The 56694-nt window shown below is 64.6% G+C and carries 58 protein-coding genes (2 of these 58 only partly in view); 17 read left to right on the forward strand and 41 right to left on the reverse strand.

What is annotated here, in order from left to right; translation table 11 throughout:
• Window positions 1-1039, forward strand: the 3' portion of a protein-coding gene (locus tag ASH00_RS11005; protein ID WP_056548464.1) for a heparan-alpha-glucosaminide N-acetyltransferase domain-containing protein. Its footprint begins 143 nt before the window's first position; the window shows 1039 of its 1182 coding nt (coding positions 144-1182); its start codon lies off the left edge, out of view; it ends in the stop codon at window positions 1037-1039.
• Here the strand turns inward: ASH00_RS11005 and ASH00_RS11010 are convergent, their stop codons facing one another.
• The 6 genes from ASH00_RS11010 to ASH00_RS11035 are packed head-to-tail and all read right to left on the reverse strand — an operon-like array spanning window position 1040 to window position 4977.
• Window positions 1040-1513 (reverse strand): hypothetical protein, encoded by a 474-nt coding sequence (locus ASH00_RS11010; RefSeq protein WP_056548466.1) that lies wholly within the window; start codon window positions 1511-1513, stop codon window positions 1040-1042.
• On the reverse strand, window positions 1513-2271 hold the full coding sequence (gene dapB / locus ASH00_RS11015; RefSeq protein ID WP_056549203.1) for a 4-hydroxy-tetrahydrodipicolinate reductase: 759 nt from the start codon (window positions 2269-2271) through the stop codon (window positions 1513-1515). The genes ASH00_RS11010 and dapB overlap by 1 nt, the downstream gene beginning before the upstream one ends.
• A 16-nt stretch (window positions 2272-2287) precedes the next feature.
• Window positions 2288-2719, reverse strand: coding sequence for a molybdenum cofactor biosynthesis protein MoaE (locus tag ASH00_RS11020; protein WP_056548468.1), 432 nt, complete (start codon window positions 2717-2719; stop codon window positions 2288-2290).
• On the reverse strand, window positions 2709-3191 hold the full coding sequence (locus ASH00_RS11025; RefSeq protein ID WP_056548469.1) for a MogA/MoaB family molybdenum cofactor biosynthesis protein: 483 nt from the start codon (window positions 3189-3191) through the stop codon (window positions 2709-2711). Before ASH00_RS11025 ends, ASH00_RS11020 begins: the two co-directional genes overlap by 11 nt.
• Complete coding sequence (moaC, locus tag ASH00_RS11030) at window positions 3188-3667, reverse strand: cyclic pyranopterin monophosphate synthase MoaC (protein WP_056548470.1); 480 nt, start codon at window positions 3665-3667, stop codon at window positions 3188-3190. The genes ASH00_RS11025 and moaC overlap by 4 nt, the downstream gene beginning before the upstream one ends.
• Window positions 3664-4977 (reverse strand): molybdopterin molybdotransferase MoeA, encoded by a 1314-nt coding sequence (locus ASH00_RS11035; protein WP_082566064.1) that lies wholly within the window; start codon window positions 4975-4977, stop codon window positions 3664-3666. The genes moaC and ASH00_RS11035 overlap by 4 nt, the downstream gene beginning before the upstream one ends.
• 145 nt (window positions 4978-5122) lie before the next feature.
• Here ASH00_RS11035 and moaA point away from each other — a divergent pair, with 145 nt between their 5' ends.
• Window positions 5123-6193 carry a GTP 3',8-cyclase MoaA gene (gene moaA, locus ASH00_RS11040; RefSeq protein WP_056548471.1) on the forward strand — a complete coding sequence of 357 codons (1071 nt, stop codon included), beginning with the start codon at window positions 5123-5125 and terminating at the stop codon, window positions 6191-6193.
• A gap of 1 nt (window position 6194) precedes the next feature.
• The gene (locus ASH00_RS11045) at window positions 6195-6446 is read left to right on the forward strand and encodes a MoaD/ThiS family protein (protein ID WP_056548473.1); all 252 of its coding nucleotides are present in this window, start codon (window positions 6195-6197) and stop codon (window positions 6444-6446) included.
• Window positions 6447-6467: 21 nt separating this feature from the next.
• On the opposite strand, the gene ASH00_RS11050 is transcribed toward ASH00_RS11045, so the two are convergent.
• The 4 genes from ASH00_RS11050 to ASH00_RS11065 form a co-directional block, all read right to left on the reverse strand.
• A complete protein-coding gene (locus ASH00_RS11050; protein WP_056548474.1) occupies window positions 6468-7835 on the reverse strand; it encodes a M16 family metallopeptidase in 1368 nt (455 codons plus the stop codon).
• Between the two features lie 103 nt (window positions 7836-7938).
• Window positions 7939-10212 (reverse strand): polyribonucleotide nucleotidyltransferase, encoded by a 2274-nt coding sequence (locus ASH00_RS11055; protein ID WP_056549205.1) that lies wholly within the window; start codon window positions 10210-10212, stop codon window positions 7939-7941.
• A 298-nt stretch (window positions 10213-10510) separates the two neighbouring features.
• Window positions 10511-10780 (reverse strand): 30S ribosomal protein S15, encoded by a 270-nt coding sequence (gene rpsO, locus ASH00_RS11060; RefSeq protein ID WP_056548475.1) that lies wholly within the window; start codon window positions 10778-10780, stop codon window positions 10511-10513.
• Between the two features lie 115 nt (window positions 10781-10895).
• Complete coding sequence (locus tag ASH00_RS11065) at window positions 10896-11888, reverse strand: bifunctional riboflavin kinase/FAD synthetase (RefSeq protein ID WP_056548476.1); 993 nt, start codon at window positions 11886-11888, stop codon at window positions 10896-10898.
• 256 nt (window positions 11889-12144) lie between these two features.
• Here ASH00_RS11065 and ASH00_RS11070 point away from each other — a divergent pair, with 256 nt between their 5' ends.
• Window positions 12145-14028: a hypothetical protein gene (locus tag ASH00_RS11070; protein ID WP_157359092.1), complete on the forward strand. Its 1884-nt coding sequence runs from the start codon at window positions 12145-12147 to the stop codon at window positions 14026-14028.
• A gap of 21 nt (window positions 14029-14049) precedes the next feature.
• Here the strand turns inward: ASH00_RS11070 and ASH00_RS11075 are convergent, their stop codons facing one another.
• From ASH00_RS11075 to truB, 4 genes are all read right to left on the reverse strand, one after another.
• A complete protein-coding gene (locus tag ASH00_RS11075; RefSeq protein ID WP_056548483.1) occupies window positions 14050-14661 on the reverse strand; it encodes a DUF4345 domain-containing protein in 612 nt (203 codons plus the stop codon).
• Between the two features lie 87 nt (window positions 14662-14748).
• A complete protein-coding gene (locus tag ASH00_RS11080) occupies window positions 14749-15198 on the reverse strand; it encodes a hypothetical protein (protein ID WP_056548484.1) in 450 nt (149 codons plus the stop codon).
• On the reverse strand, window positions 15174-15548 hold the full coding sequence (locus ASH00_RS11085; RefSeq protein WP_056548486.1) for a hypothetical protein: 375 nt from the start codon (window positions 15546-15548) through the stop codon (window positions 15174-15176). Before ASH00_RS11085 ends, ASH00_RS11080 begins: the two co-directional genes overlap by 25 nt.
• On the reverse strand, window positions 15548-16489 hold the full coding sequence (truB, locus tag ASH00_RS11090) for a tRNA pseudouridine(55) synthase TruB (RefSeq protein WP_082566065.1): 942 nt from the start codon (window positions 16487-16489) through the stop codon (window positions 15548-15550). Before truB ends, ASH00_RS11085 begins: the two co-directional genes overlap by 1 nt.
• A 54-nt stretch (window positions 16490-16543) precedes the next feature.
• Between truB and ASH00_RS11095 the strand changes: the two genes are divergently transcribed.
• Window positions 16544-17680: a pyridoxal phosphate-dependent aminotransferase gene (locus tag ASH00_RS11095; protein WP_056548490.1), complete on the forward strand. Its 1137-nt coding sequence runs from the start codon at window positions 16544-16546 to the stop codon at window positions 17678-17680.
• A 19-nt stretch (window positions 17681-17699) separates the two neighbouring features.
• On the opposite strand, the gene rbfA is transcribed toward ASH00_RS11095, so the two are convergent.
• From rbfA to rimP, 5 genes are all read right to left on the reverse strand, one after another.
• On the reverse strand, window positions 17700-18146 hold the full coding sequence (rbfA, locus tag ASH00_RS11100; protein ID WP_056548493.1) for a 30S ribosome-binding factor RbfA: 447 nt from the start codon (window positions 18144-18146) through the stop codon (window positions 17700-17702).
• 118 nt (window positions 18147-18264) lie between these two features.
• Window positions 18265-21159: a translation initiation factor IF-2 gene (gene infB / locus ASH00_RS11105; RefSeq protein ID WP_056548495.1), complete on the reverse strand. Its 2895-nt coding sequence runs from the start codon at window positions 21157-21159 to the stop codon at window positions 18265-18267.
• 205 nt (window positions 21160-21364) lie between these two features.
• Window positions 21365-21643: a YlxR family protein gene (locus ASH00_RS16445; protein WP_082566066.1), complete on the reverse strand. Its 279-nt coding sequence runs from the start codon at window positions 21641-21643 to the stop codon at window positions 21365-21367.
• Window positions 21644-21717: 74 nt separating this feature from the next.
• Window positions 21718-22689 (reverse strand): transcription termination factor NusA, encoded by a 972-nt coding sequence (gene nusA / locus ASH00_RS11110; RefSeq protein ID WP_056548497.1) that lies wholly within the window; start codon window positions 22687-22689, stop codon window positions 21718-21720.
• Between the two features lie 30 nt (window positions 22690-22719).
• Entirely contained in the window at window positions 22720-23337 is a 618-nt protein-coding gene (rimP, locus tag ASH00_RS11115) for a ribosome maturation factor RimP (RefSeq protein ID WP_056548499.1), read from the reverse strand.
• Window positions 23338-23441: 104 nt separating this feature from the next.
• Here rimP and ASH00_RS11120 point away from each other — a divergent pair, with 104 nt between their 5' ends.
• Window positions 23442-24524: a DUF4439 domain-containing protein gene (locus tag ASH00_RS11120; protein WP_056548502.1), complete on the forward strand. Its 1083-nt coding sequence runs from the start codon at window positions 23442-23444 to the stop codon at window positions 24522-24524.
• 9 nt (window positions 24525-24533) lie between these two features.
• The gene (locus ASH00_RS11125; protein WP_082566067.1) at window positions 24534-25538 is read left to right on the forward strand and encodes an aminoglycoside phosphotransferase family protein; all 1005 of its coding nucleotides are present in this window, start codon (window positions 24534-24536) and stop codon (window positions 25536-25538) included.
• A gap of 6 nt (window positions 25539-25544) precedes the next feature.
• Here the strand turns inward: ASH00_RS11125 and ASH00_RS11130 are convergent, their stop codons facing one another.
• From ASH00_RS11130 to dxr, 10 genes are all read right to left on the reverse strand, one after another.
• Window positions 25545-26339, reverse strand: coding sequence for a sulfite exporter TauE/SafE family protein (locus ASH00_RS11130; protein WP_056548504.1), 795 nt, complete (start codon window positions 26337-26339; stop codon window positions 25545-25547).
• Window positions 26340-26348: 9 nt separating this feature from the next.
• A complete protein-coding gene (locus tag ASH00_RS11135; RefSeq protein WP_056548506.1) occupies window positions 26349-28148 on the reverse strand; it encodes a proline--tRNA ligase in 1800 nt (599 codons plus the stop codon).
• Between the two features lie 109 nt (window positions 28149-28257).
• Complete coding sequence (locus ASH00_RS11140; protein ID WP_157359093.1) at window positions 28258-29049, reverse strand: sensor domain-containing protein; 792 nt, start codon at window positions 29047-29049, stop codon at window positions 28258-28260.
• 44 nt (window positions 29050-29093) lie between these two features.
• Window positions 29094-29987 carry a GNAT family N-acetyltransferase gene (locus ASH00_RS11145; RefSeq protein WP_200954799.1) on the reverse strand — a complete coding sequence of 298 codons (894 nt, stop codon included), beginning with the start codon at window positions 29985-29987 and terminating at the stop codon, window positions 29094-29096.
• On the reverse strand, window positions 29941-31107 hold the full coding sequence (gene ispG / locus ASH00_RS11150) for a flavodoxin-dependent (E)-4-hydroxy-3-methylbut-2-enyl-diphosphate synthase (RefSeq protein WP_056548510.1): 1167 nt from the start codon (window positions 31105-31107) through the stop codon (window positions 29941-29943). The genes ASH00_RS11145 and ispG overlap by 47 nt, the downstream gene beginning before the upstream one ends.
• Window positions 31108-31173: 66 nt before the next feature.
• Entirely contained in the window at window positions 31174-31470 is a 297-nt protein-coding gene (locus ASH00_RS11155; RefSeq protein ID WP_056548512.1) for a YciI family protein, read from the reverse strand.
• 17 nt (window positions 31471-31487) lie between these two features.
• Window positions 31488-31922: a hypothetical protein gene (locus ASH00_RS11160; protein ID WP_327019691.1), complete on the reverse strand. Its 435-nt coding sequence runs from the start codon at window positions 31920-31922 to the stop codon at window positions 31488-31490.
• Entirely contained in the window at window positions 31922-32542 is a 621-nt protein-coding gene (locus tag ASH00_RS11165) for a MarR family transcriptional regulator (RefSeq protein ID WP_056548516.1), read from the reverse strand. The genes ASH00_RS11160 and ASH00_RS11165 overlap by 1 nt, the downstream gene beginning before the upstream one ends.
• A 64-nt stretch (window positions 32543-32606) precedes the next feature.
• Complete coding sequence (locus tag ASH00_RS11170) at window positions 32607-33956, reverse strand: M50 family metallopeptidase (RefSeq protein ID WP_056548518.1); 1350 nt, start codon at window positions 33954-33956, stop codon at window positions 32607-32609.
• A gap of 27 nt (window positions 33957-33983) precedes the next feature.
• Complete coding sequence (gene dxr, locus ASH00_RS11175) at window positions 33984-35201, reverse strand: 1-deoxy-D-xylulose-5-phosphate reductoisomerase (protein WP_056548519.1); 1218 nt, start codon at window positions 35199-35201, stop codon at window positions 33984-33986.
• A 121-nt stretch (window positions 35202-35322) separates the two neighbouring features.
• Here dxr and ASH00_RS11180 point away from each other — a divergent pair, with 121 nt between their 5' ends.
• Window positions 35323-36282 (forward strand): NAD-dependent epimerase/dehydratase family protein, encoded by a 960-nt coding sequence (locus tag ASH00_RS11180; RefSeq protein WP_056548521.1) that lies wholly within the window; start codon window positions 35323-35325, stop codon window positions 36280-36282.
• A gap of 24 nt (window positions 36283-36306) precedes the next feature.
• Here ASH00_RS11180 and ASH00_RS11185 read toward each other — a convergent pair whose 3' ends face one another.
• From ASH00_RS11185 to ASH00_RS11215, 7 genes are read right to left on the reverse strand one after another with little or no spacing between them, the layout of a single operon-like run.
• Window positions 36307-37119, reverse strand: a complete 813-nt coding sequence (locus ASH00_RS11185; protein ID WP_056548524.1) for an HpcH/HpaI aldolase/citrate lyase family protein — start codon at window positions 37117-37119, stop codon at window positions 36307-36309.
• On the reverse strand, window positions 37112-37627 hold the full coding sequence (locus ASH00_RS11190; RefSeq protein WP_056548526.1) for a MaoC family dehydratase: 516 nt from the start codon (window positions 37625-37627) through the stop codon (window positions 37112-37114). Before ASH00_RS11190 ends, ASH00_RS11185 begins: the two co-directional genes overlap by 8 nt.
• Complete coding sequence (locus ASH00_RS11195) at window positions 37617-38273, reverse strand: CoA transferase subunit B (RefSeq protein ID WP_056548528.1); 657 nt, start codon at window positions 38271-38273, stop codon at window positions 37617-37619. Before ASH00_RS11195 ends, ASH00_RS11190 begins: the two co-directional genes overlap by 11 nt.
• Window positions 38274-38275: 2 nt before the next feature.
• On the reverse strand, window positions 38276-39070 hold the full coding sequence (locus ASH00_RS11200) for a CoA transferase subunit A (RefSeq protein ID WP_056548530.1): 795 nt from the start codon (window positions 39068-39070) through the stop codon (window positions 38276-38278).
• Window positions 39071-39118: 48 nt separating this feature from the next.
• On the reverse strand, window positions 39119-40282 hold the full coding sequence (locus tag ASH00_RS11205) for an acyl-CoA dehydrogenase family protein (RefSeq protein ID WP_157359094.1): 1164 nt from the start codon (window positions 40280-40282) through the stop codon (window positions 39119-39121).
• Complete coding sequence (locus ASH00_RS11210; RefSeq protein ID WP_056548533.1) at window positions 40276-42348, reverse strand: acetyl/propionyl/methylcrotonyl-CoA carboxylase subunit alpha; 2073 nt, start codon at window positions 42346-42348, stop codon at window positions 40276-40278. Before ASH00_RS11210 ends, ASH00_RS11205 begins: the two co-directional genes overlap by 7 nt.
• A 5-nt stretch (window positions 42349-42353) precedes the next feature.
• Entirely contained in the window at window positions 42354-43958 is a 1605-nt protein-coding gene (locus tag ASH00_RS11215) for a carboxyl transferase domain-containing protein (protein ID WP_056548534.1), read from the reverse strand.
• A gap of 172 nt (window positions 43959-44130) precedes the next feature.
• Between ASH00_RS11215 and ASH00_RS11220 the strand changes: the two genes are divergently transcribed.
• Window positions 44131-44745 (forward strand): SACE_7040 family transcriptional regulator, encoded by a 615-nt coding sequence (locus ASH00_RS11220; protein ID WP_056548536.1) that lies wholly within the window; start codon window positions 44131-44133, stop codon window positions 44743-44745.
• 39 nt (window positions 44746-44784) lie between these two features.
• Window positions 44785-45324, forward strand: a complete 540-nt coding sequence (locus ASH00_RS11225) for a GNAT family N-acetyltransferase (RefSeq protein ID WP_318533035.1) — start codon at window positions 44785-44787, stop codon at window positions 45322-45324.
• A 119-nt stretch (window positions 45325-45443) separates the two neighbouring features.
• On the opposite strand, the gene ASH00_RS11230 is transcribed toward ASH00_RS11225, so the two are convergent.
• From ASH00_RS11230 to pdhA, 3 genes are read right to left on the reverse strand one after another with little or no spacing between them, the layout of a single operon-like run.
• Window positions 45444-46856, reverse strand: coding sequence for a dihydrolipoamide acetyltransferase family protein (locus ASH00_RS11230; protein ID WP_056549213.1), 1413 nt, complete (start codon window positions 46854-46856; stop codon window positions 45444-45446).
• Window positions 46857-46864: 8 nt separating this feature from the next.
• On the reverse strand, window positions 46865-47881 hold the full coding sequence (locus tag ASH00_RS11235; protein ID WP_056548538.1) for an alpha-ketoacid dehydrogenase subunit beta: 1017 nt from the start codon (window positions 47879-47881) through the stop codon (window positions 46865-46867).
• Window positions 47881-49026, reverse strand: coding sequence for a pyruvate dehydrogenase (acetyl-transferring) E1 component subunit alpha (gene pdhA, locus ASH00_RS11240; RefSeq protein WP_157359095.1), 1146 nt, complete (start codon window positions 49024-49026; stop codon window positions 47881-47883). The genes ASH00_RS11235 and pdhA overlap by 1 nt, the downstream gene beginning before the upstream one ends.
• Window positions 49027-49240: 214 nt before the next feature.
• Here pdhA and ASH00_RS11245 point away from each other — a divergent pair, with 214 nt between their 5' ends.
• From ASH00_RS11245 to ASH00_RS11255, 3 genes are all read left to right on the forward strand, one after another.
• Window positions 49241-49711, forward strand: coding sequence for an Lrp/AsnC family transcriptional regulator (locus tag ASH00_RS11245; protein WP_056549215.1), 471 nt, complete (start codon window positions 49241-49243; stop codon window positions 49709-49711).
• A 107-nt stretch (window positions 49712-49818) separates the two neighbouring features.
• Window positions 49819-50238, forward strand: coding sequence for a DUF4383 domain-containing protein (locus tag ASH00_RS11250; RefSeq protein WP_056548542.1), 420 nt, complete (start codon window positions 49819-49821; stop codon window positions 50236-50238).
• A gap of 16 nt (window positions 50239-50254) precedes the next feature.
• A complete protein-coding gene (locus ASH00_RS11255; protein ID WP_056548544.1) occupies window positions 50255-50896 on the forward strand; it encodes a hypothetical protein in 642 nt (213 codons plus the stop codon).
• 90 nt (window positions 50897-50986) lie between these two features.
• Here ASH00_RS11255 and ASH00_RS11260 read toward each other — a convergent pair whose 3' ends face one another.
• A complete protein-coding gene (locus ASH00_RS11260) occupies window positions 50987-52606 on the reverse strand; it encodes a solute symporter family protein (protein WP_056548545.1) in 1620 nt (539 codons plus the stop codon).
• Window positions 52603-52986: a DUF485 domain-containing protein gene (locus ASH00_RS11265; protein ID WP_056548547.1), complete on the reverse strand. Its 384-nt coding sequence runs from the start codon at window positions 52984-52986 to the stop codon at window positions 52603-52605. Before ASH00_RS11265 ends, ASH00_RS11260 begins: the two co-directional genes overlap by 4 nt.
• Before the next feature lie 260 nt (window positions 52987-53246).
• Here ASH00_RS11265 and ASH00_RS11270 point away from each other — a divergent pair, with 260 nt between their 5' ends.
• The 4 genes in view from ASH00_RS11270 to ASH00_RS11285 are tightly spaced (at most 56 nt apart) and all read left to right on the forward strand, a layout consistent with a single transcriptional unit that may run on beyond the window.
• Entirely contained in the window at window positions 53247-54440 is a 1194-nt protein-coding gene (locus ASH00_RS11270) for a sensor histidine kinase (RefSeq protein WP_056548548.1), read from the forward strand.
• Between the two features lie 56 nt (window positions 54441-54496).
• Window positions 54497-55216, forward strand: coding sequence for a LytR/AlgR family response regulator transcription factor (locus ASH00_RS11275; RefSeq protein WP_056548551.1), 720 nt, complete (start codon window positions 54497-54499; stop codon window positions 55214-55216).
• 5 nt (window positions 55217-55221) lie between these two features.
• Window positions 55222-55602, forward strand: a complete 381-nt coding sequence (locus ASH00_RS11280) for a hypothetical protein (protein ID WP_056548553.1) — start codon at window positions 55222-55224, stop codon at window positions 55600-55602.
• A gap of 11 nt (window positions 55603-55613) precedes the next feature.
• A protein-coding gene (locus ASH00_RS11285; RefSeq protein ID WP_056549217.1) for a sodium/solute symporter crosses the window boundary here: on the forward strand, window positions 55614-56694 show its 5' portion. The gene runs 380 nt beyond the window's last position; the window shows 1081 of its 1461 coding nt (coding positions 1-1081); it begins with the start codon at window positions 55614-55616; its stop codon lies off the right edge, out of view.

Genomic DNA, 56694 nt, shown 5'->3' on the forward strand with positions numbered 1-56694 from the left:
CGGACGATCCTCGGCCCTGTTCGCGCTCGTCGCAGGAATAGGGTTGGCGTTGCTCAGCGGCGGTAGCAGGATGCACGACCGCGCCGGAATCTCCCGCGACCGGCGCGGAATCGCGGCTCGGGCCGTCGTGATCGCGATGGTCGGGCTGATGCTGGGAGGACTGGAAACCAACATCGCAGTGATCCTCTTCCATTACGGCATCCTGTTCCTGATGGCGCTGCCGTTCATCGGGATGCCGTTGCGCAGGCTCTGCTGGTGGGCGGCCGGGTGGACCCTGGCCTCTCCGGTGGCGGCTTTCCTCCTGCGCCCCTGGGTTGGAACCAACATCAATCCCTCCGACCTCGACGGTAACCCTGCGCTTGAGCATTTCGCCCAGCCCGCGACCCTGCTCGCGGACATCCTCGTGACCGGCTACTACCCGGCGCTCCAGTGGCTGAGCTACCTGCTCCTGGGCATCCTGATCGGCAGGCTGAACCTGAGGTCGTTCGGGGTGCAGGCCGGACTGATTGTTGCGGGCGTCGGGCTCGCCGGGCTGTCCAAGTTCGTCAGCGCATTCCTGCTGGGACCGCTGGGTGGGCTGGCCGTCCTACTCGAAACTCCGCAGGGCCGGCGTTACGACATTGAGGCCATGCTGCCGGCGAGCCTTACCGGCATTGACCAGACCGGAACGTGGTGGTGGCTGGCGGTCAGCGCACCGCACTCCGGGACGCCGCTCGATCTGATGCATACCGCAGGAACGGCCGCCGCCGTCGTCGGGCTCTGCCTCTTGACGACCAGGCGGCTGCAGTGGCTGCTTCTGCCGCTCTCGGCGCCCGGCGCCATAACGCTGTCCCTGTACTCACTGCATATCTGGATCATGAGCATCGTCGACCAGCAGGAGATCCCGCTGGATCCGGCGCCGGTCTACTGGGCCCAGGCCGCTGTCTTCATTGCGATCGGGCTGCTGCTGCGGAAGCTGGGTGCCCGCGGTCCGCTGGAGTATGTGGCGGCCGGCGCAAGCGACGTTGCGCGGTCAGCAGGGGCTGTTTCGAAGCGTTAGTCACGCCGCCCTGCCGCGGAACAGTTTCGCAGCATGCCGCATGCTGCGGCGTGCACGGGTGCGGTCCCCTGCGGCGTCGTACGCGCATGAAAGCCGGAACCAGGAACGCCAGTCGTCCGGGTTGGCCTCCGCGTCCGCCTGGTAAGCGGGGAACTGAGCGTCCGCTGCCTCACGTACGATCCGGCCGGCCGGTGTCCGGGGGAGGTCATCAACGGGCAGCCCTCCCTCCGTATGCAGCTCAGACGCCATCCGCTCGGTCTGGGCGCCGAAGGACAGTTCACGAATCAACGCCCACGCCCCGATCAGCGGGAGCAGGAGGTACGCAACTCCCAAGGCTTTGGCCACCGGTTCGGGGTCCGTCAACAAAAGGACGCTCCGCTGGAGCGCCACAACCAGCCAGAACGCCAGCAGGACAGTGACGAAGACCACGCCTATTTTGACGCGATGTTGCTTCAAAATGTTCAGTGCACGCATCACGCCTGCAGGTCCAGATAGCCGTCCAGACCGACAGTCAGTCCGGGATGGGAACCCACTTCCCGGACTCCGAGCAGAACACCGGGCATGAAGGACTCACGGTGGAAGGAGTCGTGACGGATAGTCAGCTGCTCACCGACCCCACCGAACAGGACCTCCTGGTGCGCCACTAGTCCGCGGAGCCGTATGGAGTGAACCCGGACGCCATCGACGTCGCAGCCGCGCGCGCCGTCCCTGGAGGTGCGGGTGGCGTCAGGGCTGGCGGCAAGACCGGCTTCGGCACGGGCTTCGGCGATGAGCGCCGCTGTTCGCTCGGCCGTGCCGGACGGCGCGTCCACCTTGTCCGGGTGATGGAGTTCGATCACTTCGACCGACTCGAAATACTTCGCTGCACGTGTGGCGAAGGCTGTGGCCAGCACGGATCCGAGGGCAAAATTGGGCGCAATCAGAACCCCCACTTCCGGATTGCGCCCGAGCCGATCCCGCAGCCGCCTGAGCCGTTCTGAGTCCCAGCCGGTAGTGCCCACGACAGCGTGGATTCCATGGTCGACGGCGAAGGCAACGTTCCGTTCGGTGCTGTCCGGAACGGTGAGGTCAACAACTACCGCGGCGCCGGCCGCCACCAGTTCCTCAAGTGGGTCATTCCTGCCGAGCGCCGCCACAAGATGCAGATCAGCGGCGGCCTCGATGGCCCGTACAGCCTCTGACCCCATGCGCCCGGACGCGCCGAGTACGGCAACGGGAAGAGGTTGTGTCATGGATTCAAGAGTAGTGTCAGCCATCCACTCCGACCCATTCCACGTCACCGTCTGCGAAGAACTGCTCCTTCCAGATCGGCGCGCGCGCCTTGACGGTATCAACCAGCTCGGTGCAGGCGGCGAAGGCTTCTCCACGGTGTCCGGAGGCAACGGCAGCGACGAGGGCCGGATCCCCGACCTCCAGCGGACCGGTGCGGTGCGCCACCCAGATGCGTACGCCGTCGTACTTCTCGGCGATCTCCGCAGCGATGTCGGCAATCACACCGCCGGCGGAAGGATGGGCACTGTAGCCCAGGCGGTCAACCTGCCTTCCGCCGTCGTGGTTGCGCACCACGCCGCCGAAGCCGACGACGGCACCGCAGTCAGCGGAACCGACGACGGCCAGGGCATGGTTGAGGTCGAGCGGCTGCTCGGAAACTCCTGCGTGGAGAACGGTGCTAGTGCTCATGACTTCCCTCCAGTTGTGCGCAGATGTGATCGAGGATGGGTTCCAGCACGTCCAGGCCGTCCTGGACTGCTTTCGGTGAACCCGGAAGATTGATGACGAAGGTGCCCTCCGAGACGCCCGCGTGACCGCGGCTCAACGCCGCCATGGGTGTCTTCGCAGCGCCGGCCCGGCGCACTGCTTCCATGATCCCCGGTAGGGATCGGGTAAGGAAGGGCTCGGTAAGCTCGGGGGTCACGTCATCGGCGCTCAGTCCGGTACCTCCGCTGGTGATGAGCACCGAAGGTGTTCCAGCGAGGCAGGCGGCCAGCGCTTCCCGTACGGCATCACCGTCCGGAACCACTTCGGCCAGCTGCACGGCATACCCTTTCCCGACCAGCCATCGCTGAATCATGGGCCCGCACTCGTCCTGGTAGACGCCCGCCGCCGCGCGGGTCGACGCAATGATCAGCGCCGCGGTCCGTTGCTTGCTCATGCGACCCAGTCTCCGCTCTTGCCGCCTGATTTCGCCAACACCTCGATGTCCGTGATGACTGCGTGCTTATCTACGGCCTTGATCATGTCGTACAGCGTGAGGGCAGCAACTGACGCTGCTGTCAGCGCCTCCATCTCCACGCCGGTCACTGAAGTGGTTTTCACCGTTGCCTGAATAACGACGGCGGCACCTTCCGGTGCGAAGTCGACCGTCACCTTGCTTAACGGCAGCGGATGGCACAGCGGTATGAGCGCCGACGTCTGCTTCGCCGCCATGATCCCCGCTACCCGGGCAACAGCCAGTGCGTCCCCCTTCGGAAGATCCGCATCAGCAATCAGCGCAAGAACCTGCGGCGTTGTCCGCAGGATGCTCTGCGCAGTGGCTTGGCGGGCGGTGACCGCCTTCTCCGATACATCGACCATATGTGCCGAGCCGTCCTCACGGACGTGTGTCAATGCGGGATCAGGTGTGGTCATGTCAGCGCCTCTCTAGTGGGGTTGCCGGGATGGAGGGGTTGCGCACCCTGGCGCAGTTCGCCCAGCAGCCACACGGCGACCGGCGTCCCCGCCTCCACCGTCCCCGTGCCAGCCGGCAGGTGTACGAGGGCGTTGGATGCAGCGAGGGCGTGCAGCAGGTGGGAGCCCGGCCCGCCAAGCAGTGTGACGTCTCCGATCCCCTCCCCCTGACCCGACCGGTCCGTATACAGGCCGCGACGGACCTGGTGCTTACCTTCGGGTGACTGAACGTCCTCGGTGAGCCGCGCCGGCAGGCAGACGCGGTTCCCCGGGAGCCCCGTCACCGTACCGAGTGCCGGGCGCAGGAACATTTCGAAGGAGACCAGTGCGCTTACCGGGTTGCCCGGGAATCCAAGGAACGGCACGCCGTTGATGGTGCCGATGGCCTGCGGCCCGCCCGGCTGCATCGCCACTGAAAGGAACTCCACGCTGCTGTCCGCCAGGGCCTGCTTCACAACCTCGTAGGCACCCTGGCTGATTCCTCCGGTACTGAGGATGAGGTTGACCTGCCCGCCGATCTCCTGGAGGGCGCTTCTCAGCTCCTCCGGATTGTCAGCCACCACACTGTGCCGCTGCACGTGCGCGCCCGCTTCTTCCAGCGCAGTCGTCAGTAGTGTGGTGTTGGCATCGAAAATCCGCCCGGGCGTCAGTTCGGTTCCGGGTTCCTGAACCTCGTCTCCGGTGCTGAGCAGCAGGACACGGAACCGCGGGCGCACCGGCACCGTAGCCAGCCCGCAGGCAGCGAGGAGTCCTAGCTGGGAGGGGCCCAACAGGGTTCCGGCAACAAGCGCAACGCTCCCCGCTTCGAGATCGCTGCCGGTACGCCGGATGAACGAGCCCTCCTGGGCCACGGGCAACTCGACGGTGAGGCCCTCCTCCCCGCGGTACTGCCCCGTGGTGGGAAACTGCGGCGGCACTGCCTTCTCGATAGGCACGACGGCGGCTGCACCTTCCGGAATCATGGCTCCCGTCATGATCGGAGCAGCGTGGCCCGGCTCCAAAGCAGCAGGCTCCCCACCAGCCGGCACCGGCGGCGCGACCGCAAGGTGGAGGGGCGAGCTCCCGTCCAGATCATCGCCGTGGACCGCGTAGCCGTCCATCTGGGAGTTGTCGAACGGAGGCAGGTTCACCGGGGAGAGGAGGTCCTCAGCGAGCACCCGGCCACGGGCTGCTGCCAGCGGCAGTATTTCGGGCGCGCCGTCGGCGAAGGCGCTGCTGTAGCGCAGCAGCCCGAGCACGGCCTGCTGGTGTTCCTCTACTGATCGTGTCATTACGCCCCGTTGTATCAACCCGCCCTGACATTTGTGCTGCGGCATCACTGCCGCAGCTAACAGCCTAGCCGCGTGGGCGTGCAGGATGCGCCCGGAATGTGGACCGCTGATGGAGGCACCGAGGCGGAGGGCGTAACCTCGGACTATGGGAATCCCACTCGGCACACCGCGCATCGGCGCTCCGGCACCTGCTGACGGGCTGCTCGACTCCTACGGCCGCCGGGCCACGGACATGCGGCTATCGCTGACGGACAAGTGCAACCTTCGCTGTACCTACTGCATGCCCGCTGAAGGGCTGCAATGGCTGCAAAAAGACCAGGTGCTCTCCCGCGAAGAGATCGTGCGCCTTGTAGGAATCGGCGTCAATCGCCTAGGAATACGCGAGTTGCGTCTGACGGGAGGCGAGCCGCTGGTAAGGGCTGACCTGCTCGACATCATCGCGGAAATCCGGGCAAGCCACCCGGACCTGCCCATATCGCTCACCACCAACGCACTGGGCCTGGACAAAAAGGCGCAACAGCTCAAGGATGCAGGCCTGACCCGCATCAACGTTTCAATGGACTCGCTCCACCCCGACACCTTCGCGCAGTTGACGCGTCGACCCTTCCTTGATCGGGTGCTCCGGGGCATTGAAGCGGCTGCGGCGGTCGGGCTTGGCCTCGTGAAGATCAATGCGGTGCTGATGCGCGGCATCAATGACCATGAGGCGCCGGATCTGCTGGAGTGGGCAGTGTCCCGCGGCTTCGAGCTGCGGTTCATCGAGCAAATGCCCCTCGATGCCGATCACGGGTGGACCCGCGAGGGAATGATCACTGCAGCAGAAGTCCGTGAGCGGCTCAGCGAACGGTTCGTCCTCACTCCCGACCCACGAAACCGTGACGGTGCTCCGGCTGAACGGTGGGAAGTTCGCAGGCCGGAGGCGCCCGACGTCGTCCTTGGCACCGTGGGCATCATTGCCTCCGTCACGGAGCCGTTCTGCGCCGATTGCAGGCGGACCCGCGTCACTGCCGAGGGCAAGATCATGAGCTGCCTTTTCTCCCGCGAGGAAACTGACCTGAGAAACCTGCTCCGCTCAGACGCCGACGACGCCACCGTAGCGCTGCGCTGGCAGGAGGCTATGTGGGCCAAGCCCAAGGCGCACGGCATGGACCATACGGGACTCGGGGCTGCGGATTTCGTGCAACCTGACCGCTCCATGAGCGCGATCGGCGGCTGAGGTGCTGGTTCGATACTTCGGCGCAGCACAGGCTGCCGCCGGCGTTCCTGAAGAGCGCCTTGAGCTGGACGGCGCTTCCCTGGAGGAAGCGCTCGGAAAAATACGTTCGCTGCATCCCGCTGGCGAACCATCCATGGCCCGCGTACTCGATCGAAGCAGCTTCCTGCTCAATGAAGTGGCGCTACGCGACCGCAACGCGCCCATCCGGCGCAGCGATGTGCTCGACATCCTGCCGCCGTTCGCCGGAGGTTAGGGCGGCAGGATACTGAGCAAGCTACAGTCCCAGCTCGGCTTCGCTGTCGAACGGACCGACAACCGTGATGGTGCGCGGAGCGTCCGCCAGTTGCCGGGCAAGGTGCTGCACCTGCGCGGCAGTTACTGCCCTGACCCGCTCAAGGGTCAGATCCAGCCCGAGGAACTCGCCGCTGACCAATTCCGCGCGGCCGAGCCTGGACATCCGGGAACCGCTGTCCTCGAGGGACAGGACCATTCCGCCGGACAACTGCCCCACGGCGCGATGCAGCTCCTCATCACTGACCGGCTCCGACGCCAGACGCTCCAGCTCTGCGCTGAGCAGGCTGATGACCTGGCCTGTCTTGGCCGGGCTGCAACCTGCGTACATCGCGAAGTAACCGGCGTCGGCATACGACGCTGAGAAAGAGTAGGTCGAGTACGCAAGTCCGCGTTTTTCGCGGATCTCCTGGAAGAGCCGGGAGGACATTCCTCCACCGAGCACCGCGTTGAGCACGCTCATCACGAACCGCCGGTCATCAGTGGCAATCAGTGCCGGGCACCCGACCAGGACGTTGGCCTGCTCGACGGCGCGGCGGATAACCTGCACTCCTCCGGCTTCTTCGAGGACGGCCGGAACCGGCACGCGCCTCGGCACCGGCGCCGCATCGTCCGCAAGTTCCCACCCGGCCCGTTGCAGGGCTTGAACGACGAGCGCGCAGACAACCTCATGGTCGAGCCCGCCGGCAGCGGTGACTACAAGCTCCTCCGGGCGGTAATAGCGGCGATAGTGCTGCAGCACCGATTCCCGCGCAATCTCCTTGATGGCCTCAGGGGTACCGCCGATGGGGCGACCGAGCGGATGGGAGCCCAATACCGCTTCCACGAACTTCTCGTGCGCAACGTCGGATGGATCATCGCTGTCCATGGCGATCTCTTCCAGAATGACGTGCCGTTCCTGCTCGAGTTCTTCAGGGTCTATGACAGCCGAGGTCACCATGTCGGCGATGACGTCGATAGCCATGGGCAGGTCGGTGTCGAGGACCCTGGCGTAGTAGCAGGTATTCTCCTTCGCGGTCGCTGCGTTGGATTCTCCACCCACCTCATCGAAGGCCGCCGCGATGTCCAGCGCGGTCCGTCGCTTCGTTCCCTTGAAGAGCAGGTGCTCAAGGAAGTGTGTGGACCCGTGCTCGCCGTCCGCCTCATCCCGGGATCCGACTCCCACCCAAAAACCGATGCTTGCCGATCGCTGGCCCGGCATGGCCTCCGTGAGCACACGCACCCCTCCCGGAAGTACGGAGCGACGGACTACTGCTCCTCCGGAGGTTCCAGCAACGAGCATGGACTTGCTGTCCGGTCCGCTCGGTGTCAATGGCAACAGCACGGGTGTGCCCTGTCCTGTCTCAGTCATTCATTCTCTCCTCAACGCCAGCGGCTCCGCGGCGAACATAAGTTTCGCCGCGGAGCCGCCGGTTTGTACTTTGAGCGTGAGCCCAACAGCTGGTTGTTGGCGCCTAGTTGTTGTCGTCGCCCTCAGCGGAATCCTGTGCGTTTGAATTCGGAGCATTGTCCGAATCCGCTTCGCCGGCTTCCTCTGCAACTACAGGCGAGAGGGAGAGCTTGCCGCGGTCATCGATCTTGGTGATCTCGACCTGGACCTTCTGGCCCACGGAGACGACGTCATCGACGTTATCCACCCGCTTGCCGCCGGCGAGCTTACGCAGCTCCGAGATGTGGAGCAGGCCGTCCTTGCCCGGCGTGAGCGAGACAAACGCACCGAAGGTGGTGGTCTTGACAACCGTGCCCACGTAGCGCTCGCCGATTTCGGGGACCTGCGGGTTGGCGATGGCGTTCACAGCTGCCCGTGCCGCCTCGGCGGAGGAACCGTCCGTGGCCCCGATCAGGACCGTGCCGTCATCTTCGATCGAGATGTCCGCACCGGTATCTTCCTGGATCTGGTTGATCATCTTGCCCTTGGGACCGATGACCTCGCCGATCTTGTCCACAGGGATCTTCACCGAAATGATGCGCGGCGCGAATTCCGACAGTTCATCCGGGGTGTCGATTGCTGCCTCAAGCACACCGAGGATGTGCAGGCGCGCTTCCCGGGCCTGCTTCAGCGCTGCAGCGAGCACCGATGCGGGAATCCCGTCAAGCTTGGTGTCCAGCTGGATGGCAGTGACGAATTCCGAGGTACCTGCAACCTTGAAGTCCATATCTCCGAAGGCGTCTTCCGCACCCAGGATGTCGGTCAGCGCAGCGTAGCGGGTCTGTCCGTCAACCTCATCGGATACAAGACCCATGGCGATGCCGGCAACCGGAGCCTTCAGCGGCACACCGGCATTGAGCAGGGACAGCGTCGAAGCGCAGACAGAACCCATCGAGGTGGAGCCGTTGGAGCTGAGGGCCTCCGAGACCTGGCGGATGGCGTACGGGAACTCCTCCCGGCTCGGAAGCACTGGAACGAGCGCACGCTCGGCAAGGGCGCCGTGGCCGATCTCGCGGCGCTTCGGGGAACCGACGCGGCCGGTCTCACCGGTGGAGTACGGCGGGAAGTTGTAGTTGTGCATGTAGCGCTTGCGCGTAACCGGGGACAGTGAGTCGATCTGCTGTTCCATCTTCAGCATGTTCAGCGTAGTGACACCCATGATCTGGGTCTCGCCACGCTCGAAGATAGCCGAGCCGTGCACGCGGGGAAGGACCTCGACCTCGGCGGTGAGCTTGCGGATGTCACTCAGGCCGCGGCCGTCAATGCGGACCTGGTCGCGGAGAATCCGCTGGCGGACAACGTTCTTGGTGACCGAGTTGAAGGCACCTGCGATTTCCTTCTCGCGGCCTTCGAACTGACCGGAGAGGGATTCGATGGTTTCCGTGCGGTAGGCGTTGGCGGTCTCTTCGCGCTCCTGCTTGTCAGCAATCGTGAAGATCTCCGCCAGGCGTGAACCGGCAGCACCCTCAACGGCAGCGAAGACGTCGTCCTGGTAATCCTTGAACACGGGGAATTCAACGGTCGGCTTTGCCGCCCGGCCCGCGAGGTCAGCCTGAGCTTCGCACAGTGCGCGGATGAAGGGCTTTGCAGCCTCGAGGCCGTCAGCGACAACTTCCTCGGTAGGTGCGGTAGCGCCGTCGTCCTTGATGAGCGACCAGGAGTTGTCGGTAGCTTCGGCCTCGACCATCATGATGGCAACGTCGTCACCGACGACGCGTCCGGCTACGACCATGTCGAAGACGGAGTTCTGGAGCTCGGAGTGCTTCGGGAAGGCGATCCACTGGTCTTCGCCGGAGCCATCGGACACGAGCGCAACGCGTACGCCGCCGATCGGCCCGGAGAACGGCAGACCCGAAAGCTGCGTGGACATTGACGCAGCGTTGATCGCGACAACGTCATAGCGTACGTCCGGGTTGATGGCCAGCACCGTAACGACGATCTGGACCTCGTTGCGCAGACCCTTGACGAAAGCGGGACGCAGCGGACGGTCCATCAGGCGGCAGGCGAGGATGGCTTCGGTGGACGGGCGGCCTTCACGGCGGAAGAACGAGCCCGGGATGCGGCCGGCCGCGTACATACGCTCCTCGACGTCCACGGTCAGCGGGAAGAAATCAAAGCCTTCACGCGGAGATTTTCCGGCGGTAGTGGCGGAGAGGAGCGCGGTGTCCTCGTCGATGTAAACCATGGCAGCGCCTGCGGCCTGCTGGGCGACGCGCCCGGTTTCGAAGCGAACAGTGCGCTGGCCGAACCGCCCGTTGTCAATGACGGCTTCGGCGAACTGGATTTCGGGACCCTCCAAGAGAGTCACCTCCGTTTCTTTGGTGGCGGAGGCAGGCGGCGTTTTGCTGATCAACGCCGTTAGGACGGGTTGTGGCACCCGGTCTTCGATCGAGGTCCACGGGAAATCCATCACACGATGGTTTCCCGGAGACCACTACCGAGGACCGCGAATGCCTGCGTGTCCGCCTGGCTCCTGGTTATGAACTTCGTACTTCTTTGCATCCGCGCTGCGAATGCAGCCTTCAGGGGCACCGAGAGGAACCCATAAAGATTGAAGGCGGCCCCTTCCCGAAGGAAGGCGCCGCCTCACAGTCTAACTAACGGCGCAGGCCGAGGCGCTCGATGAGCGTACGGTAGCGCGTGATGTCGGTGTCGCGCAGGTAATCCAGCAGACGACGACGGCGACCCACCAGCAGCAGCAGGCCACGACGGGTGTGGTGGTCATGCTTGTGCATCTTGAGGTGTTCGGTCAGGTCGAGAATGCGGCGGGAAAGCATTGCAATTTGCACCTCGGGCGAACCGGTGTCACCCTCGGAAGTTGCGTACTGCTTGATGATTTCCTGCTTCAGAGCGGCGTCAAGTGCCACAAATAACTCCTATGAGTTGTACCGTGAACAAAGTAGATGCCGGTTCCCCTCGCAAGCGAGCGGAGCTCCGGCGGTGGCCCAGCAACCACGGACTGCAGCAGGACCGCAGTCAACTTTACCCGTACGTGCGCTGTTCTGTCGAAAGCACAGTGCGGGTCTGGTTGACGTCCAGCCGCATCTGTTCGATCAGCGCTTCCGGCCCGCGGTAGGCAACCATTCCGCGAAGTCTTCGGACAAATTCCACGATGACGGTCTGCCCGTACAGGTCGAAGACGTCAACTTCCTCCTGGGGTCTGTCGATGACGTGAGCCTCGACCTGTCTGCTGACTCCCTCGAACGTCGGGTTGGACCCGACGGAGATCGCGGCGGGCCAGCGGACCTGGCTGCTGTCAATGAGCCAGCCGGCGTAAATTCCATCTGCGGGGATGAAACCGGTTGAGTCCGGCGACAGGTTTGCCGTAGGAAACCCAAGCGCCCGCCCGCGCGCCGCGCCGTGAACTACAACGCCGCGCATGCGGTGCGGCCGGCCCAGGATGCGGGCGGCAGTGGTGACATCGCCGTCGACCAAAGCCTCACGCACCCAGGTCGAGGAACAGCGTCGTTCCCCGGCTGCCGCCGTCGTGCTCTGTAGGCTGGAGCCGTAGTCATCGATGACAATCACGTCAAAACCCAGTTGCCCGCCGAGTGTCCGCATGGTGGAGAGGTCACCGGAATTGCCGCGTCCGAACCGCACGTCATGACCAATGACGACCGCTTTCGCCCGCAGTCCGTCTACCAGGACGGATTGAACGAACTCCTCCGGGGTGAGTGCGGCAAGCTCGAGGGTGTAGTGCATCATCAGCAGTCCGTCGATGCCGGTGTCGGCAAGGGTTTCGACCCTGTCCTGCAGGCCCATGATGAGTTCCGGAGCACTTTCCGGGCGGTGCACCTGCGCGGGATGCGGCTCAAAGGAGATGACGACGGCGGCTGCGTCGCGTTCCCGGGCGGCGGCAACAAGCTGCCCCAGCACGCTCTGGTGGCCTCGGTGCACGCCGTCGAAGTTTCCGATGGTGATGACTGCGGGACCGAAACCTTCCGGCACGTCGGCCAGGTCTCTCCAGTAGAACACGCATCTCCCTTTAGCGGTTGGACGGGCAGCAGGAGCCCTTCGTCGTTCCTCTCATTATGGCCGATGGTTGCGGGCGGTCTCGACGTCGCGCCAGAGGAACTGTCACTGTTCCTCCACATCGCGGTTCGATCAGGCCACTTGCGCACATAGCCGGCTCAGTCCCGTTCAGTGTTGTTTGGAAGGACCAGTGTTGGTTCCTGTGCGCTGCTCTGCCGGCTTCGGCGCCGCCCTGAAACCTGCGATCTGGAGGACATCCGTGCAACTTTTCTCATCTCTTTTCCTGCGTTTGCGCTTGCTGCCGGCGGGTGGTCTCGTGCTACTCATCGCGGTGCTCCTCCTGGTTCCGCAGGTCCCGCCGTCGCAGGCCGCTCCGGCCGGATCAGACTGGTCCCGGGCTGCCGGCATACACGCGGCCGAGCATTTCGTAGGCCAATACAAGGATGCCGACGGCCAGGTGGCCTACTGCACCGACTTCGAACGGCTGTCCCCGGAAAACTCCGGCGGCTACGGTGACGGCAAATCAGGTGGCTTTGTGCGCAGCGACGGCAGTGCGCTCAGTACGGCGGAGAATGCGGCGCTGTCCTACCTGCTGCACCGGTGGGGCGCTACGGCCGATGATGCCACGGCGGCCTCTGTTCAGTTGGCTGTCTGGGCGCTTACCTCGCCCGGAATGTCCTGGGACTCTCCCGGCATGAGCGACATCCTCAGGGCCGAACAACTGCCCGCTGACGTTGTGAAACAAGCCCGTTCCATGACCAGCACTGCGTTCAACGAAGCTGGTCCTTACGCAGTCCATATCGATCTTGACGCTACGGACTCAGGAACCGTTTCCGCGATGATCGAGGTACTCGGGGCCGCCGGGCAACCGGCCGCCGGGCTGGGCGCGACTGCGAAGCTGACCGGACCGTTCGTCCTTGCGGAAACCGCCGCATCGACCTGGACGACCGGAGAAGAGGCACACCGCCTCATGCTTCAGAGGACGGGATTGGGCAGTGGATCCATTACGGTGACCGTCCCGCGGACGCCCGCGGCGGGAGTCCAGTGGCTGGCCCCTTCCAGCAGCGAAGTACAGCGGCTGCTGTTCGCCTCAGTGGTGGAATCGCGCGACGCTGCGGCAGCGGTAGCAGACCTCCCCGCCTTCCAGCCTGCCGTAGCAACGAGGACCTCGGCTGCGCGAACACACGCAGGCGCATCCATCCATGATGTGCTCACCGTTAGCAGCGCTCCTCCCGCGGGGGGCAGTTCGGCTGAACCCGCTCCGTGGCTGTCGGTGCCCGGCAGCGACTCGCCGGTATCCGTGGAGGTGGTCTCCACACTGTGGGGACCACTCGACGCCGAACCCGTCCTGCAGGAAGCCGTACCGGAGGGAACGCCCCGCGTTGGCGAGGTCACCACGCAGGTGGCGGGGCCAGGCACGTACAGCACCGCTGACCTCGTCGTTCCCTCACCCGGGTGGTACGTCTGGACAGAGTCGATTTCCCCCGAAAGCGTGCTCCCGGCGGAGGCGGCGCCCTATGTCCTCGGTTGGGAGGGACAGTTTGGAATAGCGGCTGAGACAACCTTTGTGCCCTGGATGCCAAACATTCGCACGCAGCTGTCGGCGGGCGATGCGCTCGTGGGCGACCAGGTCACCGATGCTGTGGTTGGAGAGGGGTTCGGCCCATCTGCACGGGAGTCAGGCAGCACGATCACGTTGACGATGTACGGCCCGCTCGCAGAATTGCCCTCGCCCATCACCGAGATTCCCGCGGATGCACCGCTGCACTCCCACGTTACTGTGCCCGCGGTAAACGGGAGCCAATCCAGTGAACCGTTCGCCGCCTTCACGCAGCCCGGCTGCTATACCGTCGTGGCAACATACCCCGGAGACGAGCACACAGATCCATTCACCTCCGCGTTTGGGGAGCCGCCTGAAACGGTGTGCGTTCAAGCGCCGGCCCCTACGCAATCCCCTGCCCCTGATACGAAGGAAACCCCTGGGACTCCGGCCGCTGACGATGGCCCCGCTGCGCAGGCTGCTCCGCCGCACCGCCCCGAGCTGGCTCAGACGGGAGTTCGCGCCGAGGTCACCGCCGGAGTGGCGCTGGTACTGCTCGGAGCGGGCCTTGCCTGCCTGCGCCGGGGACGAGAATCCGCGTAGGGTCAGTCGCAGCGTCCGATGCTAAGGGCGGGCTGCGTACTCCCTGCGCAGTTCGCTGGTCTTGGCGATGTAGCGGTGCCAAACCAGCAGCGCTGCGGGGAATGCCAGCTCGACAACCATGAGAATGATCAACAGAAAGTGCGGAGTCCCCGAGAAGGCCCAGGAAAGAACCCGCCCGATTCCGCCGATGAATACCATGAGGCAAACCAGCCACAGCATGTTCGCCCACTGGAATTTGATCGCGATGGTCACGAAAGCGGCGCCCACGCCGATCATCATTGCGGCGAAGAACCGGAACTGGTTCTCGAGTGTCGGGTTCACCGGACCGTCCCCGGTTTCCGGTAGCCCGGCGGTGCCGGTAACCAGGTAGTAGCCCCCGAAGCCGGCAATAACGAGTCCGACGAGCACTACCACCGTCCGGAAGACGCTCCAGTCACTCCCGGTTTTGTCGGATTTCGTTGAGTCCTTCTTCGAGGTCTTCGCCGTGGTGCCACCTGTCGCGGGTTGTTTTGCAGCGGGGCGGCCCGAAGCGGAGGTCTGGTCCGAGCCGTGTGAGCCCGCTGGGCCCTTTCCCGTATCCGCGGAAGAACTGCGACGCTCCGGCTGCGGGTTGTCAGGGGTGTTGCTGTTCATGGTGTTCCCTCTGTGGTCGACGGTTCGGCCGGGCAAGGCCTGCACAATTCATCTTCTCACCCCGGACGACCCTGTGCCCGGCAGGCCTCAGGTAGGTACCGTGCGGCGGTGGCGATACAACCACCAAAGGCCCAGCACCGGCAGGATCAAGGGAACAAATCCGTAGCCCCTGCCGTAAACCGACCACACAGTGTCCGCTGGAAAGAGGACAGGGTCGACGACGCTGAGTGTACCGATGGTGAGCACCCCCACCAGCTCGATTCCCACGGCAGCGACGGACAGCCGGTACCAGCGCCGTCCCGAGCGACTCAGGGATACGGTCGCAAAGACATAGACGAGGGCCGCAAACGCCGTCAACGTGTAGGCGAGCGGAGCCTCGGAGAATTTGGTAGCGATCTGGAAGGCCGCGCGCGCTGTGGCCGCCAGGGCGAAAACGCCGTACACGGCGATGAGCAGCCTACCGGGCCCGCGGCTCAACGTCCCTGCAGATTCGGCCGACTTACTGTGCAGGTTCACGCCGGCACCGCCCCGTCCCATATCTGTTCCATCCGATACAACATCACAAAGATGGTGAGGCCCACTGCGCCGAGGACCAGATTGCTCCAGCGTGAACGTTCAAGGATCGCCCACCAGAACGCACCCACTGGAACCAGCAGCGCAGTGAGCAGGTAACCCCAGAACTCCCACAGCTCACCGGTGACAGTCTCCCCGCCTACCTGCCGAACAATCCCCGCCACCGCGTAGACGAGAAGGAACAGTTCCACAGCCGCCACAGTAAGGATGGTCACATCGTTGGGAGGTTGCCTGATCACGGCAGCACCAACGCAGATCAAGGTCGAGACCAGGCACACCACAGTACCGGCGATGAAAAATCCGTCGACGACCATCAGCTGCCGGCCTGTCCCGGCGCGAAGACCAGCGTCGGCTTCGCCTCACTCCCCCGATTCTCGAGGAGCGCGATCAGCGCACCATCAGGGGCAAAGGCAGCAACGGGCCGCTGGTCGCCGGCATCATTCCTAGGCGAACCGCCACAGTCACCACCGGCGCTCGCGCTGATACGCCGTCCGTGGGACAGGTCCAGCGCCTCGGTGGAACTCAACTCGCGCACAGGAAACAGCGCACGGGCAGCTTCGTCAATGCCGAGAAGCCGGAAGTCCTGCGCGAGTTCCTCCAGCGTGGATGCCTGGGCCAGCGTATAAGGGCCCACCTCCATGCGGCGCAGCACTGTCAGGTGGCCTCCCACGCCAAGGGCTGCGCCCAAGTCCCTCGCCAGGGCACGGATGTAGGTTCCGGAACTGCAGCTGACCGTCACATCGAGGTCCTGGACCGCTCCGTCGTTCTCGCGGCGGATATCGGCAATGTCGAAGCTGTGCACGGTGACTGGGCGCGGCGGCAAGACAACCTCTTCGCCCGACCGTACGCGGTTATAGGCGCGTTCGCCGTTGACCTTGATGGCGCTCACGCTGCTGGGAACCTGGCTGATGGAACCGGTCAGCTCCTCGACCGCGGCGCGAATCGCTGAGGCAGGAACCGCCCCGGCGGAAGTTTCAGCTGTCACTTCTCCCTCGGCGTCGTCAGTGACAGTCGACTGTCCCAGACGGATGGTGGCGGTGTAGGTCTTTGAGGTGCCGACAATATAGGTCAGAAGGCGGGTAGCCCGGTTGATCCCGACTACGAGCACTCCGGTGGCCATCGGGTCGAGGGTGCCTGCGTGTCCCACTTTGCGGGTGCCGGCAAGCCGCCGCATCCTGCCCACAACGTCATGGCTGGTCCAGCCCTGCGGCTTGTCCACTATTACTAGTCCTGAGTGGACCTGCCCCGAATTCACGCCTTCCAGTATAGGTGTCAGTAGCGAGCCGACCCTCACCACTACGATGCCCCTATGCCGTCCATTGCAAAGCACATCGAGCAACTCCCCTCGAATCAGATCCGGGAGATCACCCAGGCTGCCTGGGCTACGCCGAATGCAATTGTCCTCAGCATCGGCGAACCGGCGTTTCCGGTTCCGCGCCACATCCTGGACGCGGGGATTGCGGCGTTGGATCGCGATGACACCAACTACACCCCGAACGAAGGTATCGCTCCTTTGCGGCGGAGCTTTGCGGAGTGGTTCGGCCGCCGAAACCGCATGGACGTGACCCAACACCGGGTCTATGTGACGGCAGGCGCGCAGCAGGGACTGCACCTTGCCATGAGCATGCTGCTCGACGCCGGCGACGAGGTGTTGATTCCCAATCCGGGATACCCGACCTTCGCCATGACCGCGCAATTGGTACACGCCCGTCCCATCAGCTACCCGCTCCGTCCTGAAAACGGATTCCAACCTCACATCAGCGACCTCGAGGAGCTTGTAGGTTCGCGTACCCGCCTCCTCGTGCTGAACTCGCCGTCCAACCCGCTGGGAGCCGTCTTCAGCAAGGAACTTACGCGCGATCTGGTGCGCTTCGCGCAACGTCACGACCTCTGGATTCTGTCGGATGAATGTTACGAGGCGTTCACCTACGGCGTTCCCCACGTGAGCCCTGCACGATTTGATGCCACGCGGGTGCTGACCTCGCTCACCCTCTCAAAGACGTTCGGGCTGACAGGTCTGCGCATCGGTGCGCTTGTACTGCCGGAGGGACTCGGTGCCGAATTCAACGCCGTGATGGAGTCGATTGTGTCCTGTGTCGGTGCAGCCCAGCAGTACGCGGCGATTGCTGCGCTCACGGGTCCCACCGACTACGTGGAAACAGCGGCGCACCACTACCGTTCAAACAGGGATGCAGCGGCGGCAGTGCTGTCTTCGCTCAACATCGAGTACCTCGAAGCGCAGGGGGCCTTCTACCTATGGGCTGACATGTCCCACGCCACCGGCGGAGATGTACGGAGCTGGGTCCGCACGTTCCTCGCGGAGCAGGGGGTCGCCGTCGCGCCCGGAACGGCCTTCGGCTCCCAGGGCGAGGGTTGGATCCGGATTGCGCTGTGCACAGACAGGGAAAGCCTGCTCACCGGAGTGAGCAGGCTTCCCAAACGCTGAATCGCTCGGCGGGCGGAGACTAGCGGGAGTCTTCCTGTTCGTCGTCCTCGCTTGGCTTGCGGTAAGGATCGGCGTCGCCGGCGAAGGCGGCCTTCCTCGCGAGTTCGGCCACCTCGGCGTCCCGTTCCTTGGCGGTCCGGAGCAGTTCCTCCAGATGGCTTGCGTTGACCGGGATCTCGTCCGGCACGAACTCCAAGGTGGGTGTCAGTCGTGCGGTGATGTTCCGACCCACCTCAGAACGGAGCACGCCCTTGGCCGACTCGAGTGCCTTATGCACTGCTGCCTGCTCTTCGGACTCACCGAACACTGTGTAGTAGATGGTGGCATGCTGCAGATCGTTGGTGACACGGGCGTCAGTAACGGTGACCGCTTCCAGCCGAGGGTCCTTCACCCGGCGGCGAAGGGCCTCCGCAACGATAACCTTGATGCGCTGTGCCAGCCGTGCAGCGCGTGCGGCGTCTGCCATGACTTCTCCTTACTTCCTCCCCCAGGGGAGCTGCAGCGACGATCGAACGCTCCCACGTCGATCACCGGTATGGGCGCAGGTGGGCCCGCTGCGAGCAGCGAACCCACCCGTTACGGGCCTAGACCCGAGGCTTCTCACGCATCTCGTAGGTTTCGATGGTGTCGCCTTCCCTGATGTCATTGAACGATCCGAGGCCGATACCACACTCGAAGTCCGTGCGGACCTCGGTGGCGTCGTCCTTGAAGCGGCGAAGCGTGTCAACGCTGAGGTTGTCGCCAACCACCACTCCGTCACGGATCAGACGTGCCTTCGAGTTCCTGCGGATAACACCGGAACGGACAATCGAACCCGCGATGTTGCCGAACTTGGAAGACCGGAAGACCTCGCGGATTTCCGCGGTACCGAGCTGCGCTTCCTCGTACTCCGGCTTGAGCATGCCCTTGAGTGCAAGCTCAATGTCATCGATGGCTCCATAGATGACCGAGTAGAAGCGCAGGTCCACGCCTTCGCGCTCAGCGAGGTCAGCCACACGTTCGGCCGGCTTGACGTTGAAGCCGATGATGATCGCGTTGTCCACCGTTGCCAGATTGACGTCGTTCTGCGTGATCGCACCAACGCCGCGGTGGATGACGCGCAGTGCGACTCCCTCGCCGACGTCGATCTTGAGCAGCGAGTCCTCGAGCGCTTCCACCGCACCGGAGACGTCACCCTTGAGGATGAGGTTGAGGGTATCAACCTTGCCCTCGGCGACGGCCTGGTCGAAGTCTTCGAGGCTGACACGCTTGCGGCGCTTGGCCAGGGCCGCGTTGCGGTCTGCTGCCTCGCGCTTCTCGGCGATCTGGCGGCCCGTGCGCTCGTCCGGGGTGACGAGGAACGTATCGCCTGCACGGGGAACCGTGGACAGACCCAGTACCTGGACCGGACGGGACGGGCCCGCCTCGGTGACGTTGTCGCCATTCTCGTTGAACATTGCGCGGACACGGCCGTGGGCGATGCCCGCAACGATGGTGTCGCCGACGACCAGCGTTCCCGACTGGACCAGCACGGTGGCAACCGCGCCGCGGCCCTTGTCAAGGTTTGCCTCGATCGCGATACCGCGGGCGTCCTTGTTCGGGTTGGCACGCATGTCGAGTGCAGCATCAGCGGTCAGCAATACAGCTTCGAGCAGTTCGTCGATTCCCTCGCCGCGCAGCGCCGAAACGTGTACGAACATGGTGTCGCCGCCGTACTCCTCGGGAACCAGACCGTACTCGGTGAGCTGGCCCTTGACCTTGTCCGGGTTGGCGCCCTCCTTGTCGATCTTGTTCACTGCCACCACAATCGGCACGCCAGCCGCCTGGGCGTGGTTCAGCGCCTCGACGGTCTGCGGCATGACGCCGTCGTCCGCTGCCACAACAAGCACGGCGATGTCGGTAACCTTCGCGCCACGGGCACGCATGGCGGTGAATGCTTCGTGCCCCGGGGTGTCAATGAAGGTGATGGGACGGTTGTCGCCCTCGTGCTCATGGTCGATCTGGTACGCACCGATGTGCTGGGTGATGCCACCGTGTTCGCCGGCCACGACGTTCGACTTGCGGATCGCATCCAGCAGACGGGTTTTACCGTGGTCGACGTGGCCCATGACGGTCACGACCGGAGGACGTGCTTCGAGCTGCTCGTCACCCTCGGCCGCAAGTTCAGCATCCAGGTTGATGTCGAAGTTGTCGAGCAGCTCGCGCTCCTCGTCTTCCGGCGACACAACCTGGATCTTGTAGCCGAGCTCGCCACCCAGTACCTCGAAGGTCGCTTCGTCCAGGGACTGGGTTGCTGTGGCCATCTCACCGAGGTGGAACAGAACGGTAACCAGTGCTGCGGCGTTCGCATCAATCTTCTCGGCGAAGTCGGTGATCGACGATCCGCGACGCAGCCGGACAACAGTGTTGCCGTCGCCGCGGGGAACGCTGACGCCGCCCAACGATGGAGCTGACATCTGCTCAAGCTCTTGCCGCTTTGCCCGCTTCGACTTGCGCTGCTTGCCGCGGCCGGCTCCACCCTTACCGAAAGCACCGGCAGTGCCGCCGCGACCGCGGCCGCCCTTGCCGAAACCGCCGCCGGCGGGCGCTCCACCACCTGCACCGGGGGCTCCCCCGGGGCCGCGCCGAGGTCCAGCGCCTGCACCGGCAGCTCCACCACGACCGGGCGCAGCCGGCCGCTCGGTCCGGTTGGGCATCATGCCCGGAGTCGGTCGGGCTCCACCGGCACCACCGGGGCGCGGGGCGCCGGGGCGAGGCGCACCCGGACGCGGCGCTCCGGGGCGCGGACCACCTGCACCAGCGGCAGGACGGGGGCCGCCTGCACCAGCGGCAGGACGGGGGCTGCGCTCATCGTCGCGGCGTCCTCCCGGACGGGGCATGCCCTGGGATGGCGCGAACGGGTTGTTGCCCGGACGCGGACCACCGGCGCGGTCGCCTTCCCCGCGGCCGGACCGCGGCATACCCTGCGATGTCGCGAAGGGGTTGTTGCCGGGGCGCGGACCACCGGAGCGGTCGCTGCCTGGGCGGGCTGCTCCCGGACGGGCAGAGGTTGGCCGTGCGGCTGCAGGCTTTGGCCCCGGTTTGCTGTCGGTGCCGGAGTCGCTGCTGGGAGCAGCATCCGTGCCCGCGCCTTGAGGGGTCTTCGTCTCTGCTGCCGGAGTCTCCGGCGCCTTGAATGCGGGCGCTGCCGGAGCCTGCTCCTGCGGAGCAGCGGGAGCCGGCGCTGCCGGCTTTTCCGGGGCAGGTGCCGGGGCTGCCGGAGCAGGACCTGGCGTTGCCGCCTTGGGGGTGGGCTGCGACCCACGTGCCGGTGCCGACGCCGGTGCCTTGGCTGCCGCCGGGGCGTCCGGGAAAGCGCCGCGAAGTTTCTTCACGACGGGCGCTTCAATGGTTGAGGATGCCGACCGAACGAATTCGCCCAGTTCCTGCAGCTTTGCTACTGCATCCTTCGAAGTAATTCCGAGCTCTTTGGCGAGCTCGTGTACGCGGACCTTGGCCACATTTCTCCTGTCTCGGTCCGCACCGAGTCAGGAGCGAACCGTCTAATTCCTACTGCAGACCCCAGCCGCCGGAGCAGCTGACGCGCTGATTGCAGAGCTCAACAGATTGTTCATCGTTGGGCACTCATCGCTGGGTACTCATCGGGTTTCCATCAGTTTTCTGACCCGCTTTCAGGGAGGACGGTGTACGTGCGGGGAACCTCCATCAGGAGGTGCCCCGGAGTGTGTGCAGCCACTGCTCAACACTCTGCGAATCAACGACGCCACGAAAGGCGCGGTTGAACGCTTTGCGTTTGAGCGCAAGCTCCACACAGGACGGTCGGGGATGCAACCAGGCACCCCTGCCCGCTAGCTGACGGCGGTGATCCACCTCGGCGACAGTGACGCCGCTGCGGTTGACCGCTGACCATCGAACCAGATTGGCTTGGTCATCACGACTTCGGCAACCGATACAGGTTCGTACCGGTTGATGACGTAACGACATAAGCCCTATCCATTCTAGCGCCAAGCATCTCGATATGACGCATCGGCGGGTTTATTGAGGCGAGCTCCGGTGCCTCACGCGCCGGCGGCGTCCGAGGCGATGTCGATCCGCCATCCGGTCAGCTTCGCGGCGAGCCGCGCGTTCTGGCCTTCCTTGCCGATGGCGAGTGACAGCTGGTAGTCCGGCACAACCACCCGGGCGCTGCGGGTTTTTTCATCAGTGATGGTCACCGATGAAACCCGCGACGGCGAGAGTGAGCTGGCAATGAAGGTGGCTGGATCGTCGCTGTAGTCAACAATGTCGATCTTTTCGTCGTTGAGCTCGTTCATCACGGCTCGGACGCGTGATCCCATCTCTCCGATACAGGCGCCCTTGGCGTTCACTCCGGGAACGTGTGCCTTCACAGCGATCTTGGTGCGGTGGCCGGCTTCCCTTGCCAACGCGACGATTTCCACGCTCTTGTCGGCGATCTCCGGTACCTCGAGCTCGAACAGCTTGCGGACGAGGCCGGGGTGCGACCGCGAGAGTGTGATGGACGGACCCTTCATCCCGCGGTGGACGTCAATGACGAAAGCGCGCAGGCGGGTACCGTGCAAGTATTTTTCACCGGGTACCTGCTCGGGCGGCGGAAGCAATGCCTCAACTGAGCCCAGGTTTACCTGGATCATGTGGGGGTTGTTGCCCTGCTGGATAAGGCCGGCCACGAGCTCGCCTTCCTTGCCGCGGAACTCGCCGAGGATGTTGTCATCCTCCGCGTCGCGCAGCCGCTGCAGAATGATCTGACGAGCTGTACTCGCCGCGATCCGGCCGAAACCGGTCGGTGTGTCGTCGAACTCCCCCACTGCCACGCCGTCGTCGTCGATCTCGGTAGCCCAGATGGTGACGTGGCCCGTCCGCCGATCCAGCTCCGCCCGGGCGATCTCCTGCGCACCGGTGGTCTTGTGGTAGGCAACAAGGAGTGCCTGCTCGATCGTGGGGATCAGCAGTTCAAGGGGGATTTCGCGTTCCCGTTCAAGTAGCCGCAGAGCGCTCATATCTATATCCATTGGGGCCTCCTCAGCAACCAGCGGTGGTAATCAGTCATTGTCTCCGCCGGATTCCTCGGCATCAGCGTGGGCGAATTCAACCTGGACGATCCCCTTGCGGATTTTGTCGTAGGGAATTGCCCGATCTTCCCCGAACTTCGGTTTGGTGCCCTTCTTGACCGCCATCAGCGGTTTCAGCGACACCGACGTCTCATCAACATCAATCAAGCGGCCTTCCAACACCTCGCCGTCAACGAGCTTCACATCAACCAGCCTGCCGATATTCCTTCGCCAGTGACGTGGCTGGGTCAACGGCCTGGAAACCCCGGGTGAGGAAACTTCCAGATTGTAGGGACGTCCATCATCCCCCGGATCATTATCGAGCGCACTGGAGACGCTCTGGGACACCTCGGAGACAGTGTCAAGACTCACACCGTCGAGGCCGTCATCCGGCAGGTCCACCACCACATGGAGCGTACGGTGACTGCCGACGATGCGGACTTCCACGTCTTCGAGGAGAAGCTTGTGCTGTTCCACTGTGGGGCGCAGGAACTCCCGCAGCCGTTCGGCCTCAGCCGCCGCATCGAGGTGCGCAGGGGCCGGATTCCGGCGGGGTACCGAAGTGTCTTGCCTCGCAGCAGTGTTCTGCCTGCCGGATTTACCCGCCATTGCCGCCTCCCGCTCGATGATCTTGTAGCTACTACCCTAACGACTTTATGACAGGTCAGTGAATGGCACACGGAACGGTCATCCGCATGGCATGATGATCGGTTGTGACGCACTCGAAGGCCCCTTCCGCCTCCACCGGCAGCGGCTTCAAGGCAGCAGTGTGGCGTGTTGTCCGCACGGTGATCCTGCTGTTGATCCTCCTCCTCGTCGCTTCGATCGGGCTCGTCATCGGCAGAGGGTCCCCGGAGCCTGAGCCGAGCGCCTCCGAACTGGCCCTCAGCGAGGGAACGCAAGCGGCGCAGACCCTCGCGGAAGCCGCCGCCTTTCTCGAAGATGCCGCTCCTCCGGCCGGACCTGATTACGCGGCGCTGGCTGGGATGCTCCGGTTGCACGCGATCGCCCTGCGCCCTGGAGCCAGCTCCCCCGAGCCCACCCCTTCCGCTTTCCCGGCGGCACCATCATCCGCACCTGCATCGCCGTCCGCATCGCCGGATACTCCGACGCCGACAGACCTTCTGAGCGGCCTCAGGAACTCCTACACCGGTGCCTTTGAAGCAGCAGCGGTGGTTGACGCCGGGCCGGCACGGGTGCTGGCATCGGCTGCGACTGCCCAGTGGCTCGGGAGCCGCACGCTTGCAGCGAGCCTGGGCGAGGAGCCGCCTGCGATTCCTGTTCCGGAGATAAAATACGCCGACGACGCCCCCACCTGCCCCCCGGAGACAACGCTCACGGCTGTTAGCGGCCTGGCTGGTGTCCGGACAGCCGTGCTCGCCGAACAGCGCGCAGCCTACGCCTATGAAGTGGTTGCGGCCCGTTCCGGCGACCCCGCACAGCTTCTGCAACGGATGGCGCAGCACGAAGCCGCGGCGGCCGTGGGTTCGGCCGTTTTGACCCGGCACTGCGTCGCTGAGCCCCTGCCGGCAGCAGCCTATGCGCTGGACCAAGTGTTCCTGGCTGATCCTGGACCCGCCTTGCGGGACCTGGAGGAGTCGCTGGTCGGTACCTACGCGGATCTGGTGGGCATGAGCGGCCCCGGACCGGTGCGTGACTGGGCATTACGGCAGCTGGTCGGTACCGCGCAGTATTCCGTCGAATCTGCGGACAGCGTGCCCGCCGGCGGAGAACCCGAGGCGTTCCCCGGCATCAACCCGGACCAGTACCCGCAGCTGTCCGGGCCGGGCAGCTAGTCTTAGCGGGTGGACGCACGCAATATCGAGCTCCCGCGCACCCTTGTGCGCAAGGTGCTGAACCTGCCGGGTGGCAGGGCGTGGGTGGAAGCCTGGGCTGACATCGCAAACCGCTACCTCGAGACATGGGATCTGGTTCTTGAGCTGGAACCGGGAGCTGAGCCATGGAGCGGCCACTGCGCCGTCGTGCTTCCGGTTGTCCGCGCCGGCGGCCGGCCAGCCGTCCTCAAGATCACCGTCCCGCATGCGGAGGCAGTTCCGGAGCCGGATGCGCTAGCACTGTGGGAGGGACGCGGCGCCGTCGGACTCCTGGACAGTGCGCCGGATGATTTCGTCCTGCTGCTTGAGCGGCTGGACGGGGACTCATCCCTGTCTGAGTTGCCGCTGGCTGAGACCACTGATATCTGGGGATCGATCATGCGCCGGCTCTCGATTCCTCCGGCTGGTGCGGCCGGTTCCGATCCCCGCTGGTTCTCCCTTCCCTCTGTTGCCGACCAGGCAGAACAGTGGACAGATACGCTGCCGCTTGAATGGGAGGCCCTCGGGCGCCCCTTTGACCGCTGGCTGCTGGAGTACGCGCTTGAGGTGTGCCAGCTGCACGGCGCAGTTGGCCGACGCCGGAACCAGGATGTGCTGGTTCACTCCGACCTGCACTACCTGAACATCCTGCCGGTCCTTGGAGATCCCCGGCAGTTCCTGGCGATAGATCCGAAACCGCTCCTGGGCGATGCGGAGTTCGCGGTGGCGCCGATGCTCTGGAACCGGATCAGTGAGCTCTCTGCGGTTGACCCTGCCAGCCATCTGCGTGATCGCTGCACGGATCTGGCACTCGCTGCGGATCTGGATCCGATGCTGGCCCGCGACTGGTCGGTGGTCCGGGAGGTTGATAACGCACTGGACTACCTGAGGGAAGGCAGATCGGACGACGCGGACCGCTCACTCTGGGTGGCGAGCAACCTGCTGCGCAGGCCGCTGGAGAACCTGCCGCCGGCTGCCCGGCTGACCGCGCCCTGAACGGCGTCAGCGGATATTCTCCACCCAGATGTCGTAACTGAGCTTTACGATGAGCGCACCGACCACGGCCAGGAACACCACCCGGATGAAGGTGCTGCCGCGGGTGATGGCCATCCGGGATCCCAGATAGCCGCCCACCATGTTGGCGCCGCCAAGGATCAGTCCCAGCCCCCACAGCAGAGATCCGTTGGGCAGGAAGAAAACCAGGGCGCCGAAATTGGTTGCCATGTTCACGATCTTCGCCTTGGCGCTGGCACCGAGGAAACTGTACCCGAGCAGCGTGACCATCGCGATGATCAGGAATGAACCCGTGCCGGGCCCAATCAGGCCGTCGTAGAAACCGATGACCAGACCGATCGCCCCGGCCGTCCCGTAGTGCCGGTGGCCCGTATACCGGAGTTTGGTCAGGGTACCGACGGTAGGCCGGAACGCGGTGAAGATCGCGACGGCGACGAGGGCGACGATGATGATCGGCTTGAACACCGAAGCCGGAAGGAACGCCGCCAGCATCGCGCCGCCGAAACTGCCCACGAGCGCAACCAGTGCCATCGGTACCGCCGTCCGGAGATCCGGTCTCGCACGACGAAAGTAGGTGATGGCACTTGTTGTGGTCCCGAAGATGGAGCCCATCTTGTTCGTGGCCAGCGCCTGAACCGGCGTGATGCCGGGAACCATCAGCAGCGCGGGAAGCTGGAGCAGGCCGCCCCCGCCAACGACGGCGTCGACCCACCCCGCGGCAAAGCCGGCTACCACGACAAGCACGATCGTAGAGAGCTGGATCTCCTCCAGCCCGGACATCATCGATGCGCCTCAGGCGCTGATCAGCGCATACAGATGATCGACGACGTCAGCAACAGCGACGTTCTCGCTTGTGCCCGAACGGCGGTCCTTGACCTCGATGTGGCCTTCGGCCAGCCCGCGTCCCACGACGACGATGGTCGGAATACCGATCAGCTCGGCATCGCCGAACTTCACCCCGGGCGAGACCTTCGGGCGGTCATCGAACATGACACTCAGTCCCCTGGTCTCAAGCTCCCCGGCAAGCTGCTCTGCCGCGGCAAATACCTCGTCACCCTTGCCTGTTGCTACTAGATGAACGTCAGCCGGTGCCACGTTCCGCGGCCAGATGATGCCCTTGTCGTCACGGTTGGATTCCACCAGTGCGGCCACCGCTCGTGTGACTCCGACGCCGTAGGAACCCATGGTGACCGTGGTCAGCTTGCCGTTCTGGTCCAAAACCTTGAGGTGCAGTGCCTCGGCATACTTTCGCCCGAGCTGGAAGATGTGGCCCATTTCGATGCCGCGCTGGGTACGGAGCGGACCGGAGCCGTCAGGAGCTTCATCACCAACACGCACTTCGACGGATTCGATCACCCCGTCCCAGGTGAAGTCCCGGCCGGCAACGAGCCCGAAGACGTGCTTCCCGCGGACGTTGGCGCCGGTCACCCAGATGGTCCCGGACACGATGCGCGGGTCAACCAGGAACGTCAGGCCGGTGGAGCCCTTCGACCCAAGTACTGCCGCGTCAAGGCTCAGGCCGGGCCCTATGTAGCCCTTGACGAGGCCCGGGTGTTTCTTGAGGTCCTCATCAGTTGCAGCCTCCACAGTTACCTCTCCGCTGACGGACAGGTGGAGACCGATGTTGGCTTCGATCCGCTTGAGGTCTACGCTGCGGTCACCGGGAACACCAATCACCACCAGCTGGCGCCCACCGGTAGGCAGGACCACGGCCAGCACCACGTTCTTCAGCGTGTCTGCGGCCGACCAGGGACGATCCTGCCGAGGCAGCGCGGCGTTGGCGTGATCAACCAGCGTTTCGATCGTCGGAGTGTCCGGGGTATCCCGAACCTCCGCCGGCTGCGCGTCCGCGTAATCCAGCTCGGAGGGCACCACTGTGGTGACGGCCTCGACGTTCGCCGCGTAACCGCCGTCGGACACTACAAAAGTGTCCTCGCCGATGTCGGAAGGGTGCAGGAACTCCTCACTCCGGGAGCCGCCCATGGCGCCGGCTGTGGCGGCGACCGGGATGACATCGAGTCCCAGCCGGGAGAAAATGCGCAGGTACGCTTCCCGATGCAGCTCATAGCTGCGTTCCAGACCGGCGTCGTCGATGTCGAACGAGTAGGAGTCTTTCATGATGAATTCACGGCCGCGCAGGAGCCCTGCCCGCGGCCGGGCTTCATCACGGTATTTCGTCTGGATCTGGTAGAGGCTGAGCGGGAGGTCCTTGTAGGAGTTGTACAGGTCCTTCACCAGCAGGGTGAACATTTCCTCATGCGTAGGCGCCAAAAGGTAGTCCGCGTCCTTGCGGTCCTTCAGGCGGAAGATCCCTTCGCCGTACTCGGTCCAGCGGTTGGTTGCCTCGTAAGGCTCCTTCGGCAGGAGCGCAGGAAAGTGAACCTCCTGCGCACCAATCGCGTCCATCTCCTCGCGAATGATGGACTCCACCCTGGCGAGCACCTTCAGGCCCAGCGGAAGCCAACTGTAGATTCCGGGAGCGGCGCGGCGGATGTAGCCTGCGCGCAGGAGCAGCCGATGACTTGCCACCTCAGCTTCGGCGGGATCTTCGCGCAGCGTGCGCAGGAAAAGAGTGGAGAGTCGAAGGACCACGCTTGGAATCCGTTTCTTTGGCACTTTCTGCCGCGGTTCTAGGATCAGGGCGGCAGCAACAACACCTACCAATCTAACCGGTCCGGCGGGTTGCCGGTGACAGGCGGGCTCAGCGCGCGCGGAGCTCAGCCACCACGAGGTCCGTGAGGCGTTCAGCACGCGCCGCATCGGCTGCCGGATCGGGAGAGCCGCCCACCAAAACGTCAACGACGGTGCTGCCCACAACGGCACGCACCGTGATGGATTCCTGGATGGTTCCGGGAACCTGCGCGGTGGTGCGCAGGGCAAGGTCCTCATCCGCGGCAGTATCAACGTCAACCTCCGAGACGGTGGTACTGATCTCCTGGTTGGACACCTCCATGGTGAACTCTGAGCAGGCGTCCAACTGGTCCCTGCCGGCGCGTAGCTGCGTGCGGGCTGCTTCCTTCGAGGCGAGGCCGGAGAGACTCACGGTGTCCGGCTGCAGCGAGGACTCCCCCGCGAAGGTCATCGCAGCGCGGCTGGCTTCAGCGGAAAGGCCCTCCGTACTGGATTCCGCGTACACGTTGCACTCCTCGGGAGTGACCACGATGTCCTCTGCCCTGCGGGCTCCCTCCTCCTCAAGGGCACGCAGCTCCGCGTCAGCGATGATCTGCGCATTAAGGGACTCCGCCTCGCTGACTGCCGCCAGCACCGCCTCGAGCTGTTCGGCGCTCAGTCGGGACCCGCTGCCCGGTGTGGAAGAAGGGGTTGCCGTTGGACTGGATGTGGCCGGGGCCGGCGTCCCTGAAGCCGGAGCGGCTGTTTCCGCCGCGGTTTGGGATGGCCGTTCCGGCGGCTGTCCGCGCGGCGGATCCGCGGTGCAGGCCGTCAACGCGAGACCCAGCGTTAATCCGCCGGCAAGACGAACCACACGCCTCATGGTTGACCTTTCAGGACGGCGGGAAGGAGCGGCGGCGAAACGGTTCAGAAGAGCACCGTCGCAAACTCACCCGTCCGGGTAAACCCGACGGTCCGGTACAGCGCCAGGGCACGTGTGTTGAATGAATTGACGTAGAGACTGACAACGGGTGCAAGCTTGAGCGCCTCGTTCACCACCGCCGACATATAGCCTGCACCCAGCCCCTGCCCGCGGTAAGCGGGATTGATCCAGACGCCCTGGACCTGGGCAGTAGTGGCCGAAACCGTTCCCAGTTCCGCCTTGAAGATCACCTGGCCCGCGTCGTCGAAATCCACCAGCGAGTGCCGCCTTCGAATCAGGTTGGCCACTCGCCGCCGGTAGTGCTCCTCGCCGCCGACATACGGGGAGTAGCCCACTTCCTCCTCAAACATGGCCGCGCAGGCGGGCAGTATTTTTTCCAACTCAGACGGTTTGGTATGCCGGAGGGTGGAGGTGGGCGGCACCGGCGACGGCTCCCGGATCTCCAGCAGCGGTTGCTCGGACCGGACGTCGAACGGATCCGCGCTGAAGGAACTCAACGTGGACCAAATGCCCATCACGGAAGCCGCGGGACCAAAAATGGAGGAAAAGCGGCGGCCGCTCTCGCCGAGGAGGGTTCCCAGGGCGGCGGCATCGCTACCCGCCATCCCCACAGGAACAAGGTTGACCCCGGTCCAGCATGCGGAGACCATGCGTGAATCGTGGAACGCGCCGATCACTTCACCGCCGGACGACGAAGGTGCCGCCGTTCCTGCTGCCTCCAGATGCGCAGCCATGAAGACATTGGCCGTGCTGTCCGTGTTCACCAGCTGCCAGAGATCACAGGTGTCTTTCCCGCCCAGGGTACGGAATGCAACTCCGCCCGGGGTGTGCTTACCGGACGGAAACCACGGGGCTACCCGAGCCAGCAGTTTCGCCATCGGTTTCGCCCATCTCTTCTGCAATCCTCATTGCTTCTTCAATGAGTGTCTCAACAATCTGGTCCTCAGGAACAGTCTTAATGACCTCTCCCTTGACGAAAATCTGCCCCTTCCCGTTTCCGGAGGCAACGCCGAGGTCAGCTTCACGTGCTTCGCCGGGACCGTTCACCACGCAACCCATGACCGCGACCCGCAACGGGACCTCCATGCCCTCAAGCCCGGCGGTCACCTGCTCGGCGAGGGTATACACGTCCACCTGGGCGCGGCCGCAGGACGGACAGGAGACTATATCCAGCTTGCGCGGGCGCAGGTTCAGCGACTGCAGAATCTGGTTTCCGACCTTGATTTCTTCAACGGGAGGCGCTGAGAGCGAGACCCGGATGGTGTCCCCGATTCCCTTGGCGAGTAGTGCGCCGAACGCAGTGGCCGACTTGATGGTGCCCTGGAAAGCCGGGCCGGCTTCAGTCACACCCAGGTGCAAGGGCCAGTCGCCCCGCTCAGCGAGCAGCTCATAGGCGCGCACCATCACCACTGGGTCATTGTGCTTGACGGAGATCTTGAAGTCATGGAAATCGTGTTCCTCGAACAGGGAGGCTTCCCAGACGGCCGATTCAACGAGCGCCTCAGGAGTTGCCTTGCCGTACTTCTGAAGCAGGCGTGGGTCGAGGGAGCCTGCATTGACGCCGATCCGGATGGAGGTTCCTGCAGCCTTCGCGGCCGCGGCGATTTCCTTGACCTGGTCATCGAACTTCCGGATATTGCCGGGGTTGACCCGGACAGCAGCACAGCCCGCATCGATGGCTGCAAACACGTACTTCGGTTGGAAGTGGATGTCCGCGATAACCGGTATCTGCGACTTCCTGGCGATGATGGGCAGCGCTTCGGCGTCATCCGCGGAGGGGCAGGCTACCCGGACGATGTCGCAGCCTGAAGCCGTCAGCTCGGCGATCTGCTGCAGGGTGGCGTTGATGTCCGTGGTGGGCGTGGTGGTCATTGACTGCACGCTGATAGGCGAGTCCGAGCCCACCCCTACGGAACCCACCTTGATCTGGCGGGTCTTGCGCCGCGGTGCCAGTGTTGGCGGCGGAGCGGCAGGCATTCCGAGATTGACCGAGGTCAAAATGTCCTCCAGGGCTAGATTCTTGGCTGGATGTGGATGGATACGTTACTGATCGCTACCGACCAGTCAGCGATCCGCATGTTCGGCGAGAACGCCAATCACTGGATTCCACTGCGTTGTCTTGACCGCGGAGATGACACCTGCAGCGGCAAAAGGATCCTGCTTCAGCAGCTCATTGAGCTGTGCTTCACCGTCCGCGACGAAAAGCAGCAGCGCTCCCGCGTTGTCTACGAAAGGCCCGGATGCAAGGACGCTTCCCTGGCTGACCAGCTGGTTCAGCCACTCCCGGTGTGCGGGACGGCACTCATCCCGGCTGGCTGCGGATTCAGCGCCATACACGTACTCGACTGCGAAAACACTCATGGCTCCACCCTACGTGATCAGAGCAGGTAGACGGCTGTGAGTCCCGCGACAGCGCAGGCCCACAACAACGACGTCAGCGTCCCGATGATGAACCGTTCGGCGGCCGCGGGCGTTTCCTTCAGCTCCGCGTAACGCCCCAGTCCCTTGATGGCGACGACGTAGGCAATGGCAACCGGTTCGTTCAATAGAATTGCGAGCGCCACACCCGTGCGCTCCAGGATGCCGATCACCAGCCCGCCGCGGAGCACACCCGGTGTGTCCGGAGCGGCCTTCTCGAGCGCCGCTTCCGTTTCACCCGTTACCTCGGCAGCGGGCGTCTCACTGTTGGTGACGGGGGCAGGCGGCCGCTTCTGGTCATCAACAGCACGCGCCAGGCGCAGGACGGCGAGCGTGATGGGAGAGCCCAGGCCGCCTGCAACGACGAGCGCCATAACGCCCCAAAAAAATTCCACTATTCCCTTACCCCATCTGCGGTGTGCCCAGCATCTGCACTTGCCAGCTGCAACAATACTGCGGCGGCGGGACGGGCAGCCCACTCTTCGATCCAGGCTGATCGGAAGACCGCCTTGCTGACCGCTTGCGGGCTGATATCCAGCGTCCTGGCCACCGCCGATTGGCTCCCTCTCTGCTGCGGTTCGAGCAGGTCCAGGATGCGCCATTCCGCATCGGTCCGGTGCATGACGAACCGTCCAATGAGCGAGAGCACCCCTTCCGCGTCAGCGGCGCCGTCTGCACCCTCCACGGCGAGCGGCGCACGGTCACCTGTTTTCTTTGCCCGCTCGACGGCGGCTCTTGCAGCCACGAAGGCGCTCCCCCTTCCCTCGCGCGGGGTCGCCGGCAGCGGAAGCTCCACTGTGCCGATGCCGATGCCGACATACCATCCGCCGGAACGCAGGCAGCGCAACGCAGCTTCAACAACGTCTTCCCCGGCCGCCAGGACTCCCTGGATCTCATCCCCCACTGACCGCTCGAACGGAACGGCTGCGGGGACCCCCTCCAGATAGTTGAGCAGGGCGGGAACGCGGTCGGGCTCGTTGGTGCTGTTCCGCTGATCGATCGTCAGAACGTACATACTCGAACCTTAGAAGGTTGATCTTGAAAATTCAACCAATATAAGGTGAATTTATAAATTCAACCTATCCGAAAAGATCCACCGGCTTCACGATGTCGGCGTAAATGAGAAGCGCACCCATTCCCATCAGCAGAATCGCGACGGCGTAGGTCACGGGCAGCAGCTTCGCCATATCGAATGGCCCCGGGTCCGGGCGTTTGAAGAGTTTAGCCACGCCGCGCCGCAGTCCCTCCCACAACGCGCCGGCTACATGGCCGCCGTCGAGCGGCAGGAGCGGAATCAGGTTGAACACGAACAGCGCCAGGTTCACGCCTCCCACCAGGCCGACCAACGTCGCTGCACGGGCTTCCAAGGGGATTTCCTCCATAGCGGAGACCTCCCCTGCGATCCGGCCGACACCCACCACGCTGATGGGGCCATTGGGATCACGCGGTGCGTCGGAGAACGCGGCTTCGGCCACCTGCGCGACACGTTGAGGCAGATTGAGCACGACGCCGGTCACGCGGACCAGGCTCTCGCCCACCGCCGGCATCACTTCCGAAGCCGGCTGCGGCACCAGTTCCTGCTGGGACCCGACCCCGATAAAACCGACTTCCTGCATGACCGGCGTGCCGTCGTCATTGAGCATTGCCCTGCCGTCGACGTCGGGGACGGGGCGCTCGGTGAGCAGCGGTTCAATGGTTGCGTTGATCGTCTCGCCGTCCCGAACGTAGGTGATCGGCACTTCCTGGCCGGCTGCATCCCGGATCCAGGACGAGAGTTCGCTCCAACTCGTCACCTCGCGTCCGTCGAAAGCTACGATGCGGTCCCCCGGCTGGAGCCCGGCTTCGAAAGCGGGAGCGGCCGGATCCGCGGGGCCGCAGTCTGTCTGACCGGTCTCCTGCTGCTGATCGGCCGCAACCACGCACTGATACACCTCTGAGACCCTGGTGGTTGCCTGCGCGGATCCGAAGCCCATGATGAGGACGGCGAACATGATGATGCCGATCAGCAGGTTCATCAGCGGCCCACCGAGCATGATCACAATCCGCTTCCAGATGGGCAGCTTGTAGAACACCCTGTTCTCGTCACCGGGCTGGAGCTGTTCGGCTGCCGCCTGGCGGGCATCTGCTGCAAGCTGCTGGAACATACCGGTGCTGGACTGGCGGACTGTTGCGCCGCCGTCGGCCTTGTTCGCCGGAGGAAACATACCGACCATGGACACGTAGCCGCCCAGCGGGAGGGCCTTGACGCCGTACTCGGTTTCGCCCCTGCGACGGGAGAAGACGGTGGGACCGAACCCGATCATGTACTGCGTGACCCGCACCTTGAAGAGTTTCGCCGGCAGCAGGTGGCCCACCTCGTGCAGCGCAATGGAGGCCGCGATGCCGACGGCCACAAAGAGCACGCCGGCTATGAACAGCACAATGGTCACTCGTCAGTTCCTTCTCGGTGGTAAGTCTCAGTCCTGGAAACCACAACGAATCCGAGCCCGGCGCCGTGCCCAGGTTTCGGCGTCGAGCACTGACTGCAGGGTGAGGTGCGCTTCGCTGGTATGGTCTTCGACCACGGAGCGCACGGTGTCCACGATATCCGTAAAGCCGATCCGGCCGGCGTGGAATGCCGTTACTGCCTCCTCGTTTGCTGCGTTGTAGACCGCCATGAAGGTCCCCCCGCGCGCCGCTGCGTCCTTTGCAAGCGCAACGGCGGGGAATGCGTCCACATCCAGCGGTTCAAACGTCCAGGAGGTGGCCGTGGTCCAGTCGCACGCCGATGCTGCGCCGCGTACGCGGTTTGGCCAGCCGATACCGAGGGCGATGGGCAGCCGCATGTCCGGTGGCGAGGCCTGGGCGATGGTGGAGCCGTCAATGAACTCCACCATCGAGTGCACCACGGATTGCGGGTGCACGACGACGTCGATCCGGTCGAGCGGCACGTCAAACAGCAGGTGCGCCTCAATCACTTCGAGGGCCTTGTTCACCATGGTGGCGGAGTTGGTAGTGACCATCAGCCCCATGTCCCAGGTGGGGTGGGCGAGTGCTTCCGCAGGGGTGACCGACGCCATTTCGGCGCGGGACCGACCCCGGAACGGGCCGCCGGAAGCTGTGAGCACCAGGCGCTGAACCTCCTCGGCGGTTCCGGAGCGGAGTGCCTGGGCAATGGCGGAGTGCTCAGAATCGACGGGAACGATCTGCCCCGGACGGGCCGCGTCACGGACCAGTTGACCGCCGGTGATGAGCGATTCCTTGTTGGCGAGCGCCAGGAGATGGCCCTGCTTCAGCGCGGCAAGGGTAGGTGCAAGACCGATCGAACCGGTGATGGCGTTGAGAACGACGTCGGCGTCCGGCCGGGCGGCAAGGCCGGCGGATGCGTCGGGACCAGTGAGCAGTTCCGGCCGGTACCCCGCTTTGCCTGCCTTCCGGGCGGCGTCAGAGATAGCGGCGTTGAGTTCCTCCTCAGAGCTGGCCGCCGCGGCCACCGCCGGAGCATCGGCCTTCACCGCTTGTTCAGCGAGCAGCGCCAGGTTGGATCCTCCGGCGGAGAGACCCGCGACCGTGAACAGGTGCGGAGACTGTGCGATGACATCCAGAGCCTGGGTACCGACTGAACCGGTGGATCCAAGAATGATGACGCGACGCGCGGACTGTGCAGGGTCGGGTTGGGGCAGCGGGAACTCCATCTCCCCAGTATCCCGCACTGCCTTGAGCGAGGCGGAACAACCGTCCTCTTGTCCCTTTGCACCTGCTCTGCCAAGGTATGGATATTTCTTGATCGTTGTCGATCGAAGCGGAGGACGGCGAGTGACTGGCATTCATGTGGTGGTCGGAGCCAGCGGCGGCACCGGCAGAGCGCTGGTACGCGAACTAGTCCGGCGCGGCCGGCAGGTACGGGCCATCAACCGCAGCGGCAGCATACCGGTGCCGGAGGGTGTGGAGGTTGCCGCCGGCGATGCAACCGACGCGGATCGGATGATTGAGCTGTGCCGGAGAGCGGCAGTTGTCTACAACGCCGTCAACGTCCCCTTTGTGCAGTGGAGAGAGGCCTTCCCCAAAGCCGTTGATGGTGTGTTGGCCGGCGCGCGAGCCGCAGGTGCGGTCATGGTCTTCGCGGATGACACGTGGATGTACGGCCGGGTTGAAGGTGCGATGAGGGAGGATCTGCCCTATCGTCCGGTCAGCGACAAGGGGGTGTTGCGCGCGTGGCTCGCTGAGCGCGTTCTGGCCAGCCATTCCCGCGGCGAGGTCCGGACGGTGATAGCGCGGGCACCCGAACTCTATGGACCCCAGGTTGAGTCCCTCCTGGCCCGCAACCTCTTCGGGGCCGCCGTCAGCCGTTCGCCGGCGGTGTGGGTGGGTGCGATGGATCAGCCTCTCGGCCCGCTGTTCATTGACGATTTTGCCCGTGGAATGATCGAGCTCGGTGAGCAGGAGGCGGCCTATGGTTCGGTGTGGCATATTCCTACTCCGCCGGCAATAACCGCCCGGAAGTTCCTGTCAATCCTCGAAGCCGAGTCAGGTAGCCGAGTGCGCATGCTTCGGGTAGGCGCCGGAACCGCTCGGGCGCTCGGTCTGGTGTGGGAAGTGGCGCAGGAAGGTGCCGAAATGCTCTACCAGTTTCACCAGCCGCACGTAGTGGATGCGAGCGCCTATCAGGAACGCTTCGGTCCGGTGGAACCGACAGCCTATGAGGACGGGATACGGCGTACTCTGCAGTGGTACCGCCAGTCACCGCGACAGCGGCTCATGTCACTCGGAGCCTGAGGCGGCAACGCTCACACCATCGCGTTAGGGCTGGCCCGCCCGCCGGAGGGTCTGCTCTGCGTGGCGGAGGATCGGCCCATCGACCATCTTGCCGCGGAAGGTAAAGACGCCGCCCTCGTGCTGCGCCGCTGCCAGCACGTCGCGCGCGAACTGTTCCTCGTCGGCCGAAGGCTTGTAGGCCTCCCGAATGATGCTGACCTGGCTCGGGTGGATGCAGGCCTTCATACCAAAACCTGAAGCGACGGCGTCACGCGCCTCCGCGGCGAGTCCGTCCACGTCCGGGATATTGACGTAGACCGAATCAACCGCCTGCTTTCCTGCAGCGGCCGCCGCCAGGAGGACCGTGGAGCGGGCATGCATCGCGATGTCGCGGTAACTGCCGTCCTCCTTGCGGCTGCCCGTACCACCCAGCGAGGCAACCAGATCCTCGGCTCCCCACATGAGGGCGACGACGTTGGGTTCCTCGGCAAGCTCGGTCGCCTTGAGCACTCCGCACGCCGTCTCGCAGAGCGCGACAACACTGAAACCGTTTAGCGACCACAGGTCTTCTACGCCCTCCGCCTTGGCCAGCATGACCGTGCGGTACTGGGTGTCCCGAAGCGCCTGCAGGTCCAGCGCGAACTCGTGGCTCTGGGCGGGATTCACCCGCACGATGGTCCTCGCAGGATCAAGCGGGTTCGCGATCAGGGCTCCGCGGGCTGCTGCCTTGCTCTCGAGGGCAACCGCGTCTTCGAGGTCCAGGATGACGGCGTCCGCGCGCTCGGCTGCCTTGGAGTACCGCTCGGGACGGTCAGCAGGGCAAAAGAGCAGGGCAGGGCCCATGCCGAAGTCAGTCATGAACGCGCTCCCCGACTCCATGCGCGACCGCTGTCCACATCAGGACGGTGCGGGTAGCGAGCGCCACGATCTCGCCGTCCTGATTGCGTCCGGTATGTTTCATGGTCACGAGCCCCTGGCCGGGGCGGGACTTCGACGCCCGCTTCTCGGTGATCTCCGTCTCGGTGTACAGGGTGTCGCCATGGAAGACCGGCTTGGGGAAGGAAATGTCCGTCAGTCCCAGCTGCGCCACGATGGTCCCCTGCGTGAGCTGCGTGACTGACTGCCCGACGACGGTCGCCAGCGTCAGCATCGAGTTCACCAACCGCTGCCCGAAGGGCTGTTCCCCGCTCCACGCAGCATCAAGATGCAGCGCCTGCGTATTCATGGTCATGGTGGTAAACAGGACGTTGTCCGCTTCAGTGAGCGTCCTGCCCGGGCGGTGCGCATACACCACGCCCGTCTGCAGTTCGTCATAGTAGAGGCCGCGCTGCACCACTGTTCCGGGCGCTGGTTCCTTACCGCTCATCAAGATCGACCTCCAACGGGGCACCGGTGGCCGCGATCACGTCATCAACGCTGACCCCTGGAGCGGTCTCGCGAAGAATCAGCGTTCCTGAGTTGCGCCCGGAATCCACGTCAATGACGGCGAGGTCAGTGATGATGCGGTCCACGCACCCCTTGCCCGTCAGCGGCAGCGAGCACCGCTCGACTATCTTCGGGTTGGAGTTCCGGTCCACGTGCTCCATCATGACGATCAGCCGCTTGGCTCCGAACACCAGGTCCATGGCGCCGCCCATGCCCTTGACCATCTTGCCCGGGATCATCCAGTTGGCCAGATCCCCGTTGGCGGCAACTTCCATGGCACCGAGGACAGCGACGTCGACGTGCCCTCCCCGCACCATGCCGAAGGAGGAAGCGGAATCGAAGAAGGCCGCGCCGTCGTTGACGGTCACGGTTTCTTTGCCGGCGTTAATCAGATCCGGGTCCAGCTGGTCCTCCGTGGGATACGGTCCGACACCGAGGATTCCGTTCTCCGAGTGGAGTACCACTTCAACGCCTGCAGGAATGTAGTTGGGAATGAGCGTGGGCATGCCGATGCCCAGGTTCACGTACTGCCCGTTCTCCAGCTCCTGCGCCACCCGCGCGGCCAGTTCGTTACGTGTCAGGGCCATGGTTAGAGCTCCTTCGCCTGGCCGGAGGATTCTTCCGGGGTGGATGTAGTCAGGGAAACCGTCCGCTTCTCGATGCGCTTTTCGGTGTCCGGCGCATGCACAACCCGCTGTACGAAGATGCCGGGAATATGGACGTGCTCCGGATCGAGCTCGCCCGGTTCCACCAGTTCCTCCACCTCCGCGATAGTGATGCGGCCGGCCTGCGCACAGAGCGGGTTGAAGTTCATGGCCGTCGCGTGGAACACCAGGTTCCCGTGGCGGTCGCCCTTCCACGCATGGACGAGGGCGAAGTCAGGTGTGACTGACTCCTCCAGCACGTAGTCCTGCCCGTCAAATTCCCGCACTTCCTTGGGGGATGAAGCAATGGCGATGTTGCCGGCGTCGTCGTATTTCTGGGGCAGCCCGCCCTCGCTCACCTGCGTGCCTACCCCGGCAGTCGTGTAGAAGGCGGGAATGCCGGCGCCGCCGGCCCGCAGCTTCTCCGCCAGCGTTCCCTGCGGCGTCAGCTCAACCTCAAGTTCCCCCGCGAGGTACTGGCGGGCGAACTCCTTGTTCTCACCGACATACGAGCTGATGGTGCGCCGGATCCGGTGGTCGTCAAGGAGCCGTCCCAGGCCCCAGCCGTCCACGCCGCAGTTGTTGCTGATGGTTTCGAGCTCCTTGGTTCCCTGCTGGTGCAACGCATCGATGAGGGCCACAGGAATACCGCAGAGCCCGAACCCGCCCACGGCCAGGGACGCGCCGTCAGGAATGTCCGCTACGGCCTCGGCTGCTGAGGCGACGACTTTGTCTATCACTGCTTCTCCCTTACTCGTTTCAATCAGGTGAGTGGCCGACTGCCTGGCTCAGAGTCCCAGTTCGCGGGCGATCAGCATCAGCTGTACCTCGGTGGTTCCCTCGCCAACCTCCAGGATCTTCGAGTCACGATAGTGGCGGGACACCGTGAACTCGTTCATGAACCCGTAGCCGCCGAACACCTGGGTGGCGTCGCGGGCGTTGTCCATCGCGGCCTCGCCTGCGACCAGCTTAGCGATGGATGCCTGGGTCTTGAACGGCTTGCCCGCGAGCATGCGCGACGCGGCGTCGTAGTACGCGAGCCGGGCGGTGTGGGCGCGTGCCTGCATCCGCGCGATCTTGAACTGGATGGACTGATAGCTGCCGATGTTGGTGCCGAATGCCTGACGTTCCTTGGCGTAGCGGATGGATTCCTCCACACAGCCCTGGGCTGCACCCGTGGCAAGAGCGGCGATGGCGATGCGGCCCTCGTCGAGGATTTGGAGGAAGTTCGCGTAACCGCGTCCCCGCGTTCCGAGCAGGTTGGCCTCGGGTACGCGGACGTCCTTCAGGGTCAGCGGGTGCGTGTCCGACGCGTTCCAACCAACCTTGTTGTATGCCTTTTCCGCCGTGAAGCCCGGCGTTTCGGTCGGCACGAGGATGGTGGAGATTTCCTTCTTCACGGAGCCGTCCTCCCGCGTCGCGGTATCTGTGACGGCGGTGACCGTAACCAGCCGCGTGATATCGGTGCCGGAGTTGGTGATGAACTCCTTGCTGCCGTTGATGACCCACTCACCGTCAACCAGCTTCGCGTTGGTCTTGGTGCCGGAAGCGTCAGAGCCGGCCTCTGATTCGGTCAGCCCGAACCCGGCGAGCGCCTCACCGCTTGTCAGCATCGGCAGCCACTGCTGCTTCTGTTCCTCGGTACCGAACCGGTACACGGGCATGGCGCCCAGCGAGACGCCCGCCTCGAGGGTGATCGCCACCGACTGGTCGACCCGCGCCAGTTGCTCAAGGGCAAGGCACAGCGCGAAGTAATCGCCGTCCATGCCGCCGTACTGCTCCGGGAACGGGAGCCCGAACAGGCCCATCTCGCCCATCTGGGCGATGACCTCGTAGGGGAAGCTGTGCTCTTCATCGTGCTTGGCGGATACCGGCGCTACGACCTGGTCAGCGAACTCCCGGACGGTATCAACCAGGTCCTGGTATTCCTCGCTCAGTTCAAAGTTCATGATTGGGGCTCTTCCTGTTCGGTGGGAACTGTTCCGGCGGCAGGATCTTCTGCCTCGCCGGACGGGACGGGGTGAATGCGGGCAACAACCTGGTTTGCTGATACGAGGTCGCCCGGGCTGAGGGTAATAGCGACTGTGCCGGCCACGGTCGCGGTGAGCTGGTGTTCCATCTTCATTGCTTCGACGCTCACGAGCACCTGCCCTTCGGAAACGGAATCACCATCGGCGACGTTCACCGTGATTACGGTGCCGGGCATCGGCGAGCGCACTTCCGGATCGGCGGCGCCCTCCGTTCGGGCAATGGAAGCCAGTTGCGTCTGGAGGACCTGCTCGCGGCTCAGCATCCGTACTGGCTGGGACCAACCGGCATCCGTCAGCCACAGTGTGGAGCCGTTCGGGGCGAGCCGGGTACCCAGCGTGACACCGTCGACAACGGCGCGGCCCGTCCCGCTTCCCTCCCCGTCGACGAGCCAGTCAACCTCATAGCGATTGTCATTGAGAGCAACCACACTCCGCGTGCCGTCGCGGGTCAGGAACACGGTCTGCGGCGAAGTGTTCCCGACCTGAAGCTGAACGGGTGTTGCCGCGTGCACCCCGCCAATGCGCCAGCCGTCCCTTGAGTGCCACGGCGAGGCCGCACCGGCACCTGTGGAATGCCCTGCCAGTACAACGGCGGCCGCAGCGATCTCCGCGTCGGAGGCTGTCCGGAAGGCGAGGTGGGGAAGCTTCCGCTCGATCATGGTGGTGTCGAGCCGGCCGGCGCGGACGTCGTCGTCATTAATGAGCAGGCGGAGGTACTCCACATTGGTGCGTAGGCCCGCTATCCGGGTGCGCGCAAGCGCAGAATTCAGCCGGTCGAGGGCCTCCGCGCGGGACGGCGCCCACGCAATGACCTTCGACAGCATCGGATCGTAGGTGGGGGAGATTTCCAGCCCCGGCAGCAGCGCGCTATCAACCCGAATGCCCTCACCCTGCGGTTCGGACAGGTCGACGACGGTCCCCGCCGAGGGCAGGAAGCCCGCCTCCGCGTCTTCCGCGTACACGCGCGCTTCCACTGCGTGGCCGGTGAGGACGACGTCGTCCTGCGCCAGCGTGAGCTTCTCGCCGGCGGCGATACGCACCTGCCACTCGACGAGGTCCACGCCTGTCACCATTTCGGTGACGGGGTGCTCGACCTGGAGCCGCGTATTCATCTCCATGAAGAAGAATTCATCCGGCGCGTCGTCGGACACCAGGAACTCAACGGTCCCGGCGCCCACGTAGTCCACGCTGCGGGCCGCGTTGCACGCGGCCTCGCCGATCCGCGCGCGGGTCACCTCGTCAAGGAGCGCCGAGGGAGCTTCCTCGATGACCTTCTGGTGCCGCCGCTGCAGTGAGCACTCCCGCTCCCCCAGGTGGATGACGTTGCCGTAGGAATCCGCGAGCACCTGTACCTCGATGTGGCGCGGTGTGCGGATGAGCCGCTCGAGGAACAGGGTGTCGTCACCGAACGCGGACGCTGCAACGCGGCGCGCCGTCTTGAGGCCCTCCGCGAGGTCCTCAACGCGTTCCACGGCGTGCATGCCTTTGCCGCCGCCGCCGGCCGAGGGCTTGATGAGCAGCGGGTAGCCCACCTCGCGGGCTGCTTCGATGAGGTCTTCGTCGGTCAGTCCCGACTCAGCGATGCCGGGGACCACGGGCACGTCGAAGCCGCTGACGTGGTTCTTGGACCGGATCTTGTCACCCATGACGTTGAGGGCGTGGACCCGCGGACCGATGAACACGATGCCGGCTTCCTCGAGCGCGCGGGCAAAGGCCTGGTTTTCGCTCAGGAACCCGTACCCGGGATGCACAGCGTCGGCGCCGGTCGCCTTGCAAGCCGCGATGATCGCTTCAATGTTGAGGTAGCTCAAAGCAGCGGCAGCCGGGCCGATCCGCACTGCCTGATCAGCCTCGAGCACGTGGCGTGCACCGGCGTCGGCGTCGCTGTACACGGCGACCGAGCGGATGCCCAGTGCGCGCAGCGTCCGGATCACCCGGCAAGCGATTTCACCGCGGTTGGCTACCAGGACTGTTTCAAAAAGGGGCATCTCACTCACATCCTGAAGAGGCCGAAGGAGGTCTCTGGCAGCGGCGCGTTGGCGCAGACATCGAGCGCGAGGCCAAGCACACGGCGGGTGTCCGCCGGGTCAATGATGCCGTCGTCCCAGAGCCGCGCGGTGGAGTAGTAGGGACTCCCCTGTGCTTCGTACTGCTCGCGAATGGGAGCCTTGAACGCCTCCTCATCCTCGGCGCTCCACTCTTGCCCGCGCGCTTCCAGCTGGTCGCGCTTGACTGTGCTCAGCACGGAAGACGCCTGGTTTCCGCCCATGACGGAAATGCGGCTGGCCGGCCACATCCAGAGGAAGCGCGGCGAGTAGGCGCGCCCGCACATCGAATAGTTACCCGCACCGAAGGAACCGCCGACGACGACGGTCAGCTTGGGCACGCGGCATGTCGCCACCGCTGTGACCATCTTTGCCCCGTGCTTGGCGATGCCGCCGGCTTCATAGTCGCGGCCGACCATGAAACCCGAGAGATTCTGCAGGAAGATCAGCGGAATGCCCCGCTGATCGCACAGTTCGATGAAGTGGGCGCCTTTGAGAGCTGACTCGCCGAAGAGCACGCCGTTATTGGCAACGATGCCCACCTGGTGGCCATTCAGTGTGGCGAAACCCGTGACGAGGGTGGTGCCGTACTCCTTCTTGAACTCGTGGAACTTACTGCCGTCCACGATGCGCGCGATGATCTCCCGAGCGTCATAGGACGCATTCACGTCGACCGGCACGGCACCGTAGAGACTGTCCATATCCACGGCTGGTTCTTCGGGAACAGCAGGCGCCCACGCCTGCTCCGGCACGGGCAGGGTCGAGACAATATCCCGAACGATCTCCAGTGCGTGCTGGTCGTTCTCCGCGAGATGGTCGACAACGCCGGACGTCTTCGCGTGCACGTCCCCGCCGCCGAGCTCTTCGGCGGTGACTATCTCACCGATGGCGGCTTTCACCAGCGGCGGGCCGCCGAGGAAGATGGTTCCCTGGTTCCGGACGATCACCGTCTCATCGCTCATCGCCGGAACGTACGCTCCACCTGCCGTGCACGAGCCCATGACTGCGGCGATCTGCGGAATCTTCCGCGCGGACATGGTGGCCTGGTTGTAGAAGATGCGGCCGAAGTGCTCGCGGTCCGGGAATACCTCATCCTGTCGGGGCAGGAACGCTCCGCCTGAATCCACCAGGTACACGCAGGGCAGGTTGTTCTCCAGCGCGATCTCCTGGGCGCGAAGGTGCTTTTTGACCGTCATCGGATAGTAGGTGCCGCCCTTGACTGTGGCGTCATTGGAAATGACGAGGACGTGACGTCCGTGCACCAGACCGATACCCGCGATGACTCCCGCTCCGGGGCTCTCGTCGTTATACATCCCGTTGGCGGCCAGCGGGGCTATCTCCAGAAACGGACTGCCCGGATCGAGCAGGTGGTCGATCCGGTCCCGCGGCAGCAGCTTCCCGCGGCTGACGTGACGTTCGCGGGAGCGCTCCGGGCCGCCGAGGGCAGAGTCAGCGAGCCGGTCCCGCAGCTCGGCAGCGAGTGCGCGCTGGCCGGCGTCGTTCTGCCGGAACGCTTCGGCGTTCGGGTCCAGTCGCGAGGCCAGGGTCTCCATTGACGTCCTTTCGGTCCGTGCGAGCCTTCAACCTTCACGCACGCAACCACTCAGTTAGCAGGGATTAACTCAAATTTAGGTTAGTAGCTATTAACCGAACTGTCCACCAGAATGGAGGAATCCCCTCCGAAGTATTCCGCCACCGAAGTTCCTCCACCGAAGAAAGACAGGCATGGACGCCCCAGCTCCCACCCGGATGACCGGCCGCAGCCTCGCCAAGGCCTCACGGCGAGCGGCTCTGTTGGATGCGGCCGCGCAACTGTTCGCCGAGCGCGGCTACAACGGAGTCTCCATCGAGGACCTGGGAGCAGCAGCCGGTGTCAGCGGACCGGCGGTGTACCGGCACTTCAGCGGGAAACCAGCAGTGCTCGCCGCGCTGCTGGCCGGCGTCAGCCAGGACCTGCTTGAGGGCAGCCGTGCCGTTGTTGCTGAATCCCCCGGCCCCCAGCAGGCGCTCCGCGGGCTGATCGAGTTCCAGGTGGACTTTGCACTCCGCAATGCCAACGTCATCAGGGTTCAGGACAGGGATCTCAGCTCCCTGGCTGATGAGGACCAGGAGACCGTGCGTTCCCTGCAGCGCACCTACGTGGAGGTATGGGTGGATGCCCTCGCCGCTCTCGAGCAACAACCAGACAGAACCCATCTTCGCCGGAAGGCCCACGCCGCATTCGGGCTCATCAATTCCACCCCGCACTCCACTCACCGTCGCCGCAGCAGCAAGGACACCGCAGACCTGCGCCAGCTGCTTGAGGAAATGGCGTGGGCCGCCCTCAGCGTGGAGGCATGAGAGAACACGGGGCGCCACTTCCCGCGTCCTAGTACGCTGATGAGTAGAGCACCTCACGTGCACCCGAACCTCGCAGAAACCACCCCTGTTCCGCCTACCGGAAAGTCTCCAGTGATCACGCTACGCGCCGTTGAACCCACCGATCTGGACGAGTTCTTCTCACACCAGCTCGACCCCAGCGCCAACCACATGGCCGCCTTCAGTGCCAAGAACCCCTCGGACCGGGGGGTCTTCGACCTCCACTGGCAGAACATCCTCAATGACCCCACGGTCACGGTCCGCACCATCGAGGCTGACGGAGCGGTGGTGGGAAGTATCCTCGCCTACCGCGACGCCGACATCCCGGAGATCAGTTACTGGATCGACAAGGCGCGCTGGGGACAGGGCATTACGACGGCGGCAGTCGGCCTCTTCCTCGAAGAGTTCACCGAGCGCCCGCTCCGGGCACGCGCAGTTGCAGACAACACCAATTCGATCCGGATCCTCGAACGCTACGGATTCACCCAGGTCGGTGAGACGCAAGGTTTCGCGAACGCGCGCGGCGCGGTGGTCAGGGAGCTCGTCCTCGAGCTTCGCTAACGGCTCCACATAACGGAACTTTCGTGCAGCTCCGGTGACTCCGACGCTTGTCGAAGTCACCGGAGCTGCGCAAAAGTTCCAGGGTGGACGGGCGGCCCAACCCGAGGTGGGCAGGCCCGTCAGACCATCGTCAGGACCATGCCCGGATCGGACAGGATGGTACCAATGTCCGCCAGGAAGCGTGATCCCTGTTCGCCGTCCACCAGCCGGTGGTCGAAGGACAGGCTGAGGGTCATGACCTGCCGCAGGGCAATCTCATTCTGGTACTCCCACGGCATCTTCCGTACCGATCCCATGGCCAGGATCGCGGCTTCCCCCGGGTTGAGGATGGGCGTGCCCGCGTCGATGCCGAACACACCGACGTTGGTGATGGAGATGGTCCCGCCGGAGAGATCCGCGGGACTGGTCTTGCCGGCACGTGCCGTTTCCGTCAATCCTTTGAGCGCATCTGCCAGCTCGCGGAGCCCGAGCGTGTGCGCATCCCTGACATTCGGGACGACCAAGCCGCGCGGAGTCGCGGCTGCAATGCCCAGGTTCACGTAGTGATGCTGCACAATTTCCTGGGCGGCCTCATCCCACCGGGAGTTCAGCGTGGGATTGCGGTCCAGCGCGATGCACAGTGCTTTGGCCACCAGCACCAACGGAGTAATGCGGACATCTGCGAACGCCCTGCTCGTCTTCAACCGTGCCAGCAGGTCCATGGAAGCCGTGACATCGACGGTCAGGAACTCGGTGACGTGCGGCGCAGTGAAGGCACTGGCCACCATGGCAGCGGCGGTGTGCTTCCGCACGCCCTTGATCGGTGTGCGGGTCTCCCGTTCACCATTCATGCGCGACGCCGGTGCCCCGCCTGTCTCTGCAGACTGCACCCCACGGTCGGATCCCTGCTGTCCGGATCCCTCCTGTGCGGATTTCTGCTGTTCAGCGAGGACGTCCTCGCGGGTGATGAGACCCTGTGGGCCGCTGCCGTTCAGAGCGGTGAGGTCGATGCCGAGATCACGTGCCAGTTTGCGTACCGGCGGCGTTGACCGGGGACGCTCCAGCTGCGCCTCCGCCGGAACGGAAGGCTGCGGTGCCTCAGCCATCACAGGAGCGCCAACGGGTTCTGCAGCGCGGACAGGCGCGGCAGGCTCTGCCGCCCCGCTGCTGCGCCGGGCCCGCCGCGCGGGCCGGCCCGTCTTCTCAACAGCGGCTCCGTACCCCACGAGGTTGGGTTCCCGCTTGGGCGGCGGCGCGTCGTCGTCGTTTGTGTCCGCTGAGGCGTCCGGAGAATTGGTGGAGGGTCCGCCGGAACCCGGCACGTCGAAGGACACGATCGGCGAGCCGACCTCCACCACCGTTCCGGGCTGCTCGTGCAGCTTCGCCACAACGCCGGCATACGGCGACGGCAGTTCCACGACCGCTTTCGCGGTTTCAACGTCCGCGATGACCTGGTTCAGCTCCACGGTGTCGCCCACCGCTACATGCCAGGCGACGATCTCCGATTCAGTCAGGCCTTCGCCGAGGTCGGGCAGTCGGAATTCCTTGATCACCGGTGACACTATCCTTCCAGTCCACTGCGGGAGCTAAGGGAGTTTGAGCGGCCCAGGGCGCGGTCAACTCCATCGAGTATGCGGTCCAGATCCGGTAGATGATGGAACTCAAGCTTGGAGTAGGGGTACGGGATGTCGAATCCCGTCACGCGGACCGGTGCGTGCTCCAGGTGGTAGAAGCAACGCTCGGTGATGCTCGCCGCAATTTCGGCGCCGAGGCCGCCAGACTGAGCGGCTTCATGCGTAATGATCAGGCGTCCGGTTTTCCGCACCGACTTCTCCACGGTCGCGAAATCGATCGGCGCAAGGGACCGCAGGTCAATCACCTCAATCGAGATGCCGTCGTCGGAGGCTGCAATGGCGGCGTTCTGCGCCGTCGGCACCAGAGGCCCGTAGGTGACGAGCGTGACGTCACTGCCCTCGGTAACCACTTTCGCGTCATTCATGCTGGTGGCGCCCAGGTCCACGCCCTCGTCCACCTCACCCTTCACGTGATAGCGGCGCTTCGGTTCGAAATAGAGCACAGGGTCATCGCTCGCAATTGCCTGCTGGATCATCACAAAAGCATCCTGGGGGTTGGAGACGCTCACAACCCGCAGCCCGGACGTGTGGGTGAAGTACGCTTCCGGGGACTCCGAGTGGTGCTCCGGGGATCCGATACCGCCGCCGAACGGCACCCGGATGGTCAGCGGCACCTTGACGGCACCCTGGGTCCGGTAGTGCAGCTTGGCAACCTGGCACACGATCTGGTCGAACGCCGGGTAGATGAAGCCATCGAACTGGATTTCGACGACGGGACGGTAGCCACGGTAGGCCAGGCCGACTGCCGTGCCCATGATGCCGGACTCCGCGAGCGGCGTATCGAGGACGCGGTGGGACCCGAAGTCCTTCTGCAGGCCGTCGGTGATGCGGAAAACGCCGCCCAACTTTCCGATGTCCTCGCCCATCAGGACAACCTTCGGGTCATTTTCCATGGCCCTGCGAAGGCCTGCGTTGATGGCACGGCCGAATGTCATGGTGGACATCAGCGGTTCACCTCCCTGGAGGAGTTGGATGCAGCGGTATCTGCGTCGGCGGAATCAAAGTACTTCAGATACTGCTCATAGGAGTCCTGCTGGCGATCGAGCCATGAATTCGGCTCACTGTAGACGTGCTTGAAGACGTCAAGGACCTGCGGCTCCGGCATAGAGATGCAGCCCTCGCGAAGCCGGGCGGCGACGTCGTCGGCGGTGGCCTTGACGGAATCCGCCACCTCCGCGGACAGCAGGCCGCGTGCGTCCAGAAGCGCAGCCAGGCGTGCGATGGGATCCTTCGCGGCCCAGTCCTCAAGCTCGTTCGCGTCCCGGTAGCGGGTGGGGTCATCCGCCGTAGTGTGCGGTCCCATCCGGTAGGTCACCGCCTCGATGAAGGTGGGACCGCCGCCGGTCCGGGCGCGATCGAGCGCCTCACGGGTAACGGCGAGGCACGCGAGCACATCGTTGCCGTCCACGCGGACGGAGGGGATGCCGAATCCGGGCGCGCGGTGGGCAATGGGCACGTGTGCCTGCAACCCGACCGGCTCGGAGATGGCCCAGTGGTTGTTCTGGCAGAAGAAGATGACGGGCGCCTGGTAACTGGCGGCAAACACCATAGCCTCGTTGACATCGCCCTGGCTCGTGGCGCCGTCTCCGAAGTAGGTGACCGCAACGGAGTCTGCACCGTCCGCCAGAACGCCCATGGCGTATCCGGTGGCGTGCAGGGTCTGCGCGCCGATGATGACCTGCGGCGGAGCCATGTTGATGGCGTAGGGATCCCAGCCGGCGGAGGCGTTGCCCCGCCAGACGCGCAGGAGATCCGTGAGGTCCACGCCGCGGCAGTAGGCAACGCCGTTCTCGCGGTAGCTGGAGAAAACGAAGTCATCCTCGCGCAGAGCGCGTCCCGAGCCGATCTGCGCCGCTTCCTGTCCCAGCAACGGCGGCCACAGCGCAAGCTCACCCTGGCGTTGGAGAGCCGTGGCTTCGGCATCGATCCGGCGGATGACGATCATGTCCTCGTACAGGGCCTGCAGAGCGGCGTCGTCGACGTCGGAGACCCAGCGGTCGTACGCGGCGTTGCTTCGGCGCTCGCCGTTGGGCGCGATGAGCTGGACCAGCTCATCCTGCGTGGCGTCCGCATCGTTGTTCAGAGGCACGTTCACTCATCCTTCTTCTTACCGGCTTCGGCGTTTGTACACCGGCCAACCGCAGCCTCCGACGCCGATCCGTGGGTGTTCGGCGGGCCGAGGGCACCGTTGCCCGAGGTTTAGTGTGACGATACTCACGCAAGCCACACAGCACAACCGAACATGGAATGACTGAGCATTGTGCTCGATTCGCTGCCTTCGCGCCGTGCTACCGTTGCGCACTATGCAGCCCCTTGATGCCACCGACACGCGGCTCCTTCTCGCGCTGGCGCGGGACTCCCGGCGGACCGTCGTCGCGCTCGCCCAAAAGCTGGGGCTCTCGCGCAATACCGTCCAGGCACGGATGACCCGGCTGGAAAAGAATTCGACCTTCCTGTCCTTTGAACGGCGGATCAATCCGGCAGCGCTCGGCTACCCGCTCACCGCGTTCATCAATGTCCACGTGGACCAGCGGAAACTCGGCTCCATCACCGGCCAGCTCGCCGGTATCCCCGAGGTCCTCGAGGCGCACGGGCTGACCGGGCAGGCGGACATCCTGGTCCGCGTGGTGTCAGTGGACGCCGAAGACCTCTTCCGGATCAATGGAAAGATCCTGGCCTGCGACGGAGTGGAACGCTGCGATACCTCCCTCGCCATGCACGAGTTGATTCCTTACCGCATGGAGCCCCTGCTGGAGCGCGGTTCCGCGGAGTAGCCTCTTCCATTCCTGATCCGAAACAGCAGAACCATCCAAAGTGAGAACTGATCCGAATGGTGTGCGGAGCTCCACCAGGGAGCGCACATCACACGAAAGGCATCACCATGGGAACCTCCCCCAACCGGCTACTCGCAACCGTCTTCGGAGCCGTCTATCTGCTCGTCGGGATCCTCGGCTTCTTCGTTACGGCCGGTGTCGGCTTCTTCGCGACCGAGGGCAACACGCTCATCATCTTCGAAGTCAACCCGCTCCACAACATCATTCACCTCGCAATCGGCGCAGCACTGCTGCTTGCAGGACTCAACTCGGTGAGCGCCGCCAAGGGCGTCAACACCACCGTGGGTGCGGTCTACCTCCTGGTGGGCATCCTCGGGCTCTTCCTGGTCGGCACCTCGCTGAACATCATTGCCCTCAACGGCGCGGACAACGTTCTGCACCTCGCGAGCGCTGTCCTCCTGCTGGGCGTAGGCCTGTCACAGGACAAGAACGTGCGCACCTCCAGCACCCACGCACACACCGCGTAGTCCGGACGTCGCTTTGATGAACAGTGCTGCGGTTGAGGAGCGGGCCCTGCCCGCTCCTCAACCGCGCGCCGACGCGGAGCAGGGCACCACGGGTGAACTGCTCCGCCTGTTGGCCGGATTCACTGCCCTCGGCTCAGGCCTGACGTTCTTTGCCCTCGCAGCCGACGCCCTGCTGGCTGCCGGCGGCATCCTGAATGTTGTGGTGGGAATGCTCACCGGCCTGTGGGCGGCCGCACTGACCCTCTGGGGAATTCTGGCGCTGCGCGGAACGCCAGAGCGGAACCGGGGTTCTGCCCTGCTGGCAATTGTGGTGCCTGCCGTTCTTCCCGGTGCTGCCGCCGTCGTGCTGGGTGTTCTGGTGTGGGGTGCGCTGCTCGCGCCGGCCGGAAGCAGGAACTTCGACCTCACGCTTGCCTCCGCACTGGCGCTCGTCCTCCTGCAGCTCGGTTGCCGCGGCGCCCTGCGCCGGCGTGCAGACCGTTCAGCTGCCGGCGCGAAGCTCTCCCCCGGCAGGCTCCTCACCGGGCTCTTCCTCTCTGCCGTCCTGGTTGCCGGAATTACGACGCCGGGACTCGCCGCATCAACGGCCGGTGACAATGCGGTGCCGCACGGCGAGCACGGCCTGGTTCCCGCTCCGGCGGAGCATCCCGGTCACTGAACAAGCGAGTTCATGAACAGGCAAGTTCGCGAAGATGACAGAAGGGGCCGGAATCGACATGATTCCGGCCCCTGCTGCGTCTAGTTGGGACTAGTGGCTGGTCGCCTTTTCCGCGCCTACCCCTGTCAGCGAGCGGACCTCCATCTCCGCCTGCTTCTGCGCATCCTCAGTCCGCTTGGCCAGCACGGTGCCGAGCCAGCCCAGGAAGAACGCCAGCGGGATCGAGACGATGCCCGGATTGCTGAGCGGGAACCAGGAGAAGTCAGCCGTCTGGATCATCGACTTCTCCCCGCCGGAGACCACCGGTGAGAACGCGATCAGGATGATTGCGGTGAGCAGGCCGCCGTACATGCTCCACAGCGCGCCCTGGGTGTTGAACTTCTGCCAGAACAGCGAGTAGATGATGGTTGGCAGGTTGGCGCTCGCCGCCACGGCGAAGGCCAGCGCGACGAGGAACGCAACGTTCTGTCCCTGCGCACCTATTCCGCCGACAATCGACAGCACACCGATAACGACGACGGTGCGGCGCGCCACCTTCACCTCACCGTCCGGATCCACCTTGCCCCGGCGAACCACGTTCGCGTAGATGTCATGCGCGAAGGATGCGGCGGCGGTAATGGTAAGTCCCGCAACCACCGCGAGGATGGTGGCGAAGGCAACTGCGGAGATGATTCCCAGCAGGAATGGCCCGCCGAGTTCGAACGCCAGCAGCGGTGCGGCCGAGTTGACGCCGCCGGGTGCATTGTTGATGCGGTCGGCGCCAATGAGGGCTCCGGCGCCGTAGCCGAGAACCAGCGTGAACAGGTAGAACGCTCCGATGAGCCAGATCGCCCACACCACTGAGCGGCGGGCTTCCTTGGCTGTGGGAACGGTGTAGAAGCGCATGAGAACGTGCGGCAGGGCCGCGGTTCCCAGGACGAGCGCCAGTGCCAGGGACACGAAGTCCAGGCGGGTGGTGCCCGAGGCGCCGTACTGCAGTCCCGGGCCGGTGATGGCAGGGTTGCCGGAGGTCTCGATTGCAGCACCGAGCAGGGTCGAGAGGTTGAAGTCGTGCAGGGCGAGCACCCAGATGGTCATCACGAATGCGCCCGCGATGAGCAGGCAGGCCTTGATGATCTGGACCCAGGTGGTGCCTTTCATGCCGCCGATCAGCACGTACAGGATCATGAGCCCGCCAACCACGGTGATGACGAGGGACTGTCCCAGCCGGTCGTCGATGCCGAGGAGCAGGGACACCAGGGCGCCGGCTCCGGCCATCTGCGCCAGGAGGTAGAAGAAGCAGACAGCGAGTGTGGTGATGGCCGCTGCTATCCGTACGGGACGCTGCTGCAGCCGGAAGGACAGGACGTCCGCCATCGTGAACTTTCCCGTGTTGCGGAGCAGTTCCGCGACGAGGAGCAGTGCCACCAGCCAGGCGACCAGGAAGCCGATCGAGTACAGGAATCCGTCATAACCGTTGATCGCAATGGCGCCCACGATGCCGAGGAAGGACGCGGCGGACAGGTAGTCCCCGGCAATAGCCGTTCCGTTCTGCGGGCCGGTGAAGGATCGTCCGGCAGCGTAGTAGTCCGCCGCCGTCTTGTTGTTGCGGCTCGCGCGCAGCACGATCACAAGGGTGATTGCCACAAAAATGCCGAAAATGGTGATGTTCAGCCAGGGCTCGCCGACCTGCGTCGTCTCAACGGTCTGCAGCGGCAGGTACTGCCTCATTTGGTTCCTCCCTCTGGGGCCTTGAATACCTCAGGTGCGGCGTCTTCGAGGTCGTTGCGCAGTTCCTCGGCAATGGGATCGAGTCTCCTGTTGGCGTAGCTGACGTACCACATGGTGATCCCGAAGGTGCTGACAAACTGCAGCAGCCCGAGGAGCAGTCCGATGTTGACGTTCCCCCACACGGGGGTAGACATGAATTCGTGTGCGTAATCGGCGAGCAGCACGTACAGGAAGTACCACAGCAGGAATGCTGCTGCCATGGGAAAGACGAAGCTGCGGTGGCGCTTCCTCAATTCCTGAAACTGCGGCCGCTGCTGGACTTCCGTAAAATCGACGGGCGCCGACGGCGGTGCGCCGGGTGCGGATGGGTCGTGACCCATTGATACCTCCTCGTTAGGCTCCCACGCAGGATCAGTACCGCACAGGACGGCAGGCAACGAGGGAGTGTGACTCCCATCACTGTTGGTCACATCGTGTGAGGGCGCCAGCACCTTGGGCAGGCACATCGCCCAACGCGCGTCGGCCTGCGATAAACGGTGCGCCCCTGCGCCGAACGGCTCACGGCCACTGCGCCAGACGATTCAAGGCCACCGTGCCGAACGGTTCAGGGCGTGGCATGGTTCACCGCTACTCTTGACCCATGCTGAGCCCCGCCGTCGACGCCGCGCTGGTCGGCGCCGTCGTTCTCGTCACCCTCGCGGTGGTGGCGGTCCTCGGCTTCAGGTTCTCCCGTTCCTACCGTGACCTCGGTTCCGACGCGGACCGCGCCACCTACGCGACGCTGCACACCGTTGCGCAGGCCTCTGAGCACCTGAGGACCGGCCTGACGCCGGGCGGAGCGTCGAAGGCGGCACGGCACCTGCGGGGCCTGCTGCGCAGCCAGGCTCTCCTGGTGACGGATCTAAACGGCGTCCTGGCGTGGGATGGCACCTCCGCCGAACCCGCTGAGGTGATGACCGTTGCGCAGGAGGTCCTCTCCAGCGGGCGGACGCAGATCTTCAAGAGGTTTCGGCTGGGGCCGGTGACCGGAGGAGAGGAAGGACTTGCCGAGGCTGTTCTGGCACCGATCCGGGTAAACGGCCGGGTGGTGGGAACGGTGGGAGCCTTCGCACCGACAGTCAGCGCAGGGCTCGTCCGCGCGACGAATGAGGTCGGCGTCTGGGTGGCCACCCAGGTGGAGCTGGCCGAGCTGGACTCCTCGCGCACCCAGCTGATGGAGGCCGAGGTTCGTGCGCTCCGCGCGCAGATCAGCCCGCACTTCATCTACAACTCCCTGAACGCCATCGCGTCCTTCATCAATACGGACCCGGAGCGGGCGCGGGAGCTCGTGGTCGAGTTCGCGGACTTCACGCGCTACTCCTTCCGCCGCCACGGCGACTTCACTACCGTGGCGGAGGAGCTGAGGTCCATCGACCGCTACCTGCTGCTGGAGCGGGCGCGTTTCGGTGACCGGCTCCGCGTCAGCCTCCAAATCGGTCCGGAGGTGCTCAGCACCGTGATCCCCTTCCTCAGCCTCCAGCCGCTGGTGGAGAACGCCGTCCGCCACGGCCTCGACTCAAAGGACGGGACAGGCAACATCACCATTACAGCGCACGACGCCGGCGCCTACGCGGTGGTCACTGTCGAGGACGACGGCGTGGGGATGGATCCCGATCGCCTGCGCGCCGTGCTTGCCGGGCACGTCGACGGAGTCCACGTAGGGCTGCGGAACGTCGATTCGAGGTTGCGTCAGGTGTACGGTGACGCCCATGGACTGATCATCGATACCGCACCGGGCGCCGGCACACTGATCACGCTGCGCGTTCCGAAATCCCAGCCCGCCCACCAGACCTGAGGGTTGCCCTGCGTCCCGTGGCGCGGACGCCTGATCGACCGCGTAACCTAAGGAGCATGGTCAACGTGGTCATCGTGGACGATGAACTCCCGGCACTCGCCGAACTAGGCTTCCTGCTCTCCAAGGACGCCCGCATCGACGCAATCCATCAGGCGTCCAGCGGCGCCGAGGCTCTCCGGATCCTGCAAAGCCACCCGATAGATGCACTGTTCCTCGACATCCACATGCCGTCCCTCTCAGGGCTGGACATCGCCAGGGTCATCTCGCGCTTCAGCCGGCCTCCCGCCGTCGTCTTCGTCACGGCGGACGAGGACCGGGCTCTGGAGGCGTTCGAACTTCGCGCCGTCGATTATTTGCTCAAGCCGGTGCGCACGGAAAGGCTGACCGAGTCCGTCCGGCGGATCTGCGAGCTGATGGAGGACGGCGCAGCCACCCCGGACGTCATCACCGTGGATCAGGGCGGCATCAGCAGGATGATCCGGCGCGATGAGATCCGCTACGTGCAGGCGCAGGGCGACTACGCCCGGCTGCATACGGCCGAGGCGAGCTACCTCATCCGCATTCCACTCAACGACCTCGAACGGCAATGGGCCGATGCCGGTTTCCTGCGGACGCACCGCTCCTACCTCGTGGCCATGGATCAGGTGACCCAGGTCAAGCTCGGGTCGGGCAGGGCAAGTGTCCTCGTGGGCGAGGCGGAACTGCCCGTCAGTCGACGACACCTGTCCCAGATCCGCGGCAAGCTGGAAGCCACCCGCCTGAGGCCGGGACAGTAACGAACGTGACAGAGCCTGAGGACCGCCCGGCCCGGGTTCGGGTCACCGCGCCGCACTCCGCTGCCGGGCCCGCCGGAACCTATCCCGTCTCGCGGGAGATGGCTGAACAGTCCGACGTCGGCGAGCTGTTTGTGCGTTCGCTCATCCGATCCCAGCTGCGCCTCGCCGTGGTGGTCGCCTCCGGTTTCCTCGTCATCCTCGTGGGCATCCCCATCCTGTTCAGCATCTTCCCGGCCGTCACAACGTGGAGCGTCGCAACCATACCCGCCCCCTGGCTCCTGCTCGGCCTGGGCATCTACCCGCTCGTGATTGGCTGCGCCGTCCTGTATGTGCGAAGCGCCGGGCGCATTGAGCAGCGCTTCCGGGACCTGGTGGACGACCAGTGACATTCCCTGAGCTGAACCCTGTGGTCGGTTACGTGTCACTGGTGATGGTCGCGGTCTCCACCGTCCTGATCGGCATCTATGGACTCCGGATCTCCCGGACCACCGGTGACTTCTACGTGGCCTCGCGCACGGTCCGGCCCTGGTGGAATGCCTCGGCGATCGGGGGCGAATACCTCTCAGCAGCCAGCTTCCTCGGCGTGGCCGGCCTGATCCTGCTCTCCGGTGTGGATGCGCTGTGGTTCCCCATCGGTTACACGGCCGGTTACCTCATGCTCCTGCTGTTCGTGGCCGCTCCCCTGCGGCGCTCCGGCGCCTACACCATTCCTGATTTCGCTGAAGCCCGCCTCGAGTCCCGCAATGTCCGCCGGATCACCAGCCTCCTCGTCATCGCCGTCGGCTGGCTCTACATCGTGCCGCAGCTGCACGGCGCCGCCCTTACCGTGCGGATCACCACCGGGCTGCCGTCGTGGGTAGGTTCCGTCGCCGTCGTCGTGGTTGTCTGCCTCAGCGTCATTACCGGCGGCATGCGGTCCATCACCTTCGTCCAGGCCTTCCAGTACTGGCTGAAGCTGACTGCGCTGGCCGTCCCCATTGTCTTCATCCTGGTTCAGCTGACCGGCACCGGTGAATCGATCACGAACGACGGCGCGGTCTTCGCACCGGAACTCAACACCACCGCCGATGCCACCCTGTACCAGAACATCTCGCTGGTCATCGCCCTGCTCTTCGGTACCCTGGGACTGCCCCACGTGCTGGTGCGTTTCTATACGAACCCGGACGGCGCTTCCGCCCGCCGGACAACTCTGCTGGTGCTGGGGCTGCTCTCCATGTTCTACCTCTTCCCGACGCTGTATGGACTGCTGGGACGGATCCACACTCCGGATCTGGCGGTCCGCGGCGCGGCCGATGCCACCGTGCTGCTGCTCCCGAGCCGCATTTTCGACGGCGTTGGCGGAGACATCCTGTCGGCATTCGTCACGGCCGGTGCATTCGCCGCATTCCTCTCGACCACCAGCGGTCTTGTGGTCTCGCTGGCCGGCGTGGTGAGTCAGGACTTCTTCCGTGCCAGCGTTTCCGGGTTCCGATGGGCGG

The organism is Arthrobacter sp. Soil782, assembly GCF_001428435.1.
Classification (GTDB): domain Bacteria; phylum Actinomycetota; class Actinomycetes; order Actinomycetales; family Micrococcaceae; genus Arthrobacter_D; species Arthrobacter_D parietis.

Coding starts and splice junctions, on each gene's coding strand:
- ASH00_RS11010 (WP_056548466.1), bottom strand. CDS start 1,513: ATGCGTGCACTGAACATTTTGAAGCAACATCGCGTCAAAATAGGCGTG.
- dapB (WP_056549203.1), bottom strand. CDS start 2,271: ATGACACAACCTCTTCCCGTTGCCGTACTCGGCGCGTCCGGGCGCATG.
- ASH00_RS11020 (WP_056548468.1), bottom strand. CDS start 2,719: ATGAGCACTAGCACCGTTCTCCACGCAGGAGTTTCCGAGCAGCCGCTC.
- ASH00_RS11025 (WP_056548469.1), bottom strand. CDS start 3,191: ATGAGCAAGCAACGGACCGCGGCGCTGATCATTGCGTCGACCCGCGCG.
- moaC (WP_056548470.1), bottom strand. CDS start 3,667: ATGACCACACCTGATCCCGCATTGACACACGTCCGTGAGGACGGCTCG.
- ASH00_RS11035 (WP_082566064.1), bottom strand. CDS start 4,977: ATGACACGATCAGTAGAGGAACACCAGCAGGCCGTGCTCGGGCTGCTG.
- moaA (WP_056548471.1), top strand. CDS start 5,123: ATGGGAATCCCACTCGGCACACCGCGCATCGGCGCTCCGGCACCTGCT.
- ASH00_RS11050 (WP_056548474.1), bottom strand. CDS start 7,835: ATGACTGAGACAGGACAGGGCACACCCGTGCTGTTGCCATTGACACCG.
- ASH00_RS11075 (WP_056548483.1), bottom strand. CDS start 14,661: ATGAACAGCAACACCCCTGACAACCCGCAGCCGGAGCGTCGCAGTTCT.
- ASH00_RS11080 (WP_056548484.1), bottom strand. CDS start 15,198: ATGGGACGGGGCGGTGCCGGCGTGAACCTGCACAGTAAGTCGGCCGAA.
- ASH00_RS11085 (WP_056548486.1), bottom strand. CDS start 15,548: ATGGTCGTCGACGGATTTTTCATCGCCGGTACTGTGGTGTGCCTGGTC.
- ASH00_RS11095 (WP_056548490.1), top strand. CDS start 16,544: ATGCCGTCCATTGCAAAGCACATCGAGCAACTCCCCTCGAATCAGATC.
- rbfA (WP_056548493.1), bottom strand. CDS start 18,146: ATGGCAGACGCCGCACGCGCTGCACGGCTGGCACAGCGCATCAAGGTT.
- ASH00_RS16445 (WP_082566066.1), bottom strand. CDS start 21,643: ATGTCGTTACGTCATCAACCGGTACGAACCTGTATCGGTTGCCGAAGT.
- nusA (WP_056548497.1), bottom strand. CDS start 22,689: ATGGATATAGATATGAGCGCTCTGCGGCTACTTGAACGGGAACGCGAA.
- rimP (WP_056548499.1), bottom strand. CDS start 23,337: ATGGCGGGTAAATCCGGCAGGCAGAACACTGCTGCGAGGCAAGACACT.
- ASH00_RS11130 (WP_056548504.1), bottom strand. CDS start 26,339: ATGATGTCCGGGCTGGAGGAGATCCAGCTCTCTACGATCGTGCTTGTC.
- ASH00_RS11140 (WP_157359093.1), bottom strand. CDS start 29,049: ATGAGGCGTGTGGTTCGTCTTGCCGGCGGATTAACGCTGGGTCTCGCG.
- ASH00_RS11145 (WP_200954799.1), bottom strand. CDS start 29,987: ATGGCGAAACTGCTGGCTCGGGTAGCCCCGTGGTTTCCGTCCGGTAAG.
- ASH00_RS11155 (WP_056548512.1), bottom strand. CDS start 31,470: ATGAGTGTTTTCGCAGTCGAGTACGTGTATGGCGCTGAATCCGCAGCC.
- ASH00_RS11165 (WP_056548516.1), bottom strand. CDS start 32,542: ATGTACGTTCTGACGATCGATCAGCGGAACAGCACCAACGAGCCCGAC.
- dxr (WP_056548519.1), bottom strand. CDS start 35,201: ATGGAGTTCCCGCTGCCCCAACCCGACCCTGCACAGTCCGCGCGTCGC.
- ASH00_RS11185 (WP_056548524.1), bottom strand. CDS start 37,119: ATGACTGACTTCGGCATGGGCCCTGCCCTGCTCTTTTGCCCTGCTGAC.
- ASH00_RS11190 (WP_056548526.1), bottom strand. CDS start 37,627: ATGAGCGGTAAGGAACCAGCGCCCGGAACAGTGGTGCAGCGCGGCCTC.
- ASH00_RS11195 (WP_056548528.1), bottom strand. CDS start 38,273: ATGGCCCTGACACGTAACGAACTGGCCGCGCGGGTGGCGCAGGAGCTG.
- ASH00_RS11210 (WP_056548533.1), bottom strand. CDS start 42,348: ATGCCCCTTTTTGAAACAGTCCTGGTAGCCAACCGCGGTGAAATCGCT.
- ASH00_RS11215 (WP_056548534.1), bottom strand. CDS start 43,958: ATGGAGACCCTGGCCTCGCGACTGGACCCGAACGCCGAAGCGTTCCGG.
- ASH00_RS11220 (WP_056548536.1), top strand. CDS start 44,131: ATGGACGCCCCAGCTCCCACCCGGATGACCGGCCGCAGCCTCGCCAAG.
- ASH00_RS11225 (WP_318533035.1), top strand. CDS start 44,785: ATGAGTAGAGCACCTCACGTGCACCCGAACCTCGCAGAAACCACCCCT.
- ASH00_RS11235 (WP_056548538.1), bottom strand. CDS start 47,881: ATGTCCACCATGACATTCGGCCGTGCCATCAACGCAGGCCTTCGCAGG.
- ASH00_RS11245 (WP_056549215.1), top strand. CDS start 49,241: ATGCAGCCCCTTGATGCCACCGACACGCGGCTCCTTCTCGCGCTGGCG.
- ASH00_RS11250 (WP_056548542.1), top strand. CDS start 49,819: ATGGGAACCTCCCCCAACCGGCTACTCGCAACCGTCTTCGGAGCCGTC.
- ASH00_RS11255 (WP_056548544.1), top strand. CDS start 50,255: ATGAACAGTGCTGCGGTTGAGGAGCGGGCCCTGCCCGCTCCTCAACCG.
- ASH00_RS11260 (WP_056548545.1), bottom strand. CDS start 52,606: ATGAGGCAGTACCTGCCGCTGCAGACCGTTGAGACGACGCAGGTCGGC.
- ASH00_RS11265 (WP_056548547.1), bottom strand. CDS start 52,986: ATGGGTCACGACCCATCCGCACCCGGCGCACCGCCGTCGGCGCCCGTC.
- ASH00_RS11270 (WP_056548548.1), top strand. CDS start 53,247: ATGCTGAGCCCCGCCGTCGACGCCGCGCTGGTCGGCGCCGTCGTTCTC.
- ASH00_RS11275 (WP_056548551.1), top strand. CDS start 54,497: ATGGTCAACGTGGTCATCGTGGACGATGAACTCCCGGCACTCGCCGAA.